Below are 47,714 nucleotides of genomic sequence, written 5' to 3'. Positions count from 1 at the left end.
AGGCCGGGTGTGGACGCGCTGCAAGGCGTTGAGCTAACCGGTACTAATGGCCCGTGAGGCTTGACCATATAACCCCAAGGGGTCTGCGCATGACGCGCACGATTGACGGATACGACGAGACGTCGGTCGGCATGATTCACGGTGTTTCGCCTGACGACCATAGCGAGTGGGAACCACCTGATCCCATGCCGAACTCAGCAGTGAAACCGCTCAGCGCCGATGGTAGTGTGGGGTCTCCCCATGCGAGAGTAGGTCATCGTCAGGCACTTATTCAGAAGCCCCGGCCATTGGTCGGGGTTTCGTCGTTTGTGGGGGTCTCCCATGGAGAGTCGCGGGAGGCCGCCCCGGTCATCGTCAGGCACTTATTCAGAAGCCCCGGCCATGGGTCGGGGTTTCGTCGTTTGGGGGTCTCCCATGGAGAGTCGCGGGAGGCCGCCCCGATCATCGTCAGGCGCTTATTCAGAAGCCCCGGCCATTGGTCGGGGTTTTTTCGTTGTCGACGAGGTCAGCCGTGACAAACATGGTCGACATGGAAATGAGCCGCTAGGCTGGAGAGTGGCAGCCTGAAGGGAGGGCTGTTTAACTTTTCACCGAAAAGGAGGTTCACGATGCGGCTTGCGATTACGAGCAAACTGGGACTGGTACTCATGCTTGCTATGCTGGGCGTTGGTCTGGCGGCTTGTGAAGAAGAGCAAGGGCCAGCCGAGGAAGCCGGTGAGAATATCGACGAGACGATGGAAGAGGCAGGAGAAGAGATCGAAGAGATGGGCGAGTCGGTCGAGGAATCCGCTGAAGATAACTGATCTTGTCAGCTCAGTCGTCAGATCCAAGGCCGGGGATAGCTCCGGCCTTTTCTCGTCGATGCCTCATGCCCATAGGCTGCAGAGGGTGGTTTGGTCTCCTGCAGGTGCGATGGCCAGCCGACGTGCGGCTCACGAACCGGGTTCGGGTAAAGGATACCCGCAGTCTTGGGAAACGTTCTTGGCCGAGTCACGGATCCGTGGGGCTGATGCCTCGGAAAGATGTCTCGAGATCGGTGACTCGAACCGCTATGCTGAGGGGCTCCGATATCCTTGCCTCGATAACGGCTGCTGCCAAGAGGAATGCCTGATGCGCTTGAAACGAGAAGAGAGTTTGTTGCTGATCGTCGATCTTCAGGCGGGGTTGCTCCCGGTGATCGACGGTGGAGAGCAAGCGGTAGCCGAGGCTGGTTGGCTGGGCGGCGTGGCCGAGGCACTCGGCGTGCCGGTATGGCTGACAGAGCAGAACCCTGATGCTCTGGGAGGCAGCGATCCGCGCCTGCTAGAGGCAGTGCCGCAGCACCGCCTGTGGCATAAGATTCATTTCAGCGCCATGTCCGAGCCGGAACTTGCCGATGGGCTGGCAGTCAGCGGTCGGCGCCAAATTGTGCTATGTGGTACCGAAGCCCATATCTGCGTACTGCAGACGGGGCTAGGTCTGCTCGAAGCGGGGTATGAGGTCTACTGGCTGGCGGATGCCACTGCCAGTCGGCGTGCCGAAGAGGCCGCCCTGGCCAGGTCGCGCATGGCGCAGGCCGGAGCGGTACCGGTCAGCGCAGACATGGCCGCCTATGAATGGCTGGAGCGCTGTGATGGCGAACGGTTCAAGTCGGTTCACCGACACTTTCTCAAGCCCAGAGCTGCCCGGCCATTGCGTTTTTGCTGACGGGCAGGCGGACAGAGCTAGCTGGCTGATTCGGCGCGCGTGAAGACCAGGGTATCGCCCTCGGAGAGAGTCGCGTTGTAACGATAGCCGGCTATGTCGAAGTCCTTCAGTCCATCCGGGTCGTCGAGACGCTGACGGATCACCCATGCCGCCATCAGGCCGCGTGCCTTCTTGGCGTAGAAACTGATGATCTTCAACTTGCCGTTCTTCTCGTCCTTGAATACCGGTGTGATGATTCGAGCCTTGAGGCGCTTGGGGTCGATGGCCTTGAAGTACTCATTGGAGGCCAGGTTGAGCAGTACCGGGCTGCCGCTGGCGGCCACTGCCTTGCCAAGCTCCTCGGTGAGCAGCGGTTTCCAGAATGCATAGAGATCCTTGCCGGCAGGATTTTCCAGCCTAGTGCCCATCTCCAGCCGATAGGGTTGGATGAGGTCGAGAGGCCTCAACAGACCATAGAGGCCGGACAGTATACGCAGGTGATCCTGGGCGAAAGCACTGTCGGTATCGCTGAAGGTATCGGCCGCCAGGCCCTGGTAGACGTCGCCCTGAAAGGCTTGGGCCGCCGGCTTCGCGTTCTCGGGTGTGAAGGGGGGTTGCCATTCCGCGAAGCGTGCGGCATTGAGGCCGGCCAGCTTGTCGCTGATGCCCATCAGCTCGCTGAGTCTTTGAGGCGAGTAGCCACGCAGGATATCGACCAGCGTTTGGCTGCGGTCGAGGAGGTCGGGCTGGGTATAGTGAGCCGTGGTGGGGGGCGTTTCGAAGTCCAGGGACTTGGCAGGTGAGATGACGCTCAGCATGGGGCGCTCCTGTGGCCGGTGGATCGGCAGTCAGTATACCAAGCCGCCCGACGGGCTTGGGCTATCGAGGCCATAGCGAGGCCATGCCCGTCGGATTCAGGGGCAGGGATTGGAGAGGCGCACGTGGACGTCTTCGATGGCTTCCAATACGTCGTCGTCGAGCTTCAGGAACTCGCTTTCCAGGTTGCTCTCCAGCTGCTCCATGGTGGTGGCGCCGATGATGTTGCTGGTGAGGAAGGGCCGTGAGTTGACGAAAGCGAGCGCCATCTGGGCCGGGTCGAGACCGCGCTCGCGGGCGATGGCTACGTAGGCACGGGTTGCCTCCTCGGCTTGAGAGCTGGTGTAGCGTTGGAAGCGCTCGAAAAGCGTCAACCGTGCGTTGGATGGACGAGCGCCATCCAGGTATTTGCCGGAGAGTACGCCGAAGCCCAGCGGTGAGTAGGCGAGCAGACCGACGCCTTCGCGATGGGCGATTTCGGCCAAGCCCACTTCGAAGGAACGGTTGAGAAGGTTGTAGGGATTCTGCACGGAGGCGACGCGCGGCACCCCGAGCGAGTCAGCAAGCTGCAGGCAGCGCATGACCCCCCAGGGCGTTTCATTGGAAAGGCCGATGGCGCGAACCTTGCCCGCATCCACGAGTTCCTTGAGTGCGCTGAGGGTCTCCTCCAGCGGAGTGGCGTCTTCCTCTTCGTCGTGCACGTAACCGAGCCGACCGAAGAAATTGCTGCGCCGATCCGGCCAATGTAGCTGGTAGAGGTCCACGTAATCGGTTTGCAAACGCGCGAGGCTGTCGTCGATGGCCTGGTGGAGGTGCTTGCGCGTCAGGCGTGGCCTGCCGCGAATATGATCGAGCCCCGGTCCGGCTGCCTTCGTGGCAATGATGACATCGTCACGGCTGGTGCGTGTCTTGAGCCAACTGCCGATGTAAGCTTCGGTGCGGCCCTGGGTTTCGGGCCGTGGAGGGACTGGATACATCTCGGCGGTATCGATGAAGTTGATGCCGAAGGCCACGGCGCGATCGAGCTGCTCGTGGGCTTCGCTTTCACTGTTCTGCTCGCCGAACGTCATGGTGCCAAGGCACAGTCGGCTGACTTCGATGCCCGTGTTGCCCAGCGGTCGTGTCTGCATCCGTCACTCCTGTGGAAGGGGTCGTCAGTGTCGCTAGCCAATGGTAGCCGGGGCCTGTCGAAGCAGCAAACGACAAGGGTTGAGTCGCCGCTGAGGCGGGCGTATGCTGGCCACCCTTCACAGGCCCCGGCGGAGTCCGGATGGCGAGCGACGACTTACCATGACGACGCCCATGGGATGGTGCGGGAGTCAGGTTCACACCATACGGGATGCAAGGTTGTTTGCCATGACGCAGGCATCGTCACTGTTCACCCGGCTCGAATACCGTCTTGCCCAACAGCTCTTTCATACGCGCTGGCTGCCACGCTCACCGCGCACGCAACGGTTGACGCTGCATCTGTTCGAGCGTTGTGCCGATGCGGGTCATCCGGCGGCGCTGTCGTTGTACGGGCATATGCTCTTCCATCGCGGCGTGAGCCCTCAGGACAAGGCGCGCGGAGCCCGCTACGTATTGGAAGCTGCTCAAGGCGGCGATCTCAAGGCCCAGTATCAGGCCGGGCTGATCTTCGAATACGGCTGCGTCCAGTATCCGCGCCGCGAGGATCGTGCCGTCACCTGGTATGCCCGTGCGGGAGAGGCAGGCCACGCTTTGGCGGCAACTCGCCTGGGCAAGGCTTATCGCAATGGTGAACTGGGACTGCCCGTGGACGGAGCACAGGCGGCTCACTGGGAGGCGCTGGCCGAACGGCACCTGCCGCTCGATGCGGTCGAACTGGACAGCGAGCACATCCAGACGCGACACTGACCGCTCGTTCGCCACTTGGCGGTACGCGCTCGTGACCCTGGCTGCAAGGACTTCCATTACCCGTGACGCTTCCGACACTACTGGATATCGAAGCGTCCGGGTTCGGACGCGGTAGCTACCCGATAGAAATCGGCCTGGCACGCACCGATGGGAGTTGCTGTGCCTTCCTCGTTCAGCCGCTGGCCGAGTGGATCCACTGGGATCCCAAGGCGGAATTGCTGCACGGTATTTCCCGGGCACGATTGGCGCGTGAAGGTTTGCCGGTGTCCCAGGTGGCGCGCTGGCTCAATGACGAGCTGGGGGAGGTTGGCGTGGCCTACAGTGACAGCTGGGGCTACGATAACACTTGGTTGTCGCTGCTTTTCCATCATGCCGGCTTGTTGCCGGCATTTCGTCTCGAGGCGCTGAGGTTGTTGCTCGACGAGCGTCAGCTTGCGCTGTGGCATACCACCCGCGAAGCGCTGGTCCAGGAGCTGGACATCCATCGGCATCGCGCCGGTGACGACGCTCGCTTGCTGCAGCTCACCTACGTACGGACCCGAGAGCTAGCGGCACGGCAGTGAACGGCCCGCTTCAGCGAGGGGGATGACGACGTTCAGGGTCGTCGCTCGCTACCGAGCTGCGCCTCCAAGGCGTCCAGCAGTGCAGGCGGTGTTTCGGCCGCCAGCAGGCAGTTGCGGGTCGTGGTATTGAGAAAGCCCTGTTCCACCGTCGTGTCCAGGAAGTCGAGCAGCGGTGAGAAGAAGCCGGCGGTGTCGAGTACGCCGATGGGCTTGTCGTGCAGCCCCAGGTATTGCCAGGTCCAGGCTTCGAACAATTCTTCCAGAGTGCCGATGCCGCCGGGCAGGGCGATGAAGGCGTCCGCATGCGAGGCCATGCTGGCCTTGCGCTCGTGCATGTTGGTCACGCGGACCAACGTCGGCAGCCCCTCGTGAGCCTGCTCCCGCTCCACCAGGTGATCGGGCATCACGCCGATCACCTCGCCACCGGCCCTCAATACGGCATTGGCGAGTTCACCCATGAGGCCGATGCGGGCACCGCCATACACCAGGCCGTGACCGCGCTTGGCGAGCTCCGCGCCAAGGTTGCGGGCTGCCGCGAGGTAAGCCGGGTCGCGTCCTTCACGCGAACCTAGATAGACACAGAATCTCGCCATGCGTATCTCCTTGAAAAGGAGACTATCCTAGCAGGAATCGCGCAGTGGCAGGAGGGTCACGCCAGGCAGTCGGCCACCTTGAACTCGGCATCGAGCCACCGGCCGATGACGTTGTCGCCGCACAGATGGTGGGCGTACTGGGTGTGCAGGCAACGAACCTGGTCCCAGTTGCCGATGCCGCCGATGCCGCGTCGGGTCAACACCGTTTCGTAGCCGAGGCGAGCTACCTCGGTGCGTTGGGCGTCGCTCATGCAGCGCCAGCGGGTGGCGACATAGTCACGATGACTCGCGTGGTAGGCGATGAGGAAGTCGGGGTCTTCGCGCAGCCGGTTCTCCAACTGCTTGATCACGCCGGCGGCCTCGATGCGTGACAGCTCGATCTTCAGTCGGGTATCGCAGAGCCAATACAGGGTAGGAAAGGGTTTGCCATCGACGATGGGCGCCATGCGTAGCACCAGTGGCGTGCCTTCGCCGTCAATGGCCGCCACCGCCTCGATGCCGCGCGGGGGGCGGCCGAGTTGTGCGGTGATGAGAGCCAGCTGGCGAGCATCAGGCGTCTGATTGGCGTTGATCACCATCGGCAGGATCCCGGACGAACTTGTTGGAGCGGCCCACGGCACGAAAGAAGGTGCGGTTGAGCTGCTCCGGCGTGGGGACGTAACACCACTGCCGCTCGCAGTACTCGTTGGCCCGCGCCATCAACACGTCGTAGAGGCGGTTGAACGGCGCATCATAATCGTAGGGGTCGGCCCCGAACAAGCGGATGTGGGGGTAGTCGGCGAAGCGCTCCATGAAGTAGCGCTCGAGATCCGCCTCCACGGCACGATGCTGAGCCACGTTGTCCGGGTCGAGCCAGAGAGTGTAGCGAATGGCCATGACGGCTCCTGGTGACGAGAATGTGGCCCGTTTCGGGGGCATATGGGCTGAGACAGCGAGACAGCGCTTTCGGCTCAGGCCGTTTCGCGGCGAGCGAGCGGGGCGAGACGCGCCTCGGTCAAGCGCATCAGATCATGCGGTGCGAGGCGGATCTCCAGACCACGCCGCCCGCCGCTGACATGGAGGGCATCGAGCATGTCGGCGCTGGTATCGACGAAGGCCGGCAAGCGCTGTTTCTGGCCCAACGGGCTGATTCCACCCAGTACGTAGCCGGTGGCGCGCTCGGCCGCTTCGGCCTCTGCCATTGCCGCCTTGCGTGCTCCTGCCGCTCGCGCCAGCGCCTTGAGGTCCAGTCGGGCGCGTACCGGCACCATGGCCACGACCAGACGGCCGTCGTCGAGTCGAGCGACGAGCGTCTTGAACACGCTGGCCGGGTCGAGCCCAAGCGCGTCGATGGCTTCTTCGCCATAAGCCTGGGTGCGCGGGTCATGCGCGTAGCGCAGCAGGGTGAAGTCGGTTCCGTCGCGCTTTAGTCGTCGTACGGCCGGTGTCATGCCTGCTCCGCTTCCTCGATGGGCTGCAAGTGGGATTCCAGGGCTGCCCGCAGTTCGCCTTCGATGGGTACGGCACGTTTCGTGGCATGATCGAAGTGCACCAGCACGGTGTGGCCGAGGTTGGTCAGCTCGCCTTTCTGCCAGGCTTCCTGTGCCACCGTGAATGAACTGTTGCCCAGCCGGGCCAGGTAGGTGCGCAGCTCGATCTCGTGTCCGTAGTGCAACTCGGCGCGGTAGTCGATTTCCATGCGGGCCATGATCAGTCGCCACTTTGCCGGATCGAGATCCGGGGTGAACAACTTGAATAGATCGTTCCGGGCCAGTTCGAACCAGGCCGGCAGGCGAGTGTTGTTGACGTGGCCGAGGGCGTCGGTGTCGTAGAAGGCGGGCTCGATGGTGCGCACGAACATGGGCGTATCCTGTCAGATCATTGTCGTTGAGAGTGGCACGGGACGATGGGCCGGTTGTTAGCATTGCCCCGAGCAAACGCTAGGTCAAGTTCCGATCAGGGCGCGCCGAGCATGCCAAGTCTGCAATTTCGTCCAGCCGAGCAGCCACAGAGTGGCGATGCCGAATCCGGCCAGTGTGCCCATGGCGAGCCCCCAAGGGGCGTAGGTGAACGACACGCACAGGGTGTAGCAGAGCAGCGCTCCCAGCCCGGCCGGGTAGTGCTTGATCACCGTGGCGGCCGGTGCGGCGCCATGGGTCAGGTGAAGGATGACCAGCAGCGGGTACATGGAAATGGGGAAGGCAGCGAGCATGCCTGACCAGGAAGCGGGCAGCAGGTGCGCCAGTGCCGTGATCAGGAAGACGATGCCAGTGGCCAGCCCTGCGCGAATTGCCAGTGCCGGCCAACGGAAACCGCCGCGTACCGTCGTCGCCCGGGTGTCGGGCAGGTGACGGTAGAGCCAGATGAAGCCGACGATGGCGATGAGGGTGGTCAAGGTGCCGGTGAGCCGAGTGAAGTCGATGCGAGTCAGCAGCAGGCTAGCCAGCAGCCAAGCCGCCAGACCGCAGGCCGTACCGCCGAGTACCCCGGGCAGACCCTCGCGGCGTCCGCCGAGCAGATAGCCGCCGCCGAGTGCCAGCGTGGCGGTGAAGCCAGCCAGGCTGAAGACGGCGCTTTCGGCGGCAAAACTCGGCGATATCTCCAGGCCGATGAAGAACAGCGCGATGGCGGTGCCCAACGGATAGCCGGCCAGCAGCCCAGCGACTCGGGTGCTGACCCGTTCGGCTATCACCGACAGGCCGAGCACGATAGCGATGGAGACCAGCAGTTTGGCCAGCTGCCAGCTCAGGGGAACGTCCATGTGTCATCCTCGCGTGGAGTGGGGCGATGGGGCGGCGCCGCTCTGTGCCTTTCAGATCAGACGCAGGCCCTGACGGTCGGCCCAGGCGGCACCGACGACATGATTGAGGCATTTGCGCAGGTGCTCCGGTAGTGCTTCACGCGCCGCTTCCACGCTGTCGAAGTCGCGATTGAGCAGCCAGCAGTAGGCCCAGGCGCAGGCTTCCGTTTCGTTCTCCGGCGTCGGACGGGCCGGCATCTGCACGAGCAGGAAAGTGGCGGTGCGTGCCGCCCACAGGGGGACGTCATCCTGCGCGCCTGGCTGACTCCAGGCCGTGAGCGTGGCACCGTCGGGGGTCGCTTCCGGCTCACCGAGGCGTGCCACCCGTGCCGTCTCGGCGAGGATCAGCGCGAGACGGTCGGCATCGCCGCGGCCCAGACGACGCCACTGGTCGATCAGCGCCGGCATGCCCTGGCGTGCCTTGGCATAGAAGCCGCTTTGCGGCATGGTCTCGGTCATCATTGGCGGTTTCCCTGAGTCGAGGAAAGGACATGGAGTTCGATTTTGCCACGCCAGTCGAGCGTCGCCACCCCAGCGAGGGAGCCTGGCCTTCGCAGAAATGGCATCGCTACGGTGATGACGTGCTGCCGCTATGGGTGGCCGACATGGACTTCCACTCTCCTCCGGCGGTGGCCGAGGCGCTGCGTGCCCGGGTCGACCACGGAGTCTTCGGCTACGGCCTGGTCCCGGATAGCCTGCGCCACACGCTTTGTCAGTGGAGTCAGGAGCACTACGGCTGGGCCATCGAGCCCGGCTGGCAGCGCTGGCTGCCCGGCGTGGTGCCGGCCCTGCATCTGGCGAGCCTGGCGCTGACCGAGCCGGGCGATGGCATACTGACGGTAACCCCCATTTATCCACCGTTCCTCAAGGTGGCCGAACGTACCGGTCGTTTGCCGCAGCAGGCGGCGCTGGCCGAGCCGGCCGAGCCAGGTGCGCCCTGGCGGCTTGACCTGGACGCCCTGGAAGCGGCGATCACTCCCGAGACTCGACTGCTGCTGTGGTGCCACCCTCACAATCCCACCGGCCGGGTGTGGCGCCATGACGAACTGGCCGGTCTGGCCGAGCTGGTGCGGCGCCATGATCTGCTGGTGGTCTCCGACGAACTGCATTGCGACCTGCTGCTCGATGAAGGCGCGCGTCACCGTCCACTGGCGGCTGCCTTTCCCGAACTCGCCGAACGCACCCTGACGCTATGGGCGCCCTCCAAGACGTTCAACCTAGCGGGGCTGACCACCGCCTGTGCGGTGATTCCCGACCGTCTGCTGCGCCGCCGCTTCACTGCCGGGATTCAAGGACTGGTGCCGGACGCCAACGTGCTCGGTCTGGTGGCCGCCGAGGCGGCCTATGCGCATGGCAATCCGTGGCGACAGGCCCTGCTCGAGGTGCTGCATCGGCATTGCCAGACGCTGCAGGACCATGTCGCTACCTGGCCGGGGGTGGCCATGAGCCAACCCGAATCGACCTACCTGGCATGGCTGGATCTGCGCCATGCCGGTGGGTTGGTCGATCACGCAACTTCACCCCAGAGGGAGCTGCTCGAGCGGGCCGGGGTGGCGCTCTCCGATGGTGCCGACTTCGGTTGGCCGGGCTTCGCGCGGCTCAATTTCGGCACCACGGCGTTGCAGCTCGAACAGGCCCTGTTGCGGCTGGATGGCGTGCTGTGCGGCTGAGCCAAGGCTCGGCCGCGGTACGTTTCAGTACAGCAGAGTGAACAGCTTGCGCCGATAGGCCACGGTCAGCGGATGGTCGGCACCCAGCGCATCGAAGACCCGCAGCAGTGTCTTGCGCGCAGCATCGTCGCCATAGGCGCGGTCGTGTTTGAGCAGTTCGAGCAGCCCTTCGAGCCCGCTCTCGTAATCGCCGTCGGCCACTTGACGTAGCGCTCGCTTGAAGCGTGCCTCACTGTCGTCGCGACCCTCGAGGGCGGCGATCTCCTCTCGGGAAGGGGCTTCTTCGGTGAATTCGATACTGGCGCGAACGCCACGTGCCGGAGGGGCGTCGCGCTCTTCCGGTGGCAGGTCGTCGAGCAGCTGGCGTGCCGCATCGTGGTGTCCCTCGGCTACCCGTACCCGCGCCAGTTCCACCTGGTAGGCATAGTGCTGTGGGTATTGCTGGATCAGCTGCTCGTAGAGCGCGCCGGCCGTTTCGGTGTCGCCGGCGGACAGTGCCTCGGCGGCCTGCTCCTCGGGACTCGCGGGAGCCTCTTCGGGAGCGGGGAAGTAGCGACCCAGCCACTCGCGGATCTCCTTCTCGGGCAGTGCGCCCTGGAACTGGTCCACCAGCCCCCCCTGGCTGATCAACTTGACGTCGGGCACCGAGCGCACGCCAAGCTGGGCGGCAATGTCCTGGTTGTCGTCGATGTTGAGCTTGGCTAGCAGGAAAGTGCCGCGATACTCCCGGGCGAGCTTCTCCAGCACCGGGGTCAGCGTCTTGCATGGCTGGCACCAAGGGGCCCAGCAGTCGAGCAGAACCGGTACCTGCATGGAGAATTCCAGCACCTGCTGGATGCTGTTGCGGTCGACATCGATGATCAACTGTTCATCGGGGATATCCGCCTGTGCCGAAGACTGGCTGGACGTGTCCGGCTCCGGCGTCAGCGGCGCACCGCTATGAGGGTCGACGATGGCCATGGGCAATGCGTTCCGTGATGGTGGATGTACCGCGAAGATGCGGGTGATGACGCAGCGATTCAAGGTCTCGACAACGACTTTCGGCCCGTCCCGCGGCAACGGCAATGCCACCTGTGGTACGCTCGTTGCCGGCCGGTGGACATGGGCCGGGGCGACCGGATACGAGGAACCGTCGATGGCAACATACCGACTCAACCGCGATAGCGACCTGATAGACAACCCTTCTCCGCGCTGCGCCTGCATGCTGGTGTTGGACACCTCCGCCTCGATGTTCGGCGAGCCGATGCGTGAATTGAATGCCGGCGTGCAGTCGTTCATCGCCGCCATTCAGGACGATGACATGGCGTCCTGCTCGGTAGAGCTGGGGGTGATAACGGCGGGTGGCCACGTCACCGAGCAGCTGCCGTTCACCACGGCCATGAACATTTCCCAGTGCCGGCAGTTCACCGCTTCCGGCATGACGCCGCTGGGCGAGGCCAAGGAGCTGGCACTGGATCGTCTCGACGCACGTACCGCGGCTTACCGCCAGGCCGGTGTCGCCTACTACCAGCCGTGGCTGGTGGTGATCAGTGACGGCGTGCCGACCGATGCCTGGGAGCGGGCGGCCGCTCGCTCGCGCACCCTGGCTCAGCAGCGCAAGACGGTGGTGATACCGGTGGGGGTCGAAGAGGCGGACCTGGAGGCACTCAGTGCCTTTTCCTCACGGCCTGCCAAACGGCTCGACGGTCTCAAGTTCCGTGAGTTCTTCCAGTGGTTGTCGGCCAGCATGAGCCGCGTGTCGGCCTCGTCCTCGACCACCGAGCAGGTGAGGCTGCCGCCGACCGACAGCTGGGACAGCATTTGACATGAACGTGGGTCTGCGGACGGGAGGCAAGGCATCGAGGGCTCGGTCGAAAGGAGACGCAGCGGTGCGCGGCAAGATCGTGATGGATTCGCTGGGCAAACCGCGCCAACTGGGCCAGCGGTTGGCCAGCGGAGGGGAAGGCGATATCTACGCCCTGCGTGGCCGCGCCGATGTCATCGTCAAGTGGTACTACCCCGAGGTGCTGGTAAAGCGCGGCGAGCTGCTGCATCGCAAGGTGGAGGCGATGCGCGAACTGCGCGATAGCCAGACCACCCAAGACGTATGCTGGCCGCTGATCCGCGTATTCGACCACCAGCATCGCTGGATCGGTTTCGCCATGTATCGGGCCCAGGGCGTCAAGATGGGGTGTCTGGCTCATACGCTGCTGTATGCTCGCCACTTCCCGAATCTGGATCGTCGCCAGATCGTCGGCTACCTGCTGCGTTATATCGAGATCGTCCAGCAGCTACATCGTGCCGGTATCTGCATCGGCGACTACAACCTCAACAACGTGTTCTGTGTACCGCGCAGCGACAGCGTGACGCTCATCGACTGCGACAGCTACCAACTGCGCGTGGGCGGTACCTTCTACCCCTGCCCGGTGGGCAGTCCCGACATGACCCCCAAGGAGCACCAGGGCAAAGCGTTTCGCGACATCGTGCGCACGCCGCGCAGCGAGGCCTTCTCGCTGGCCATCGTGCTCTTCAAGTGCCTGATGCTGGGGCGTCACCCCTACGACATCGTGGGGGGCGGCGACCCCGTGCGGAACCTTCGGCGCGGCAACTTCGCCTATGGACGCGGTCAGCGCAGCGTGCCGCAGGGCGACTGGTACGCGCTGTGGCAGGCTTTGCCCAGTGCGGTGCAGGAGTCCTTCATCACCACCTTCACCGAAGGTGCCGACAATCCCGCCCAGCGCACCACGCTGGCGCAATGGCACGAAACATTGAGCGCCTATCGAGAGCAGCTCGAGAATGGCGAGTGCCTGCGTGAACTGGTCGTGACCGGCGGCAAGGTCGGCGGGAGTGCGCAGCGTGGGCGTTGATGACAACCAGCCGTGCCTCGGCGATACCCAGGATGACTGGCGGGGCCTGGCGATTGCCGTGGCCGGGCTCGCGCATCTGGAGGCTGAGCCTTCCGTGCCGTGTCAGGATGCCGCCCTGAGCACGGTGGCTCCGCGCCCGCTGTTGACCGTGGCCGACGGAGCCGGCAGTGCGATTGCCTCCGAGTATGGCGCCCAGGCGGTGACCGGCGCATTGTGTCGCTTGCTCGTCACGCTGGAAGGTCAGGTGGCGCCACTGCTCGATACCGCACACCCGCCCGACGATGACGCCTGCCGCGATCTTGCGTTGCTGCTGGTCAGGCATGCCCAGGGAGTCCTGGCAGATACGGCGCAGGTGCAACGCCGCGAAGTACGTGACCTGCGCTGCACGCTGCTCCTGGCCGTGGTAGGGCGTGCGCGCCTGCTGTGGCTCAAGGTCGGGGATGGTGCCATCGTCGTCGAGCGTGCCGTGCCGGATCCGCAGGCCGAGTCGTCCGATGAGCCGGCGCTCATGCCGCTGCTGAGTCTGCTCGGCGAATCGGGACGCGGTGAATTCGCCAACCAGACGACCTTCGTGGACGATCGCTTGAGGTCCGAGCAGGTGCAGTCGGGGTGCCTGGGGATGGATGGCGTGACGGGCATTGCGCTGATGAGCGATGGCGCCGCCGAAAAGCTGGTCGCCCATGACGGCAGTCGCGTCGCCGGGCAGCTCAGCCACTGGCTCGACGATCTACGCGGCGGTCGGTTGCGTGAGCGTGACCTGATACGACGCTTCTACAGCGAGGCGTTCTGCCGGGGCACGGCCGGTGACGACCGCGGCATCGCCCTGGCGGCCAGGGCGATTGCCGAATGAGCGTAGCGACCACCGCGATCGGAAGCGCTCGCCCATGCAATGCCACACGTTCATTCTTGCGGTTTTTCGTCCGAGTCTCCTGGTGGTCGGCTTAGTTGGCCTCCTGAAACGGTTGGACCGGATAGCGGTCGAACGACTGATCGGGCGATCACGGACAGGTTCGGGCGGCTAGGAGGCGAGACCATGGAGATACCCCACCAGCGCCTGATCTACTTTCAACTGACGGTGGAAACCGGCTCGATTCGTGCCGCCGCCTCGCGGCTGGATATCGCCCCCTCGGCGGTGAGCCGGCAGATCGGACTGCTGGAGTCGGCGCTGGATGCGACCCTGCTGGAGCGGCGGCGCGATGGCGTACGCTCCACGCCAGTGGGTGACATGCTGCTCGACTACTGCCAGCGGCGCACCATGCTCGACCGGCGCTTCAGCGATGAACTGGATGCGTACCAGCGCTTGGAGACCGGTCAGATCACCCTGTGTGTGGGAGAAGGCTTCGTCGGTGACCTGATCGATCATCCGCTGCGCGAGTTCACCGAGGCGCATCGCGGCATCCGCCTGGAGATCGACACCGGCAGCACCCGGGAGATCATCGAATCGGTGGTCAACGACGAAGCGCACATCGGCCTGATGTACCACGAGCAGGTGCACCCTCACCTGCGCTTCTGGCATTCTACCCGCCAGCCGCTGGTACTGCTGATGGCGCCGCAGCATTCCTTGGCGGCAAGCGACGAGCCGCTTACCCTCGATGCCCTGGCCGAGCACCCGCTGGCGCTATGGCACCCGGGCCACGGGGTGCGGCAGTTGGTCGACCTGGCCTTTCGCGAAGCCGGACATCGTCCCATCGTGGGCATCCAGACCGGCTCGCTCGAGGTCCTCAAGCACTCGGCGCGGGCCTCGCTGTGCGCGACGCTGTTGCCGCGCTTTGCCGCCGCCCGGGAGCTGGAGGAGGGCACCCTGGTGGCCCGCGACGTGGTGGGCAGGCACTTCAGCCAGGCCAATGCCCACATGGTCACCCGCATCGGACGGCGCATGCCGCGGGCCGGGCTGCAGCTGCTGCGTCATCTGCAGCACTGGATGAGTGCCTTCCGGCACTACCCTTCCGGCTAGCCGCTGCCGTAGCCCATGGCGGCGCTGGCGTTGGGTGCGGTCTCTACCCAGACGCTGCGGGTGGTGGTGTACTCGCGCAGGCCGTCGGCACCGCTGGAGCGCCCGTACCCGCTGTCGCCGAAGCCGCCGAAGGGCGACATCACGTTGATGCTCTTGTAACCATTCACCCATACGGTGCCGGCGCGCAGCTGGTGGGCGACGCGCAGGGCCTTGCCGGTGTCGCGGCTCCATACCGCGCCGGCCAGCCCGAAGCGGGTGCCATTGGCCAGCTCGATGGCTTCCTGCTCGTCGCGGAAGGTCATCACCACCAGCACCGGTCCGAATACCTCCTCGCGGGCGATGGCCATCTCCGGGGTCACGCCGGAGAGGATGGTGGGAGCGAGGAAGTAGCCGTCGGCGGCCTCCGTGGGCAGGCCCTCGGGGCGGTCGCCGCCGGTCAACAGCTGCGCTCCCTCGGCGAGCGCTTCATCGATCAGCCGGCGTACCTGTCGGTACTGGGCGGCGTTCTGCAACGGGCCCATCCGCGTCGTTTCATCGTTCGGCAGGCCTACGGCAATGGCGTCGGCGGCCCGAGCGAGACGTTCGGTGAAATCGGGGGCCAGGCTCTCCTGCAGCAGCAGCCGCGAGCCGGCCACGCAGCTCTGACCGGCGGCGGCGAAGATTGCCGCTTGAGCGCCGGCCACGGCGTCGTCCAGCACCGCGTCCTCGAAGACCAGGTTGGCTGACTTGCCGCCCAGTTCCAGCACACTGGGCACCAGGCGGTGGGCGCCGGCTTCGGCGATCAGTCGCCCGGTCTCCGGCGAGCCCACGAACACCAGCTTGGCGACATTGGGGTGAGTGGTCAGAGCGCTGCCAGTGGTGTGGCCGAAACCGTTGACGATGCCGATCAGCCCCGCCGGCAGGCCGCCGGCGCGTTCCAGTAGCATGGCCAGCAGCACCGAAGTGATCGGGGTGAGCTCGGAGGGCTTTAGCACGGCGGCGTTGCCTGCCGCCAGGGCCGGGGCGAGCTGCCAGCCGCAGGTGAACAGCGGTGCGTTCCACGGCGTGATCTGCCCCACCACGCCGTAGGGCACACGCTGTACGTAGTTGAGGTGGGTGCTCGGCACGTCGATTACCTCACCATGCTGCTTGTCGCACCAGCCGGCGTAGTACTCGAACATCTCGCGTACCTTGTCGACCTCGCCACGACAGTCGCGGCGCGGTTTGCCGGCGATCAGGCTTTCGAGCTCGGCGAGGCACTCCTCGTGTCCGTCCAGACCGGTTGCGGCGCGCTGCATCCGGCGGCCGCGCTCGCTGGCACTCAGTGACATCCACTCCTGCTGGGCGCGCCGAGCGGCTTCCACCGCCACGGCCACGACGTCCTCACCGGCATCCCGATAGTCGAACAGCGACAGGGCGGTGACCGGGTCCTGCAAGCTGATCGTGTCGCCGGTGCCGGCGGTGAGCCTCCCGTTCACCCAGTTGGCGCTGGGCTGGGGCATGTCCATGCCATAGGCGTCGAGAAGTTGGGCCAGACGCTTCCGGGCCTGCTGGTTCAGGGCGTTCATGCTGGGTTCTCCTCCTCTCGGCTGGCGGCATGTCGGTCGGCCGACTCCAGCAGCCGGGCGGTGATGCGGTTGAAGTCCTCAGCGTCGTCGAGGCCCTGGCGTTCGTCGTGCCAGCTCTCCACAACCTGCTCCAGCAGCCCGTCGGTTAGACCCAGATCCCGGGCCGTCTGTCGCGCCAGGCGCAGATCCTTGCGCATCAGACCCGTGGTGAAGCCGGAATCGAAGTCGCCGGATAGAATCCAGCGCGGGAAATTGACCTCGCTGACCGCGCTGCGGCCGGAACCGCTGTTGAGGCCGTCCAGGCAGGCTTCGGGGTCGACTCCGGCACGCCGAGCCATGGCTACCGCCTCGGCGGTGGTCAGTAGATGGGCGGCGCACAGATAGTTGTTGGCCAGCTTGACCACGTGGCCGCTGCCGGCTTCGCCAACATGGGTGATGCGCGCCGCCATGGCTTCCAGGAGCGGACGGGCACGCTCTAGAGTGGCCGTCGTGCCGCCCACCAGCATGCCCAGTTGTCCACTGTGGGCGCCGCTAGGGCCACCGCTCACCGGGGCGTCCAACCAGCATAGCCCGGCCTCTGTCACCGTCTTGGCCAGCTGGCGCGACGCCACCGGGTCGCTGGTCGAGGTGTCGACGATCAGGCTGTCGGTGGGCGCCCGGGAGAGCAGTCCGGGGCGTTGCTCGAGCACCTCGCATACATGAGCCGAAGTGGGTAGCGATAGGACGTAGGCTTCGCTGGCTTCGAGAGCTTCGGGTGGGGCGGTGGCGATACCCTCGGCGGCCAGGCGCTCGCGAGCCTCGGCGGCGATATCGCTGCCTTGTACCGTGAAGCCGGCACGATGCAGGGTCAGGGCCATGCCGCGGCCCATGTTGCCCAGGCCGATGACGGTAACGGTTTTGATCACGGGTAACTCCTGTCAGGGGGTATCCGGGTGGTGGGCGAGCAGGGTGCGTACCAGCTGCACCCAGTAGTCCACGCCGAGCGGTGTCAGGCGGTCATCGAAGTCGTAGTGAGGGTTGTGCAGCGCCGCGCTTCGCTCGCCGTTGCCCAGCCAGATATAGGCGCCGGGACGCTCGTTCAGCATGAAGGCGAAATCCTCCGAAGCCATGCTGGGTGGCAGGTCGCGATGCACCCGAGTGATCTCCGGCATGGCCTCGAGCACGGTGGCGCAGCGCTGGGCGTGCTCGGGAGTGTTGAAGGTCGCCGGGTAGCGCGGCTGATAGTCGAGGTCGGCCTCCAGGTCGTGGAAGCGCGCCTGGGCTTCCACGGCGTCGCGGAAGCGTTGCGCGAGGCGTTGGCGCAGCGTCTCGTCGAAGCAACGCAGGGTACCGCGCAGCTCCACGCCTTCGGGGATGACGTTGAAGGCATCGCCGGCATGGAACTGGGTGACGCTGAGCACCGCCGTCTGGTGGGCCGGCGTCTCGCGGCTGATCAGCCCCTGCAGTTGGTTGACCAGCTGGCAGGCGGCGAGGATGGTGTCGCAGCCCAGGTGGGGCATGGCCGCGTGGCAGCCGTTGCCCCTGAGCTTGAGGGTGAATACGTCGAAGGCGGCCATCACGGCGCTGTCGTGCACCGCGGCTTCGCCCACCGGCAGCCCCGGCCAGTTGTGTACCCCGTAGACCGCCTCCATCGGGAAACGCTCGAAGAGGCCCTCCTCGACCATCACCCGGCCGCCACCCTCGCTTTCCTCGGCAGGCTGGAAGATGAAGCGAACGTGGCCGGCGAAGTCGGGCTGCCGGGCGAGGCGGCAGGCGGCACCGAGCAGCATGGTGGTGTGGCCGTCGTGGCCGCAAGCGTGCATCTTGCCGGGCACGCGCGAGGCGTGCCCGACGTCGTTGAGCTCGGTGACGTCCAGGGCATCGATGTCGGCGCGCAGGCCGATGCTCGGCCCGTCGCCCAGCCGCCCCTGAAGCGTGGCAACGATACCGGTGCCGCCGCCCAGCCCGCTCACGAAGGGCAGGCCGGCCTGCTCCAGGATCTCGACGATACGCCGGCTGGTGCGATGTTCCTCGAAGGCCGTTTCCGGGTGGCGGTGGAAGTCGTGCCGCCATTCGAGCAGGGTCTCGGCATCGATAGGAGGCACGGCGTTTGCGGTCATGGTCATCCAGTCCTCGTTCACAGCAGCAGGTCGGCGATCATGGCAGAGGCGACGAAGGTTCCGGTGAACACCAGCAGGGCGATGATCACCAGCTTCCAGCCGGCCTGGCGGAACATGGCCAGTTCGCGGGTGGAGAGCGCCAGGCCGGCATAGGCCAGCACCGGAGTGACGATGGCCAGGAAGTTGACCGCACTGAGTTGGTCGACCAGCCAAGCGCTGCCGGGCATCCACGGCAAGGTCAGCAGGATGCTGACCAGCGAGACCCAGGCCACCCCCGGCAGGTAGAAGGGCGCGTAGCGGGTCACTGCCAGGCCGATCATGGTCATCACGTAGAGAATCAGCATGCCCGGCAGTGCCTCGATCAGGCCGGCGCCGTTGATGGTGTTGGCGACCCAGGCAACGGCACAGGCCGCGGCCATGACGATGGCGGTCTTGCCGAGGTTTTTCTCGGGGCGTTCCTCTTCGGGCACCTCGCTGGCTTCGGCAGCGGCATTGACCTGGGCGCCCACGGGCTTGGCCTGGCGCTTGCCGGTCAAGAGGGTATAGAGCTTCTCGGCAATGGGCAGGGCGACGAACAGCGTCAAATAGAGGCCGGTGGCGTAGGTCATCAGGTTGCTGGCGCCGGCGAAGGCCAGCAGTTCGTCCTTCATTTCCGGCAGCGAGCCGGCGATGGCCGCCGAACAGGCGGCGACCATGCTGCCGCTGCCCACGCCACAGGCCATGGCCAGGGCACGCGGATCGAGGATGTCCAGCGAGGTCAGGTAGCCGGCCATCAGCGCGAACCACAGGGTGCCGAACATGGTGCCCACCACGTAGGTGCCCATCACGCCGATACCCTCGGGGCCCTTGAGGCCGTACTTGTCGGAGATCACCGCGATGTTGGGCTCGCGGGCGATGGAGTAGGTGGCACCGATGGCTTCGCGGCCCATCTTGAACACCAGCACGGCCACCGGTAGGGCGATCAGCATGGTGCCCAGGTTGCCCAGTTCCTGGAGGATCAGTGCCGGCCCGGCACTGATGAGGTCCTCGATGGCGGGACCGATGGTGGAGCCGAAGCGGGCGATGAACGGCATGATCGACAGTAGGATCAGCGGCCCTGCGGCCTGGCTGACGCTACCGGGGATGAACTTCCCGGCAGTGCGCGTCACGTTGGGGTTGACGAGCACACCGATGATGAAAGCGTAGAACAGCGGCAGCAGCAGCAGCGTGCCGGGGCCCATGGGAACGCGAAGAATACCGATGGCTTCGGAGAGTAGCGAGATCAGAATGACGAGCGCATGAAGGCGCCAGTCCAGTAGCTTGGAAAGGGGCATGGGTCATCCTTCCTGGTCGGGTTTGTGATTGTTGCTATGCCAGCAGCGTACCCATCGGAGTATTGTGAAGCTTCCTGGGCTAATGAAAGGCGGGGTGTGTTGCAATTTTTAGAGCTCAGCTGGCTGCCGCCATTGCGACGCTGGGCGGACATGCCCGGTGGAATGACGCACTCCACTGGGCCTTGGCGAGGTTTTCAATGCACTGACCGTGGGTTCGCCGGCCCGGCAAGCGGATGGCGCTTGGTCATTGGGGCTGACTGGGCTGCAGCGTACGTGCCAGAAGAAGTGGTGTGGGCTGAGGTCGAGCTTGTGAAGCGCTTGGGATGAAACATGAAAAAAGCCAGAACCCAAAGGGTTCTGGCTTTTTCGATGTTTGGTAGCGGGGGCCGGATTCGAACCGACGACCTTCGGGTTATGAGCCCGACGAGCTACCAGGCTGCTCCACCCCGCATCGACGTGGCGCTATTCTACGCTATGTCGGTGCCATGTCAAGCGAAGTGTCAACGCTCGTGCTTCGTGCAGGTTGTGCCTCAGCGTCCATAATCAATAAGGAGCCTTGCAGGGGCGTCGCTTGGGGTCGCATCCTGTCGAGGCGGGCTTGTTTCGCGCTGCGTCAGGCTCTTACGCATGAACGTCATGATCAGGGAGGTTTACTATGGCTCAATCAGCACCCGTTGCCTGGGTTACCGGGGGAACCGGTGGCATCGGCTCGGCGATCTGCCGTGCGCTTGCTGCGGCGGGGTATCAGGTCGTGGCGGGCTATCACAACCCGGAAAAGGCCAAGAGCTGGCTCGAGGCTCAGAAAGCCGACGGCTTCGACAACATCGCGCTCTCCGGTGTCGATCTGACCAGCTACGATGCCTGCGTTGCCGGCGTCAAGGAGATCGAGGAGACGCATGGTGCCATCAGCGTGCTCGTCAACTGTGCCGGCATCACGCGTGACGGTACCTTGAAGAAGATGAGCCCCGATCAGTGGAACGAGGTCATCGATACCAACCTCAACAGTGTCTTCAATACGTGCCGCAGCGTCATCGAGGGGATGCTCGAGCACGGCCACGGCCGGATCATCAACATCTCATCCATCAATGGCCGCAAGGGCCAGTTCGGCCAGGTCAACTATGCTGCGGCCAAGGCCGGCATGCATGGCCTGACCATGTCGCTGGCTCAGGAGACGGCGACCAAGGGAATCACCGTCAACACCGTGTCGCCGGGCTACATCGCCACGGACATGATCATGAAAGTGCCGGAGAAAGTGCGTGAAGCCATCCGTGAGACGATTCCGGTGAAGCGTTTCGGTACGCCGGAAGAGATCGCTCGTCTGGTGGTGTTCCTGGCCGACAAGGAGTCTGGTTTCATCACCGGCGCCAACATCGATATCAACGGGGGGCAGTTCATGGGGTGAAACCCAGAAAGGGCACGCCGCTGCCGAGCTGATTGCCACGGGAGGCCTTGGGCCTCCCGTTTGCGTAGTGCGCCCCTTGGCTCAGGGCGGTGGCAGGTGGCTCAGGTGTGTCAGCAGGGCGTCGAGTTCCCCGACTTCCCGGTTCCACTGGTCCACCGAGACGGGGCCGGTGGCCAGCAGGCTGCGCAGAATGGCGCGCACTTCCTCGGCACGGTTCAGTTCGCGCCCGAGCCCCTCGTTGAGTCGTTCGACTTGAATGGCCAGGCGCAACGGCTCGTCGCGTCGATCGATGCGTCCCATGGCGAGTAGCGCCAGGTGCACGCGCAAACGCGCCAAGCGTTCGGCGACGTCATCGGCGCTGGGCGGGTCATGGCGGGCGGCATTGCGCGATTCGTGGGCGCTCTGCATGTCGTCGGGCAGAGTCAGGTCGGGTTCCGGCATCACGTCCCGCGCTTGACCACCGGCCAGGCGTTCGGCATCGGCGGCCAGGTGAGCGTCGAGCAGGGGGCGCAGTGTCTGCCAGTGCTGGATTTCGTCGGCCACGGCCAGGCGTGCCAAGCGCTCGCGTCGGGCGCGGATGATGCCGCTCCAGCGGCGCCGCATGCCTTCGCTGCGTCGTCCCGAGGGCAGCGGCTCCAGGGTGGCTGCCTCATCGATAGCGCGCTCCAGTACGTCATGTTCGCTGGCGTTGGTCGGCTGCCAGGCGTCGAGTCGGTCGATCAGCGCCTGCATGGCTTCGAGGCGGTGGCGCGCTCGCTGGGCATGATCGTCGCGTCGCGCCTCGCGGGCCGCAAAGACGCGATCGCAAAGTTCGCGAAACTCGCGCCACAGGGCCTGTTCCTCGCCGCGCGGGGCGCGACCCAGCGCTCGCCAGCGTTGCTGCAGCGCCTTGGCGGCTTCGGCACGGCGTTCGGCGGAGATATCCTGCTCCAGCAGTGCGCGGGCCTCGGCAATCAGCGCCTGCTTGGCGTCGGCGATGTCACGGGCGCGCTGGTCGATGAGCGCCTGGAGGTCGTGGCGGATCTTGCCGAAACGGCGCCCGGTGGACTGGGCTTGGTCGCGGGGCACGGGAGCGTGGCGGCGCCACTCCTCCCGGGCCTGGTCACGGATCTGGCGCAGGGCGTCGGGGTCGGCATCGCTGGCTGGCGAGCTGAGCAGCGCTTCGAGCTGTTCACACAGCGCGATGCGGGCCGCCAGGTTGCGATCGCGCTCTGCCGCGCGTTTCTCATGCCAAGGGGCCAGGCGTTCATGAATGCGCTCGGAGGCAGTGCGAAATTGGTCGGAAAACGCCTGGTTGGCGGCGGCATCGCCCAGGGATCGCCACTCCTTGACTAGCTGACGGTGACGGCGGTCGAGTTCGGCATCGCTGAGTCCTTGCTCTTCGGCCAGAGCGGTGATGGCCTGGCATAGCTGCTCGCGTTTGGGGCCGGCGACGAAGCTGCGCCAGTCACGCAGCTCGGCGAGCTGGGCGCCGAGCCGCTTCAAGGTGGCGCGGTGGTTGCCGAGGCGTTCCCGGGGCAGATCGTCGGCGCGATGACGCAGGCTCTGGTAGAGGCGGCTGGCGCCTTTGAAGGCGCCGCGTTCGAGTAGCGTCTCCAACTGCTTCAAATCGTCGGTAAAGCGTGCCAGGCGGGCGTCGAGGTCGTTTTCGGGGGCCGACTCGGCGCTGCTCAGCGTGAGTCGGGCGCGCTGAAGCAAGGGCGTCGGGGGCAGGTCGTCGGGCCATGCGGCTCGGTCGAGGCAGGTTGCCAGGCGTTCGGGGTCCCGTTCCTTGAGAGCGGTGTCGATGGCCGGGGCTTCGGCCTCGAGGCGCTCCCAGGCGGTGAGCAGGCGGTCGTAGTCGGTGAGCGCGGCGGCATAGCGCTCGCTGAGAGCTGCATCGATCACGTGACGGTCGGAGAGGGCTTGCCAGCGATTGGCCAGCAGCTGCTTCTGAGCCCGCAGGCTGGCGATGTCCTGGGCTGTCACCCGGTCTCCTTTGGGCAGGGCGGCGAGACTTTCCTCCAGCGCTTCGAGCAGGGATTCGCGGGCCTGGGTAGCCTGCTCGCGCCGGTGATCCATCTCCGCTTCGGCATGGGCGCGTGCCTCATGGTCGGTGATCACCTTGCGGCAGCATTGGCTGGCATCCTGGAAGCGTCGTTCCTGGTGACCGTCCGGCAGGTCGGAAAGAGACTCCCACTCGCGTATCAGGTGGCGATAACGGCCGGCATAGAGCGGCTCCCAGGCGGCATGGGCGTGGGCCTCCAGGTCGCGGAGCAGCGCTTCGCGCCGTTCCCGGGTGGCGGCGAGCTCGGCGGCATCGGCGCGTCGCCGGTTGAGCCGCTCGCGGGCCCGGCGCATGACCTGACGGTCGCGACGCGCCTCCTGGGTCAGCCGCTGCAGGCCAGCCTCGCTTTCCACGCGGGCGGCAGCCGCATGGCGTACCGCGGCGATGCCGTTCTCGCAAGCCTGGCGGATCAGTTCATCCTCGCTCTGCAACCTCTCCACGGCGGCCAGGCGCAGCTGTTGATTATCGCCTTTCAGCGCCACGGCACTGAGCAGCGTTGGATCGTCGAGGGTTTCGACGATCGCCTGGCGGTGGGCAAGGTCTCCATTGCCGGCCGAGCCGGACAGCAGCTCGGCCAGGCGCTGGGGCAGTTCCCGGTCGTCAGGTTGGGCGCGGTACAGGCGTCGCAGGGTTTCGATGTCATCGATGCGTGCCAGGGCGGCGTGACGTACTTCACGCACGGGGTCCAGACAGAGACGTTCGAGAGCCTGCCGCTGCTGCGAGTCGGCAGGGTCGAGTCGTGCAATGGCTTGGCGACGCTTGTCGGCGTCGGGATGTTGCCAGCGTGGGGCGAAAAAGTGGCGAAGAAATCCGGGCATGGGCTGTCCTGATCGAGCGCGGGATACCGGCCCGGGCGCGTCGGCGTGTCGCGGTGGGCTCGGCAGGATTCGTCATGGCTATCTAAGCATGCGTTACGTCGGCAGAAAAGCCAGTGGCATGGCAGACTGTGGCCAAACGGCGACAATGTCATTGGGCCGGTGTTGGACGTATCATCGGTTGCAGGGGCCAGAGGAGTCGCTTAGCTTTAGACCCACGACCCGACATCATCGACTGGAGTCCGGCAATGAGTCTCAATGTGGATAGGGCGAGCATGGCATTCACCTTCAAGGGGGGCATGCTGCCCATGACGGTCATGGAGCTGACCAGCGCCGACCCCGAGCGCATCCGTGAGCAGCTTGCCGGCAAGCTCAGCCAGTCGCCGGCCTTCTTCCAGCATACGCCGGTGGTGCTGAGCGTCGAGCGACTCGATGAGCCGCATCTGGCGTTGGAGCGGATCTGCGCGGTGTGCCGGGCTCACAAGCTGCTGCCCGTGGCGGTGCGGGGCGGCCAGGATCCGGTCAAGCAGTCGGCCTGGGCGTTGGGTCTGGGCTGGTTTCCTCCCAGCGATGGCAGCCGAGTGCGTCCCCTCGAGAGCGTGGCGCCGGCGGCTGCGGTGGAGCCTGCCGACGAGGCCGCCGTCTCCTCCCAGGCAACCGTGGGCAGCGGACGCATTTACCGAGGTACGGTGCGCTCCGGTCAGCAGGTGACGGCCCCCGAGGGTGATCTGGTGGTCATCGGTGCCGTGAATGCCGGCGCCGAGGTGCTCGCAGCGGGAAGCGTGCACGTCTACGGCGCCTTGCGCGGTCGTGCGCTGGCCGGCATTCACGGCGATGCTCGGGCCGGAATCTTCTGTCGCGAGCTGCATGCCGAGCTGCTGTCGGTGGCCGGCAATTACAAGCGTCTCGAGGACATCGACCCGCAGTTGCTGGGGACGTCGGTTCAGGTCGTGCTGGACGATGCCCAGCTCGAGATCACCCCGCTGACGTAGGGCGCCATCGCTGAGCAAGCGCGATTTCCCCCGTTTTCGAACCGTTCGAAAGGAAGCACAACTTGGCCAAGATCATCGTAGTGACCTCCGGCAAGGGTGGGGTCGGAAAGACAACCAGTGCAGCGGCCATTGCCACCGGCCTGGCGCTGCGAGGCAACAAGACCGTGGTCATCGATTTCGACGTGGGTCTGCGCAACCTGGATCTGATCATGGGCTGCGAGCGGCGCGTCGTCTACGACCTGGTCAACGTCATCCAGGGAGAGGCGGGGCTCAACCAGGCGCTGATTCGCGACAAGCGCGTCGACAATCTGCACATCCTTCCCGCCTCCCAGACCCGCGACAAGGATGCGCTGACCGCGGAAGGCGTGGAGCAGGTGCTCGAAAGACTGAGCGGCGACTTCGACTATATCCTGTGCGATTCGCCGGCCGGCATCGAGCGCGGTGCCCAACTGGCCATGTACCATGCCGACGAGGCCATCGTGGTGACCAACCCCGAAGTCTCCTCGGTTCGCGATTCCGACCGTATCCTGGGCCTGCTCGCCTCCAAGACGCGCCGGGCAGAAAACGACCAGAGTCCCGTCAAGGAGCACCTGCTGATCACCCGCTACAATGCGTCACGGGTCGACGGCGGCGACATGCTCAACCTCGAGGACATCCGCGAAATACTGGCCATCGACCTGATCGGCCTGATTCCCGAGTCCGAAGCGGTGCTGCGCGCCTCCAACCAGGGCGTGCCCGTGATCCACGACGACGACAGCGACGCCGGCCAGGCCTATGCCGATACGGTGTCGCGCTTGTTGGGTGAAGACGTGCCGTTGCGTTTCCACGAGATCCAGAAAAAGAGTCTGCTGAGCCGCATGTTCGGCGGAGGAGGTCGTCGGTGAAGCTGCTGGAATTCCTCAAGCGCGAGCGCAAGAAATCGGCCTCGGTCGCCAAGGAGCGGCTGCAGATCATCGTTGCCCACCAGCGCAGCCAGCGCGGCCAGCCCGACTACATGCCGATGCTGGAAAAGGAGTTGCTGGAGGTGATCCGCCGCTACGTCCAGGTGGACGACGATGCCATCAACATCACCCTGGACAGCGAAGACAACTGCTCGGTGCTGGAGCTCAACGTCACTCTGCCGAGAACCTGAGCGAGGCCCACAGCCGGCACGGCGCGCCGGCCACAGGCAGCGCCAGCGGCCGTTGCCGCGCCGAGCCCGCGTGGACATTCATGTCGTCTTTGACTGGCAGCCTGCCGGACTCGACCGATCGTCGTGAGAAAGACCGGGTTTCCCAGTCGATCCGCGCCGAGTCTGCCAGGCTGCTGGGCTGAGGCATTTTGCGAGCCGAGCAGGAGAGCCTTCGCATGGCGAAGCCCGATGCCGCCCCCATGACCTTCCTGTGGCACGATTACGAGACCTTCGGTGCCGATCCGCGGCGCGACCGCCCGGCCCAGTTCGCCGCCATCCGTACCGACAGCGAGTTTCGCGAGATCGGCGAGCCGGTGGAGTGGTTCTGCCAGCCGGGAGACGACTACCTGCCGCATCCCCAGGCGTGTCTGATCACCGGTATCACTCCGCAGCAGGCCCGCCGTCGTGGCGTACCCGAAGCCGAGTTCGCCGGTGCCGTGCATGCCTTGATGAGCGAACCCGGCACCTGCGCTCTGGGTTACAACAGCCTACGTTTCGATGATGAGGTGAGCCGGCATCTCTTCTACCGCAACCTGCTCGACCCCTACTCGCGAGAATGGCAGAACGGCAACTCGCGCTGGGACTTGATCGATGCGGTGCGAGCCTTCCATGCTCTGCGCCCCGAGGGCATCGAGTGGCCGAAGCGCGACGACGGCGCACCGAGCTTTCGCCTCGAGGACCTGACCGCCGCCAACGGCATCGAGCACGCTGGCGCTCACGATGCCCTGGCCGATGTGCGTGCCACCATCGCCCTGGCGCGGCTGCTGCGCAGCCGCAACGCCAAGCTCTTCGACCACCTCCTGGGTTTGCGACGCAAGCGTGAAGTCGCCAAGCGCTTTGACCTGATGTCGCGCAAGCCGGTGCTGCATATATCGCGGCGCTACCCGGCTAGCCGCGGCTGCAGCGCTTTGGTGATGCCGCTGGCCGAGCACCCCACCAACCCTAACGGGGTAATCGTCTACGACCTGTCGGTGGATCCCGAGCCGCTGCTCACGCTCGATGCCGAGCAGATTCGCCAGCGCGTCTTCGTCAGCGGCGATGACCTGGCCGAAGGCGAAGTGCGGGTGCCGCTCAAGGTGATTCACATCAACCGCAGCCCGGTGGTGCTGCCCTCGGCAGCCCTCAAGGACAGCCACGGCCCGCATCAGGGCGAGTATGGCGAGATCGTCGACCGACTGGGGCTCGACCTCGACGCCTGCCGTCGCCACTGGCAAGCGCTCAGCCGCGACGGCGAGGCAGCCCGCAAGGCAGCGGCGGTGTTCGCCGAGCCGCCGCCGGAGGGGCCGCAGGACCCGGACCTGATGCTCTACTCGGGCGGCTTCTTTTCTCCGGCCGACCGCAAGCAGATGCAGCGCGTTCGTGACACCGACCCCTGGGAGCTGGTCGAGGCGCGTTTCGCCTTTCAGGATCCGCGGCTCGAGGAGATGCTGTTTCGCTATCGGGCACGCAGCTATCCGGAGACCCTCACTGACGAGGAGCAGGCCCGCTGGGAAGCTTACCGTTGGGAGCGCATGAACGATCTGCTGCTCGCCGGCTTCACGCTCAAGGACTTCGCTCGCGAGATCGAGCGGCTCAATCAAGTCGCGCTTGGCGAGCGTGACCGGCAACTGCTCGAGGAGCTGGTGATGCACGTGGAGGCGATGCTGCCGTCCCAGGCATTCGATTGAGCGTTGCGTCTTTCCTGCCGACAGCGCCCGGCCTACTGGCCGGGCGCTGTCATGTCTGAGCGTTCAGTCATTGCCTTCGGGCAGCGGTTCCAGTCGTTGGGCCAGGGCAGCGACATCGCTGGGTTCGTCGCCGGGGTCGAAGGTCACGCTGACGCCCGGTCCGCTACGTAGCGTGTTCCAGCTCTCCCGGAGGGCGTCGGGCGATACCGTGAGCACGCGTTCGGCCAACCGTTCGCGCCGGTCGAAGTCGGTGTCATCGTAGGCGAGAGATCGCCATAGACGGTCGGTGCGGCCCGAAAGGCTGGTGTCGCGCTTGAGCAGTTCGTCATGCACGGCCTGGCGATGGATCGCCAACTGCCCCTCGTCGAGCGCGGCGATCTGGTCACCGAAGTCGTCGATGAATGCCTCGATGTGCTCGGCGATGGTTTCGCTCGGCGTGTCCGGTGACTGCACGAGCAGGCCGATGCCGGGGGCATCGAGTAGCGGCGAGTAGCTGGCGTTGACCACGTAGCCGAGCTGCTGTTGGGTGCGCAGGCGGTGATAGAAGGGGGTATTGATCAGTTGCCCGATCATGGTGAGGCGCGCCTGAGTCTCCAGGGAGCGATCCTCGCCCTGTAGATAGCGTAACACCAGCGACTCCTTGCGGCTGCTGTGCGGGTGCAGGTCGGGTAACTCGTCTGCTGCGTGCAACGGCGTGAGCTCCGGGATCGCCTCGCTGCCGAGGGTCGGAGTCAGCGCTTCGGCGACCCGGGTGCCCAGTCGCTGCGCCAGGTCGGCATCGAGATTGCCGACGGCCATGGCCTCCAGGCGCAGCTTGGCGAGGAAGTCGTCGCGGAACGTTTGCAGGTCTTCCCGGGTGACCTCGCGGCTGGCGTCCAGCAGCGCCTGACTCGACCAGCTGGGGCGTAGCAGTACATCACCCAGCATGCGATGTCCCTGACGATAGAGCGCAGCCTGTGGGGCATTGCGCCACTCGCGCTGCAGGCGATAGCGCACGCGCTCGAAGCTGGCTGCACGGATCTCGCCTGACCGTAGCTGTTCCAGCGTATCGGTGATCACGCGTTGCTGACGGTCGCGCCAGCCAGAGAAGGCCAGGGTCAGGCCGCGGGCATGGGCATATGGGTCGACATGATGACCGGCCAGCCGTGCTGGATAGAAACGCTCGTTGAGGCTATCGGACAGCCAGCCTGCGAGCAGGTTCGACAACGCCGCCTGGCGCGGACTGGTGCTGGCCTCGGGGTGGAGCAGCCCGAGTCGCCATTCCACCTTGGGCGTATCGAAAGTGCTGTCCGCCTTGTGCCACAGCACGGAGGCCGGCTCGTCGATCAGTTGCCGGGGGCGCTCGTCTTCGACGTCGAGCAGCGTGAGGTCTTCGGCGATGAAGGGGGTGGGCTCGGGCAGTGCCAGACCTGCCAGGGGGGTGGCTTCCGACGTGACCGTCTCCGTCACGTCGCGCCACGGGGCGTCGAACCAGGGAGAGCGTTGCTCGCTGTCGACGTCGGGGCCGCTGTAGAGTCGGATCAGCCGCTTGGGGGTGAGCCGATCCAGGTAATCGGCGATGCGCTCGCGTTCGAAGCCATCCATCCGGTAGGGAGCGTACTGCACGTCTTCGACGGGAAAGCGAGTCAGGTTCATGGCCAGGCGCATGGCCCCCTGCAGTGGCGAGCCGTGCTGCTGGAAGCGGAACTCCTGCTCGGCGAGCTTGGCCTGCTCGTCGTAACGCCAGGCATCGAGACCCGTTTCGCGCAGCCGTTCGATGGCCTCGAACAGCGTGGCTTCGATGGTGTCGAGGCGCTTGGCGCCCTCGGGGGTCAGGCTCACGTTCACCGCGAACAGGGCATGGCGGCCGTCGTGCCGCGTGACCCCTGCGGAGAGGCCGTCGGCCAGCCCCGCTTCGCGCAGTATGGCGAGCAGGCTGCCCTCACCTTCGTGGCCCAACAGGTTGGCCAGGTAGTCGACGGGCTTATGGCGGTACTCGTCAGTCGGGTCGGGTATGGGGAACAGGAAGCGCACCTGGCGGCTGTCGCGTACCGACTGCATCTCGAGGTAGCGGGGGAGTCGGTCCTCCTCGACCAGAGGGGCCTCGATCACCGGGCGTTCGGCACCGTTTCCCTCGATGGCGGCGAAGCGTTCGCTCACCAAGGGTTCCAGTTCATCGAGCGGTTGCGGTCCGATGACCGTCAGGTGCATGACATCGGCGTCGTAATGGCGTTCGTAGAAGTCGATGACCCGCTCACGCAGCGACGGCTCGCCCTCGGGGCGGTCGGCGAGGGTTTCGCGGCTGCCCACCGCGAACCCCGTGGTGGAGTTGTCGGGGTTGAGCACTTGGTTGAGGACATCGTTCTCGCGTCGGCCATCGTCGCGGATGCGGGCCATGTATTCGGAATGCACGATGTTGCGTTCGCTTTCCAACTGGTCGGCATTGAACAGCGGCGAGACGAAGAAAGCGCTGAAACGGTCGAGGGCGCCGGGCAGGGCCTCGGGGTCGATGTCGAAGAAGTAATTGGTGTCCTGAGGTGCCGTGAACGCATTGTGGTTGCCGCCATGACGACGCAGGTAGGACTGATAGGCGTCGGCTTCCGGAAAGGGCTCGGTACCGAGGAACAGCATGTGCTCGAGGAAATGCGCCAGACCTGCCAGGTCATCGGGATCCTGGGCACTGCCCACCCCTACGTTCATCGACGCGGCGGCGCGGTCGGCGTCGGGGTCGCTGACCAGCAGGGCGGTGAGGCCGTTTTCCAGGGTCAACACCCGATAGTCGCGACTGTCGTGGGGGCTGACCCGCGGCGTGGTGACGTCGGCGACCTCCTCGGTTTCGGTGTTGGCCGTGACGGCCAAGCTCGACGCCAGCATCACGAAGCCGACAAGACTCAGTGCCAGGCCGAGGCCGAGGCCGTGACGGCGTGACGGATAACGGGTTGCGATGTGCATCATCTCTCCTGATCGCGAGGCCGGCGCAGCATGGGCCCTGTGGGGTGCGCGCAGGCCAGGTCCTGGTTCGCGGGGTCGTTCACTCGTCTTGATACCGGAAAAGCGCCCAACAGTTCCTCGTCGGGTGGGGCGAGAAGTGCCCGGGCCTCCGTTTCCGGGGTATCCGGAGCCAGCCAGCGGGATGCCGCCGATGCCGGGATGACGGCCGGGAGCCGGTCGCCGAGCGGGGAGAGCAAAGCATTGGCGGACACCGTGATCAGTGCCATGGAGTCGGCATGCTCGGTCAGGCTGGTGTGGTAGCGGCACCACAGGCCTGCCAGCAGCAGCGGGCTTCGGTCGACCCGCACGACCAGAAAGGGCTGCTTGAAACGAGGCTGGGGCTTCCAGAGGTAGATGCCGCCCACTGGGACCAGGCAGCGCCGTGCACTGAATGCCTCGCGGAACATGGGGCGCGAGGTCAGCGATTCCGCGCGGGCACAGTGGGGAGCCCGGTCGAGCACCTCCAGCCATGGCGGCGTGAGCCCCCAGAAGGCATCCCTCAGGCAGGTCTCTCCCTGCTCGCGGCGCAGAATCGACAGTGGGCGGCGTGGTGCCAGGTTGGGCGAGTGCCGCAGGGCATCCCGGCAGCACAGGCCGGGCAGCAGGCTAGAGGGATCGAATGCGGGAACGTACAGGCGACCGGGCATGACGCCTCCAGACGATGGCGGGCCCCGGGTGGCTGACATACCGGAGTACGAAAAGGCCTCCCGAGCTGCCGAGGGAGCTTGCAGAGCTCGAAAACAGTGTTCGGTCTGCGCTATTCTACGCTCTTGGGTGGCCTCGAGGCACCCGTCACTCCCTTTACGGCGAGGAATCCCATGGCCCGTCCACGACAGCATGCGCCCGAAGCGCTCCATGCCCAGGTCATGTCCGCCTGCGATGCATGGCTGCAGGACAATCCGGTCCACTCGCTGTCGCTGCGCGCTCTGGCCCGCCAGGTGGGCTGTGCTCCGAGTACCCTGCTCAAGCTCTATGGCAGTTTCGGCAATCTGCTCCAGCACGTGAACCTGGAGACCCTGGACCTGCTGCGTGGTGTGATAGCGCCACTGGAAGATGCCGGGCCCGAGTCACGCCTCAAGGGGCTGGCTCTGGCCTACTGGCAGTTTGCCCAGCGTGAGCCTTATCGCTGGCAGTTGCTTTTCGACTTCCCACTGGCCCAGGAAGGTGAACTGGACCGACGCCAGTCCGATATGATCGAGGCCCTGTTCGTACGTGTCGAGGCGACGCTCAAGGAGTATCAGCCGGCGCTGGACGACCTCGAGGCACGGCGTTTGAGTCGTACCCTGTGGGGCAGCGTGCACGGCCTGGTTCAGTTGGGTCTCAACGAGCGCCTGGGGTACTGGCAGGGGCAGCAGCTCGAAGTGGGGGAGCTCATCGACCAACTCCTGACCACCATCCTTGCCGGGCTGCGGAAGTCCGCCTGAACTGGCCCTGGGGGCCGCTCAGCCATGACGCGCGCGGCGCTGCGGCGCCTGCCAGCAGCGCGCGGCGGTGATGAGGTTGTCGCGCACCTCAAGGATCTCCATGCGCACGTTGCCGATCTGCAGGCAGGCGGCGCCGTCGGGGAAGGACTCCAGGTGCTCGAGAATCAGCCCGTTGAGGGTCTTGGGGCCATCGGTGGGTAGCTGCCAGCCAAGCAGGCGATTGATGTCGCGGATGTTGGCGGTCCCCTCGATGACGTGGCTACCGTCGTCCTGTCGGTAGATCTCCTGATCCTGGCTGGCCATGTCGGTGGTGAATTCGCCGACGATCTCTTCGAGGATGTCCTCCAGGGTCACCAGCCCTTCCACGTCGCCGTATTCGTCCACCACGATGCCGATGCGTCGCTTCTGCTTCTGAAAATTGAGTAGCTGCGTATGCAGCGGCGTCGACTCGGGAATGAAGTAGGGTTCACGCGCCTCCTGGACGATCGCTGCCTTGGTCATCTCGGGTCGCGACAGGAAACGGGCCGCATTGCGCAGATGCAGCATGCCGATGATGTTGTTGATGTCCCCCTTGTAGATCGGCACACGGGTATGCTGGCTGGTGCGTACCTGGACGAGGATCTCTTCCAGGTCGTCGTCCAGGTCGATGCCGACCACCTCGTGCCGCGGCACCATGATGTCGTTCACGGTGACGTTCTCCAGGTCGAGAATCGATAGCAGCATGGCCTGGTGGCGGTGTGGGATGAGCGTGCCGGCTTCGTGAACCACGGTGCGCAGCTCGTCACGGGTCAGGTTGTCGGCGTTACCGTCTATCTGTTTTACCCCGACCAGGCGCAGCAGTCCGTTGGACAGGGCGCTGACCAGCCATACCAGCGGGTAGAGCAGCTTGAGCAGCGGTTCGAGCACCACCGAAGCCGGGTAGGCGATGCGTTCCGGCTTGATGGCGGCATAGGTCTTGGGACTCACTTCGGCGAAGATCAGAATCACGATGGTGAGAACCAGTGGAGCGATGGCCGGCCCCGACACTTCGCCGAAGAAGTGGATGGCAAGCACCGTGGCGATGGCTGCCGCCAGGTTGTTGACCAGGTTGTTGCCGATCAGGATCACGCCGATCAGCCGGTCGGGCCGGGCCAGCAGGCGCATCACGCGCTTGGCGGCGCGCTCACCGCTGTTGGCCTGATGGCTCAGGCGGTAGCGGTTGATCGACATCATGCCGGTCTCGGAACTGGAGAAGAAGGCGGACAGACAGATGAGAAGAACAAGCAGGCCGAATAGCAATCCCAAGGGGAATTCGTCGCTCAAGTCGAAGGATCCTCGCAGGCGTGTCAGCCCCGTGTTGTAGGGGTTCGCTCGGGGAGTGTCAAGGCGACTTCCGCGTCAGTCCGTGTCGCGAGCCGCCTCGTCGAGGCAGGCTAGTTGCCGCGCAGCAAGACTTCCAGCACGAACTTGCTGCCGAAGTAGGCGAGCAGCAGCACGGCACAGCCGCCCAGCGTCCAGCGCACCGCGCGCATGCCGCGCCAGCCCAGGATGTGGTGGCTGATCAACAGAATGGCGAAGATGACCCAGGCGGCCAACGACAGGATTGTCTTGTGCGCCAGGTGCTGGGCGAACATGCTGTCGAGAAACACGAAGCCGCTGACGATCGACAGCGTGAGCATTGCCATGCCGGCCCAGATCAGCTCGAAGAGCAAGCGCTCCATGGTGGTCAGCGGGGGCAACGCCTGCACCACGCCGCGAGTGTGGTGGTGGCGCAGTGCCTGGTTTTGCACGCCCAGCAGCACCGCCTGCATGGCGGCGATCACCAGCACGCCGAAGGCCAGTGCCGAACTGATGGCGTGCAAGGCGATGCCGGGCGTCATGCCGCTGCTGCCCGCCGGGCTGGGCAGCCCCACTGCCAACAGCAGCGCTGCGCCGGATAGCGGGAAGAGCCCCACGGCAATGTTGAGCACCGGTTTGGCCAGGCTCACCGTCAGCAGCAGGAAGACCATGAGCGCCGTAACGATCACGGCGCTGGCCGAAAGGCCGGGCAGCAGGCCTGGGGTCTGGCCGAGCAGCTTGGCCGCCACCGGTACGTGGAACAGCAGCCCCATTAGCCCCAGGACGCGCACGAGGGCGGCCCGCGGCGGGACCCGCCGCATTAGCGTGAGTCCCTGCCAGGAGGCAGCGCCCAAATAGAGTACGAAAGCCATGATGGCTAGAGGAAGCGCCTGCATCAGTTGCCGTCCGTGCGCCGTTGCCGGCGTCAATGCATCTCGAAAGTGAATTGCGTCGATACTATACCCAATCCGCGCTCGGTCGCACAGCGATGACGTCCGTCATGCATGGAGACTGGCGGTCACTGCGCGTATAATCCTCACCCAAAGGAGGGCCGGCTGGGCGAACCAGCCAGGCTGTCACCGCTTTGCGTACGGGTAGGCGCGGTTTCTGCGGTGGATCGTCGCAGTCGGTCCGTCAGTCGCCAGTCAGGGGCGATGTCTACCCGCTTCGTCGCCGGAGAGGCCCATGTTCCAGAATCTCAGTGAGCGCTTGTCGCAGACGCTCAAGTCCATCAAGGGTCAGGCGCGTCTGACCGAGGACAACATCAAGGATACCCTGCGCGAGGTGCGGCGTGCGCTGCTCGAGGCCGACGTCGCTCTGCCGGTGGTCAAGGTCTTCATCGAGCGCGTGCGCGAACGTGCCGTGGGCCAGGAGGTTTCCAAGAGCCTCTCGCCGGGCCAGCAGTTCGTCAAGATCGTCCAGCAGGAGCTGGAAGCGGTCATGGGCGAGGCCAACGAAGGCTTCGTGCTCAAGGGGTCGCCTGCGGTGGTGCTGATGGCCGGCCTGCAAGGCGCGGGCAAGACCACGTCGGTGGCCAAGTTGGCGCGTTACCTGCGCGAGCGCGAGAAGCAGAAGGTGCTGGTGGTCTCCGCTGACGTCTATCGCCCGGCGGCCATCGACCAGCTCGAGACGTTGGCAAAAGAGGTCGAAGTCGACTTCTTTCCGTCGCGCAGCGATCAGCAGCCGGTGGCGATCGCCAAGGCGGCGATCCAGCACGCCAAGATCCAGTTTCACGACGTGGTGCTCGTCGACACCGCGGGTCGTCTGGCCATCGACGAGGCCATGATGGCGGAGATTCAGGCGTTGCATGAGGCCGTCGCACCTCAGGAAACGCTCTTCGTGGTCGACGCCATGACCGGCCAGGACGCGGCCAATACGGCCAAGGCCTTCAGCGAAGCGTTGCCGCTGACCGGGGTGATTCTCACCAAGGCCGACGGTGACGCTCGCGGCGGGGCGGCGCTGTCGGTGCGTCACGTCACCGGCAAGCCGATCAAGTTCATGGGCGTGGGTGAGAAGGTCGATGCCCTGGAGCCTTTCCACCCCGATCGCGTGGCGTCGCGCATTCTCGGCATGGGTGACGTGCTGTCGCTCATCGAAGAGGCCGAGCGCACCGTCGACAAGGGCAAGGCCGAGAAGCTCGCCAAGAAGGTCAAGAAGGGGCAGGGCTTCGATCTCGAGGATTTCCGCGACCAGCTCCAGCAGCTCAAGAAGATGGGCGGTATGGGGGGCTTGATGGGCAAGCTTCCGGGCATGGGGCAGATGGCCGAGATGGCCCAGGGCCCTGGCCCCGAGAAGGAGTTCGGCAAGCTCGAAGCGCTGATCAACTCGATGACGCCCCAGGAGCGGCGCCGTCCGGAGATCATCAACGGCTCGCGCAAGCGTCGCATCGCCGCTGGCGCCGGGCTGCAGGTCCCCGACCTCAATCGTCTGCTCAAGCAGCACAAGCAGATGCAGAAGATGATGAAGAAGGCCGGCAAGAAGGGTGGCATGCAGAAGATGATGCGTGGCATGTCCGGCATGATGGGCGGCGGCGGGCCGGGAGGCCCTGGCGGGCCTGGAGGCATGGGCGGTCCCGGCGGGATGCCCTGGCGGTAGGAGTCTGCCGGGCTCGACGTTGATCCGCTGCGAAATCCGAGTTTCACGCGACGATCGGTCAAGTCCAGCAGGCTCCAGAGCCCGAAAAAGGTTCCCAAGCGGGGCTGTTTTCCGTAGAATGCTGCGTCTTCACTGGCAGGACCGCGAACACCGCGGCCATCGTCGTGACCGAATCCAACACAACCGAAGGACAGACTAGGCCATGGTTACCATTCGTCTGGCACGTGGTGGCGCCAAGAAGCGTCCCTTCTACCATCTCACCGTGACCGACTCGCGCAAGTCGCGGGACGGCCGCTTCATCGAGCGCCTGGGTTTCTTCAACCCCATTGCGCGCGGCGGTGAAGAGCGTCTGCGCATCGATCTGGATCGCATCGCCCACTGGCAGGAGCATGGCGCTCAGCTGTCGGCGCGCGTGGCCGAACTGGTCAAGGAAGCCCGCAAGCAGGCCTGAGCCTGACTGTCGGGGGTGGCATCATGAACGCGCAGGCCGAACGCCATGAGGCGGGCGACCATGTGGTGCTGGGCAAGTTGACCAGCCCTTATGGCGTCAAGGGGTGGCTCAAGGTCTACTCCTACACCAGTCCCATCGACGGCATTCTCGACTACGGCGAGTGGGTGGTGCGACAAGATGGCGTGCTCAGCCGCCTTCGCCTGGTTCAGGGGCGCCGTCACGGCAAGGGGCTGGTGGCCCGCCTCGAGGGTTGCGACACCCGCGAGGCTGCCGAAGCGCTGGCCAGTGCCGAGATTCTGCTGCCCAAGTCGGCGCTGCCGGCACTGCCGAGCGGTGACTACTATTGGTACGAGCTCGAGGGACTCACCGTGGTCACTCGCGACGGCCAAGTGCTCGGCCAGGTTCAGTACCTGTTCGAGACCGGTGCCAACGACGTCCTGGTGGTCCGGGGGGATCCTCATGGCGAGCCGGCGGCCATCGACGACCGCGAACGGCTGCTGCCCTTTCTGCCCGAAGACGTGATCGTCGCCGTGGATCGTGAAGCGGGCCGAATGACGGTCGACTGGGATCCGTCGTTTTGACCGATCGAACGTCAGCGGGGCTGTGGGTCGGCGTCGTCTCGCTATTTCCGGAGATGTTCGAGGCGATCGGCAGCCACGGCGTTACCGGACGAGCCGTGGCTGCCGGACACATCGCGCTGGAGTTCTGGAACCCGCGTGACTATGCCACCGACCGTCATCGCACCGTGGACGACCGCCCCTATGGCGGCGGTCCCGGCATGCTGATGAAGGTGGACACGCTGCGCGCGGCCATTCACGCCGCCAGGCAGCGGGCGGCCGAGGCTACCGGCCAGCGGCCGCGGGTGGTCTACCTGTCGCCCCAGGGGCGGCGGCTGGACCAGCAAGGCGTGCAGGAACTGGCATCCGGCCCACCTCTAGTGGTGGTGGCCGGACGCTACGAAGGCATCGATGAGCGGGTCGTGGAAGCCGACATCGATGAAGAGTGGTCGATCGGAGACTATGTGCTCAGTGGCGGCGAGCTGCCTGCCATGGTGCTGATCGATGCCGCGGCTAGGCTGGTGCCCGGCGTGCTCGGGCATCGGGATTCCGCGGTCGAGGACTCCTTCAACGCCGGGCTGCTGGATTGTCCGCACTACACGCGGCCCGAGGAGATCGACGGCCGACGGGTGCCGGACGTGCTGCTCAGCGGCAATCATGGCGTCATCCGTCGCTGGCGGTTGAAGCAGTCGCTGGGGAGGACCTGGCTAAGGCGCCCCGACCTGCTGGAGGGCAGGGCGTTGAGCGACGAGCAGCGTGAGTTGCTCGCGGAGTTCATCGAAGAATACGCCGACAAGGCGGAGGTGCAGGGCACGGCGCAGCAATAGTCACCGTGCACCTGTGTCACCAACCAAGCACCCGCGCTCTCGAGCTCTCGCTCGGGCGCCGGGGTCACGATTCGCCGGCAACCAAGCTGACCGGTGATTCAGGTTATCAAGGAGTCAATGTCATGAGCAGCAAGAACAAGGTGATCCAGGCGCTCGAAGCCGAGCAGATGAGCAAAGAGGTGCCAGCGTTCGCTCCCGGCGATACCGTGGTCGTTCAGGTCAAGGTCAAGGAGGGCAACCGCGAGCGTCTCCAGGCTTTCGAAGGCGTCGTCATCGGCAAGCGCAATCGCGGCCTCAACTCCGCCTTCACCGTGCGCAAGATTTCCCACGGCGTGGGCGTCGAGCGGACCTTCCAGACCTATAGCCCGCTGGTCGACTCCATCGAGGTGAAGCGTCGTGGCGACGTGCGCCAGGCCAAGCTCTACTACCTCCGCGAGCGCAGCGGCAAGTCCGCCCGCATCAAGGAGAAGCTGTCGTAACGAACCGTTGCACGGATTCGTTGCACAGGCTGGAAACCCCGCCACCGCTCTCGCGGGGCGGGGTTTCATGGTTTCGGCCTGGAGGAAGGGGCCATGAATCGAGACATCCCGTTGCTCGAGACGTTTCTTGACGCACTATGGCTCGAGCAGGGGGCTAGCGATCACACCCTGGCCGCTTATCGTCGTGATCTGGAGGCCTGGGCCACCCACCTGGAGACGGTAGGCGGCACTCTGCTCTCTCCTGAGACGGCGGCACTGCCCGCGTGGTTCGAGGAGCGCCGCGCGGCCGGCTACCAGCTGGCCAGCAACGCCCGGTTGCTGTCGAGCCTGCGCCGTTTCTACCGCTGGGCGCTGGCCGAGGGGCTCATTGCCGGCGATCCCTTGTCAGAGGTGCGTCTGCCGCGGGTTCGTCCCGCCCTGCCGGATACCCTGGACGAGGACGAGGTCGAGCGCTTGTTGGCCGCTCCTGACGTCACCACCGACCTGGGGCTGCGCGACAGGGCCATGTTAGAAGTGCTCTATGGCTGCGGGCTGCGAGTCTCGGAGCTGGTCGGCCTGACCACCGATGCCGTCAACTTGCGCCAGGGAGTGGTACGGGTGCGTGGCAAGGGCGACAAGGACCGGCTGGTCCCGCTGGGTGAGGAAGCCGTACACTGGCTGACGCGCTACCTGCGCACGGCTCGAAGGGCGCTGATGCACGATGCGGCGCGTCCGCCGATGTTTCCCGGCCGTGGCGATGCCTGCTTGACCCGCCAGGCATTCTGGCACCGCATCAAGGCGCACGCGCGCACTGCCGGCATCCAGCGGCCGCTATCGCCACACACCTTGCGGCATGCCTTCGCCACGCATCTGTTGAATCATGGCGCCAACTTGCGTGTCGTACAGCTGCTGCTGGGTCACAGCGATCTCTCGACGACCCAGATCTATACCCATGTGGCGCAGGCGCGCCTCGAAGCCCTGCACTCCGTCCATCACCCCCGAGGTTGATCATGTCTGAAACGTCCTTGCTTCGCACCGCTGCCGTTCTGGCCCTGAGCTCGATCCTATCCGTCGTCGCCCATGCCGATGAAGCCGAACGGCTGGCCGAGCGCCTCGAAGTGCGGGGTCAATCGATGCCGGTGGAGAGCGTTCGCGAGACACCTCTCGAGGGCTTTTTCGAAGTGCACCTGGAAAACGGCGAGACCTTCTACAGCGATGCCGATGGCGAGTATTTCCTGGTCGGCGATCTCTACGAGAACGGCGAGCGGGGGCTGGTCAACCTCAGCGAACGGACCCGCAACGGCCAGCGTGCCGAGCGGCTGGCTGGAGTGCCCGAGGAACAGCGGGTGGTCTTTCGGGGCACGGCCGATACCCAGGCCGAGATCGTGGTGTTCACCGACACCACCTGCCCTTACTGCCGGCAGTTCCATGAAGAGGTACCGCGCCTCAACGAACTGGGTATCGAGGTACACTACCTGGCCTTTCCGCGCACCGGTCTGAATGCCGAAGGCGCGCGGTTGCTCGAGCAGGTATGGTGTGCCGACAATCCGGCGACTGCCATGACTGCGGCCAAGCGCGGCGAAACGCTGGAAAATGGCACCGACTGCGACAATCCGGTCGAGGCACAGTATCATCTGGGGCAGGCGCTCGGTGTGCAGGGCACGCCGGCCATCGTGCTGCCGGACGGCCGTCTGGTGCCGGGCTATGTGCCCGCGGAGCGGCTGGCCGGTATGCTCGGGTTGAACGACTGACAGCAGCGGCGCATCAACGACGCCGTTGACGAAAGGGCGGTCGATGCCAGGCATCGACACGCCCTTCACCAACTGGACACGCAACGATCAGGGGAGCAGAACATTGAAACCGGTGAGAGTGGGAATCTGTGGTCTGGGGACCGTCGGTGGCGGCACCTTCAACGTGCTGATGCGCAATGCCGACGACATCGCCCGGCGGGCCGGCCGCCCGATCGTCGTCGAACAGGTCGCGCATCGCAGCCTCAACCCGGAGTGCGACCTCACCGGCATCAAGACCACCACCGACGTCTACGAGGTGGCACGCAATCCCGACGTCGACGTGCTGGTGGAGCTGGTGGGCGGCTACGAGGTGGCCCGTGAACTGGTCCTCTCCGCCATTGCCAACGGCAAGCACGTGGTGACCGCCAACAAGGCGTTGATCGCCGTGCACGGCAACGAGATTTTCAAGGCCGCTCACGAGCAGGGCGTGATCGTCGCCTTCGAGGCCGCCGTGGCCGGCGGCATTCCAGTGATCAAGTCGCTGCGCGAGGGGTTGGGCGCCAACCGCATCGAGTGGGTGGCCGGCATCATCAACGGCACCGGCAACTACATCCTCACCCACATGCGCAGCGAAGGGCGTGCCTTCGAGGACGTGCTGGCCGAGGCCCAGGCGCTGGGCTACGCCGAAGCGGACCCGACCTTCGACGTCGAAGGCATCGACGCCGCCCACAAGCTCACGATCCTGGCGTCCATCGCCTACGGCGTGCCGCTGCAGTTCGAGAAGGCCTACACCGAGGGGATCTCGCGGGTCACCTTCGACGACGTCGAGCAGGCCGACAACCTGGGCTACGTGATCAAGCACCTGGGCATCTCCAAGCGTACCGATGCCGGCCTGGAGTTGCGTGTGCACCCCACGCTGATTCCCAAGGATCGCTTGCTGGCCAACGTGCACGGCGTCAAGAACGCCATCGCCATCATGGGCGATGCCGTGGGGCCGACCCTCTACTACGGAGCCGGTGCCGGTGCCGAGCCGACCGCCTCGGCGGTGGTCGCCGACCTGCTCGACGTGGCCCGCGACATCGCCACCGATCACCACTATCGGGTGCCCTATCTCGCTTTCAGCGGCATCGGCGAGGGCGACGGCAGTCAGCCGATCCTGCCCATGGAGGACATCGTCACCGCTTACTACCTGCGCCTGCTGGCAGTGGACCGCCCGGGCGTGCTGGCGCGAGTGGCCACCATCCTCTCCGAGCAGGGCATCTCCATCGAGGCGCTGGTGCAGAAAGAGGCCACCGAGGGCGAGCTGGTGCCGATCATCCTGCTCACCCACAGTTGTCGCGAGAAGCACATGAACGAGGCGATCCGCCAGATCGAGTCGATGGCCGACATTGCCGGCTCGGTCACCCGTATTCGGGTGGAAAGCCTCGACGAGCAGGAGTAAGCCGGGCTGCGCCCGGAGCGGTAAGCCATAAGCTTGAAGCTGGAAGGGCAAACTGGCCGACCAGATAAACTGCGAGCCGTGTGTCGCTGTCTTCAGCGAGGAGCGCCGGGGACAAGTCGGAGAGGAGGTCCGATGCCAGGGATGGCATCGGTAGCGCCCAGGGATGGGTTCACAGCGCCTCCTCGAAGACTTGTTGCCGGATCAGCTCCGAGCGAGCAAGGGATCCGAACGATGCGTTATATCAGTACCCGCGGGCAGGCGCCTGCGCTCAGTTTCGAGGAGGTCGTGCTCACTGGCATGGCCAGCGATGGCGGCCTCTATGTCCCGGAGACCGTCCCCCGGTTCTCCCATGACGACCTGGCCGCCATGGCCGGGTTGTCGTACGCCGAGATCGCCTTTCGTGTGATGAAGCCCTACGTCAACGGCGAGATCGACGACGACACCTTCCGCGGCATCGTGCGCGATGCCTATGCCACCTTCAGCCACGATGCCGTGGTGCCGCTGAATCAGCTGGATGCCAACCACTTCCTGCTCGAGCTGTTCCACGGCCCCACGCTGGCGTTCAAGGACGTGGCCCTGCAACTGCTCGGCCGCATCCTCGACCACTTCCTGGCCAAGCGCGGCGAGCGGGCGGTGATCATGGGCGCCACCTCGGGCGATACCGGCTCGGCGGCCATCGAAGGGTGCCGCCACTGCGACAACCTCGACATCTTCATCCTCCACCCGCATGACCGCGTTTCCGAAGTGCAGCGCCGTCAGATGACCACGGTGCTGGCCGACAACGTCTTCAATATCGCCATCGAAGGCAACTTCGACGACGCCCAGGCCATGGTCAAGGCGAGCTTCGCCGACCAGAGCTTCCTGAACGGCACGCGGTTGGTGGCGGTGAACTCCATCAACTGGGCGCGCATCATGGCCCAGATCGTCTACTACGTGGCTTCTGCAGTGGCGCTGGGGGCCCCGCATCGTCAGGTCAGCTTCTGTGTGCCTTCGGCCAACTTCGGCAACGTCTTCGCCGGCTACATGGCATACCGCTCGGGCCTACCGGTGAAGCAGTTCGTCATCGCCACCAATGCCAACGACATCCTGCACCGCACGCTGGCCGACAACGACTTCTCCAAGCGGGAACTCAAGGCGACGCTGGCACCTTCCATGGATATCGTGGTGTCGTCCAACTTCGAGCGTCTGCTGTTCGAGGCCTACGAGCGCAATGGTGCCGCCGTGGCAGCGCTGCTCGAGCGTTTCCAGGTCGAGCCCACCGCTCTGGCGGAGGCCCCGCTGGCCAAGTTGCGCGACAGGTTCGCCAGCCACAGCGTGGATGATGCCACCATTCTCGAGGTGATCCGCGAAGCGCACCACCGTACCCAGGAGGTTCTCGACCCGCATACCGCCACCGGCTATCGTGCCGCCGAGCGGGCGCGCGCCGATGCCGCCACGCCGATGATAACGCTGGCCACCGCGCATCCGGCCAAATTCGCCGAGGCGGTGGTCAAGGCCGGCTTCCCGGGCGTGCCGCTGCCGCCGCACATGGACGACCTGCTGGAGCGTGAGGAGCGCTATACCGTGCTGCCGGCGGAGCTGGCCGAGGTGCAGACGTTCGTCGCCGAGAATCGGCGGTAGGCGGTAGCCTGCCCACTCAGGGCTGATCCGGCGACAGGCCTACGAGGGGGCGCTGTGAGCCCCTCCCTGGGCGCTACTTTTGCCATCCATGGCGAAAGCCCCCTCTTCGGCCTGTCCCCGGCGCCCTTCGCTCGGCACGGCGTTCCCATCGCCGTATTACCCATGGAAGCGAACCAGAGGAGCCTCGCGTGGACGTGATCGCGCCGCCTGATCTGCACGCCCGACTCAAGCCGCGTCTAGTGCCCCGCCCGCGCAATGCGACGCTCTATGCCCAGGCCCAGCGCGAGGGGCTCTCCGAGCTGCAGGCTCGCATCCTGGCCGGGCGCCTGGGAGACTATGCGGGCGAGCTGGCGCCGCTGGTGTCGCCCAGCCTGCGCTATCTCGAGCACCCCGAGCGGCTCGCCGACGGGCGTCGGGCCGCCGAGCGCATCGCCCAGGCCGTGGTCGAGGGCGAGCATATCGGCATTCTCACCGACTACGACGTCGACGGCATCACCTCCCACGTGGTGATCCGGCGCACCCTGGTGGAGCTGTTCGGGGTGCCGGAATCGCGCCTGCACAGCCTGATCGGCCACCGCATCCACGACGGCTACGGCATCAGCCTGCCACTGGTAGAGCGCACGCTCGCACTCAGACCGCGACCTAGCCTGGTGATTACCGCCGACTGCGGCAGCAGCGATGAGCCACGCATTGCCCGACTGGCCGCGGAGGGGATCGACGTGGTGGTGAGCGACCACCATGCCCTGCCACTGGACGGGCCTCCGGCGTCTGCCCACGCCGTGGTCAACCCCACCCGCGACGACTGCCCCTACCCCGACCCGACCATCGCCGGTTGCATGGTCGCCTGGCTGGTCATGTCGCTGTCACGCAGCGTGCTGATCGAATGGGGGGTGCTGCCCGAGGCCACGCCCAAGCTCTCGCCCTGGCTCTCCTACGTGGCCTTGGGGACCGTGGCGGACTGCGTGTCGCTGGGGGCCAGCCCCGCCAACCGTGCCGTGGTCAGCCACGGCCTCACGCTGATCAATCGCATGGATGCCGCCTGCTGGCGCGCCATGGCCGCCCGCCTGGGCGAGGACAGCGTGCCCTTCGACGCCGAGACCCTGGCCTTTCAGATGGGCCCGCGCATCAATGCCCGCTCGCGGCTCGACGACCCTTACGCGGCACTGCATTACATGCTCGCGGAAGACGACGCCACGGCGGCGCGTCACCTGGCCACGCTGGATCAGGACAATCAGTCGCGCAAGGCCATCGAGGCCGAGATGGTGGAAGAGGCCAAGGCGCTGGCTCTGCCGGCGCTTTCGGCCGATCAGCCGGCCATCCTGGTGTTTCTGGAGAGCGGCCACCCCGGCGTGCAAGGCATCGTCGCCTCGCGGTTGGTACAGGCCTATGGCCGGCCGACCCTGGTGCTCACTCCGGCCGCTCAGCCGGGCATGCTGACCGGCTCGGGGCGCTCCATCGAGGCGCTGCACCTGCGCGATGCCCTCCAGCGCGCTCATGACCTCGCTCCCGAAGCATTGCCCCGGTTTGGCGGCCATCGCGGTGCCGCCGGCGTTGGCGTGCCGCATGAACGGCTGGACGAGTTCCGTGCCGCCTTTCTGCAGGCGGTGGGCGAGCAGCTGGGAAATGCCGAGCTGGGGCCGCGCATCCTCACTGACGGCGAGCTCAGCGTCGCCCAGCTCGAGTTGGCGACGCTGATCGAACTCGACGCCCTGGGCCCTTACGGTCGTGAGTTCGATGCACCGCTGTTCGAGGGCGAATTCCTGGTCGAGAATCTGCGCGTGGTCGGTGCCGACGGCACGCACCTGATGCTCGAGCTCTCGGCCGGTGTCGTCAGCCATCGCGCCATCTGGTTCCGTGCCCTCACTCCCGGCGAGTTGCCCGATTTCGCGGTGGGCGACAGGCTGCGTTGCGCCTACAAGCTCAATCGTAACCGCTGGCGGGGGCGGGAGAGCCTGCAACTGATGGTGGAGCATGCCGAGCGTTCACGCCGTCGATAAAGGACATCATTATGGATCCGCAGGATTTGCCGACCGATCCCCACCGGGCCTACGAGGACGTGATGGCGATGCTGGTGGGTACGCTGTTCGTGGCACTCGGCGTCACTTTCTATACTCAGGCGCTGCTGCTCACCGGCAGCACCGCCGGCCTCGCCTTCCTGCTGCAGTACGCCACCGGTTGGCGCTTCGGGGTGTGGTTCTTTCTGATCAACGTGCCGTTCTACTGGTTGGCGATCCGGCGCATGGGGTGGTCGTTCACCTTGCGCACTTTCGCCGCCATCGGGCTCGTTTCGCTGTTTTCGGAACTGACCGGGCAGTGGGTCGTCATCGATGAGCTACAGCCGCTCTACGCGGCGCTGATGGGCGGCTGTCTGATCGGGCTGGGCATGCTGATCCTGTTTCGTCACCGGGCAAGCCTTGGCGGGGTGAACATATTGGTGCTCTTCCTCCAGGATCGCTACGGCTGGCGGGCGGGTTACGTTCAGCTTGGCATCGACGCCGCCATCATGCTCGCCGCCCTGTTGGTTCTACCGCCGGAGCGGGTGGGTCTCTCGGTGCTGGGCGCGGTGGCGCTCAACCTGATCATTGCCCTGAATCACAAGCCCGGCCGTTACATGGGAGTGAGTTGAAAAGTGGCTGCGCTCGCTGACGTTTCAGTGGCGTGGGCACGTCTCCTGTCAATAGTTGGGCCAGACGCCGGGCGTGGCGAGTTCCAATAGGTGTCCGTCCGGGTCGCGAAAGTAGACGCTCTCGCCACCACGCGGCCAGTGGGTACGACCCTCGATGGCGATGCCGTGATCGTCGAGCTGGCGCTCCCAGGCGGGCAGTTCGCTGGCGACGACGGCGAAGGCCACGTGCACGCGTCCTTTACCGTCGTGGGGCGGGATGGTGCCCATGCCGTCGGGCAAGTGAACGGTTTCCAGCGTCTCGCCCTGGCGAAACAACAGCAGGACCGTGCTGGCTCCGACGTCGTAGGCAGTGAAACGGTGGTCGGCATTGAACGGTTCCAGCCCCATCACCCCTTCGAAGAAGATCCGCGCCCGGTCCATGTCCTCCACGTAGAGCGCGGTTTCCAGCACGCCGTTTAGCTTGGGCATGGCAAAGCTCCTGACACGATTGCCTCTATAGCCTAGCAGGTCGGCTCGTCAGCTCGGCTTCCAGAACCACCAGGCGATGGCGGCGATCAGGGCGAGTCCGGCAAGATTGACGATCCAGCTCATGCGTTGGCCTCCTGGGTTGCGCGAGCGGTGGACGGGGCATGGGCGGTGCCCTGCGGGCGCTTGAGCCGCAGCCGATTGGCATTGCTGACCACGGTGATCGACGACAGCGACATGGCGGCTCCGGCGATCATGGGCGAAAGCAGCATGCCGGTGAGCGGGTAGAGCACGCCGGCAGCGATGGGGATGCACAATGCGTTGTACCCGAAGGCGCCGACCAGATTCTGCTTGATGTTGGCAAGCGTCATGCGGCTGATCTCGATGGCATCGGCAATGCCGTGAAGCGAGCCGCGCATCAGCGTGATGCCAGCACTTTCGATGGCTACGTCAGTACCCTGGCCGATGGCGAAGCCGACGTTGGCGCGGGCCAGCGCCGGGGCGTCGTTGATGCCGTCGCCCACCATGCCGACGACCTCGCCAGCGTTCTGCAGGCGCTCGATCTCGGCGTGCTTGTCCTCGGGCTTGAGGCCGGCGCGGTAGTCGTCGATGCCCACTTCGCGGGCAATGGCGGCGGCGGTGTGAACGTTGTCGCCGGTGAGCATCACCACCTTGAGGCCATCGGTCTGCAGGCGTCTCACGGCCTCGATGGTGTCGTGACGCAGGGGGTCGCTGACGCCAAAGATGGCGGACAAGCGGTCGTCGATGGCGAAATACACCACCGTGCGGGCCTTCTCCTCCAGCGTTTCCGCCTTCTGGCGGCCGCTGGCCAGGTCGATGCCGGCGTCCTCCAGGAGCCGGGCATTGCCCAGAAGCAGTCGCTTACCGTCGGTAGTGCGCGCCGTCACGCCGCCGCCGGTGATGCTGTCGAAGTCTTGGATGTCGGCGACCTCGGCGTCGGTCGCTTCGGCATGTGCCAGCAGCGCCGCGGCCAGCGGATGCTCGGACCCTCGCTCCAGGGCGGCCACCCATCCCAGTACCCGGCGCTCATCGCCGTCGAGGATCTCCGCCTCGGTGACACGCGGCTTGCCCTCGGTGAGAGTGCCGGTCTTGTCCACCACCAGGGTGCTGAGCTTGCTCGCCGTCTGCAGTGCCTCGCCGCTTCTCACCAGCACGCCGTGTTCGGCCGCCTTGCCCACACCGATCATCGTGGAGATCGGTGTGGCCAGGCCCAGGGCGCAGGGGCAGGCGATGATCAGCACCGTGGTGGCGGTCACCAGCATGTGGATCACCCGCGGCTCGGCGCCGAAATTGAACCAGGCCAGCGCCGTGATCACGGCGATGATCATCACCGAGGGCACGAACACGCTCGATACCTTGTCAGCCAGTTCGCCGATCGGTGGGCGGGAGTTCTGGGCG

Annotated in this window: 47 protein-coding genes, 1 tRNA gene and 1 rRNA gene (1 of these 49 only partly in view); 27 read left to right on the top strand and 22 right to left on the bottom strand. The window is 65.5% G+C overall.

The window, feature by feature from the left end; genetic code table 11:
* Positions 1–149 precede the first annotated feature (149 nt).
* The 3 genes from rrf to GFD32_RS17970 all read left to right on the top strand — a co-directional run bounded on the left by rrf (position 150) and on the right by GFD32_RS17970 (position 1,686).
* Positions 150–265 (top strand): 5S ribosomal RNA (gene rrf, locus GFD32_RS17980).
* Positions 266–608: 343 nt separating this feature from the next.
* Positions 609–803 carry a hypothetical protein gene (locus tag GFD32_RS17975; protein ID WP_163577942.1) on the top strand — a complete coding sequence of 65 codons (195 nt, stop codon included), beginning with the start codon at positions 609–611 and terminating at the stop codon, positions 801–803.
* A 307-nt stretch (positions 804–1,110) separates the two neighbouring features.
* Positions 1,111–1,686 (top strand): isochorismatase family protein, encoded by a 576-nt coding sequence (locus tag GFD32_RS17970; protein WP_163577941.1) that lies wholly within the window; start codon positions 1,111–1,113, stop codon positions 1,684–1,686.
* Between the two features lie 17 nt (positions 1,687–1,703).
* On the opposite strand, the gene yaaA is transcribed toward GFD32_RS17970, so the two are convergent.
* Positions 1,704–2,483: a peroxide stress protein YaaA gene (gene yaaA / locus GFD32_RS17965; protein ID WP_163577940.1), complete on the bottom strand. Its 780-nt coding sequence runs from the start codon at positions 2,481–2,483 to the stop codon at positions 1,704–1,706.
* A gap of 96 nt (positions 2,484–2,579) precedes the next feature.
* Positions 2,580–3,611: an NADP(H)-dependent aldo-keto reductase gene (locus tag GFD32_RS17960; protein WP_163577939.1), complete on the bottom strand. Its 1,032-nt coding sequence runs from the start codon at positions 3,609–3,611 to the stop codon at positions 2,580–2,582.
* A gap of 226 nt (positions 3,612–3,837) precedes the next feature.
* Here GFD32_RS17960 and GFD32_RS17955 point away from each other — a divergent pair, with 226 nt between their 5' ends.
* On the top strand, positions 3,838–4,356 hold the full coding sequence (locus tag GFD32_RS17955; RefSeq protein ID WP_163577938.1) for a tetratricopeptide repeat protein: 519 nt from the start codon (positions 3,838–3,840) through the stop codon (positions 4,354–4,356).
* Positions 4,357–4,418: 62 nt separating this feature from the next.
* A complete protein-coding gene (locus tag GFD32_RS17950) occupies positions 4,419–4,919 on the top strand; it encodes a 3'-5' exonuclease family protein (RefSeq protein ID WP_163577937.1) in 501 nt (166 codons plus the stop codon).
* A gap of 32 nt (positions 4,920–4,951) precedes the next feature.
* On the opposite strand, the gene GFD32_RS17945 is transcribed toward GFD32_RS17950, so the two are convergent.
* The 7 genes from GFD32_RS17945 to GFD32_RS17915 all read right to left on the bottom strand — a co-directional run bounded on the left by GFD32_RS17945 (position 4,952) and on the right by GFD32_RS17915 (position 8,738).
* The gene (locus GFD32_RS17945) at positions 4,952–5,512 is read right to left on the bottom strand and encodes an LOG family protein (RefSeq protein ID WP_163577936.1); all 561 of its coding nucleotides are present in this window, start codon (positions 5,510–5,512) and stop codon (positions 4,952–4,954) included.
* A gap of 56 nt (positions 5,513–5,568) precedes the next feature.
* Positions 5,569–6,090: a DUF501 domain-containing protein gene (locus GFD32_RS17940; protein WP_163577935.1), complete on the bottom strand. Its 522-nt coding sequence runs from the start codon at positions 6,088–6,090 to the stop codon at positions 5,569–5,571.
* On the bottom strand, positions 6,062–6,388 hold the full coding sequence (locus GFD32_RS17935) for a hypothetical protein (RefSeq protein ID WP_163577934.1): 327 nt from the start codon (positions 6,386–6,388) through the stop codon (positions 6,062–6,064). The genes GFD32_RS17940 and GFD32_RS17935 overlap by 29 nt, the downstream gene beginning before the upstream one ends.
* Positions 6,389–6,462: 74 nt before the next feature.
* A complete protein-coding gene (gene ybaK / locus GFD32_RS17930; RefSeq protein WP_163577933.1) occupies positions 6,463–6,942 on the bottom strand; it encodes a Cys-tRNA(Pro) deacylase in 480 nt (159 codons plus the stop codon).
* Positions 6,939–7,352: an acyl-CoA thioesterase gene (locus tag GFD32_RS17925; RefSeq protein WP_163577932.1), complete on the bottom strand. Its 414-nt coding sequence runs from the start codon at positions 7,350–7,352 to the stop codon at positions 6,939–6,941. The genes ybaK and GFD32_RS17925 overlap by 4 nt, the downstream gene beginning before the upstream one ends.
* An 84-nt stretch (positions 7,353–7,436) precedes the next feature.
* Complete coding sequence (locus GFD32_RS17920) at positions 7,437–8,252, bottom strand: hypothetical protein (RefSeq protein ID WP_163577931.1); 816 nt, start codon at positions 8,250–8,252, stop codon at positions 7,437–7,439.
* Between the two features lie 51 nt (positions 8,253–8,303).
* Positions 8,304–8,738: a hypothetical protein gene (locus GFD32_RS17915; protein WP_163577957.1), complete on the bottom strand. Its 435-nt coding sequence runs from the start codon at positions 8,736–8,738 to the stop codon at positions 8,304–8,306.
* A 44-nt stretch (positions 8,739–8,782) separates the two neighbouring features.
* On the opposite strand from GFD32_RS17915, the gene GFD32_RS17910 reads away from it, so the two are divergent.
* Complete coding sequence (locus GFD32_RS17910) at positions 8,783–9,961, top strand: MalY/PatB family protein (protein ID WP_163577930.1); 1,179 nt, start codon at positions 8,783–8,785, stop codon at positions 9,959–9,961.
* 24 nt (positions 9,962–9,985) lie between these two features.
* On the opposite strand, the gene GFD32_RS17905 is transcribed toward GFD32_RS17910, so the two are convergent.
* The gene (locus GFD32_RS17905) at positions 9,986–10,921 is read right to left on the bottom strand and encodes a tetratricopeptide repeat protein (protein WP_163577929.1); all 936 of its coding nucleotides are present in this window, start codon (positions 10,919–10,921) and stop codon (positions 9,986–9,988) included.
* 175 nt (positions 10,922–11,096) lie between these two features.
* Between GFD32_RS17905 and GFD32_RS17900 the strand changes: the two genes are divergently transcribed.
* The 4 genes from GFD32_RS17900 to GFD32_RS17885 all read left to right on the top strand — a co-directional run bounded on the left by GFD32_RS17900 (position 11,097) and on the right by GFD32_RS17885 (position 14,761).
* A complete protein-coding gene (locus tag GFD32_RS17900; protein ID WP_163577928.1) occupies positions 11,097–11,765 on the top strand; it encodes a vWA domain-containing protein in 669 nt (222 codons plus the stop codon).
* Positions 11,766–11,829: 64 nt separating this feature from the next.
* Complete coding sequence (locus tag GFD32_RS17895) at positions 11,830–12,807, top strand: kinase (RefSeq protein WP_205599159.1); 978 nt, start codon at positions 11,830–11,832, stop codon at positions 12,805–12,807.
* Entirely contained in the window at positions 12,797–13,657 is an 861-nt protein-coding gene (locus tag GFD32_RS17890) for a protein phosphatase 2C domain-containing protein (protein WP_163577927.1), read from the top strand. Before GFD32_RS17895 ends, GFD32_RS17890 begins: the two co-directional genes overlap by 11 nt.
* 183 nt (positions 13,658–13,840) lie before the next feature.
* Positions 13,841–14,761: a LysR family transcriptional regulator gene (locus GFD32_RS17885; RefSeq protein WP_163577926.1), complete on the top strand. Its 921-nt coding sequence runs from the start codon at positions 13,841–13,843 to the stop codon at positions 14,759–14,761.
* Here GFD32_RS17885 and GFD32_RS17880 read toward each other — a convergent pair.
* The 5 genes from GFD32_RS17880 to GFD32_RS17860 form a co-directional block, all read right to left on the bottom strand.
* Complete coding sequence (locus GFD32_RS17880) at positions 14,758–16,308, bottom strand: aldehyde dehydrogenase family protein (protein WP_163577925.1); 1,551 nt, start codon at positions 16,306–16,308, stop codon at positions 14,758–14,760. The genes GFD32_RS17885 and GFD32_RS17880 overlap by 4 nt on opposite strands.
* Positions 16,305–17,213: an NAD(P)-dependent oxidoreductase gene (locus tag GFD32_RS17875; RefSeq protein WP_240455700.1), complete on the bottom strand. Its 909-nt coding sequence runs from the start codon at positions 17,211–17,213 to the stop codon at positions 16,305–16,307. The genes GFD32_RS17880 and GFD32_RS17875 overlap by 4 nt, the downstream gene beginning before the upstream one ends.
* A gap of 12 nt (positions 17,214–17,225) precedes the next feature.
* A complete protein-coding gene (locus GFD32_RS17870) occupies positions 17,226–18,407 on the bottom strand; it encodes a M20 aminoacylase family protein (RefSeq protein ID WP_163577955.1) in 1,182 nt (393 codons plus the stop codon).
* A 17-nt stretch (positions 18,408–18,424) separates the two neighbouring features.
* Positions 18,425–19,720 (bottom strand): DUF3100 domain-containing protein, encoded by a 1,296-nt coding sequence (locus GFD32_RS17865; protein WP_163577924.1) that lies wholly within the window; start codon positions 19,718–19,720, stop codon positions 18,425–18,427.
* A 374-nt stretch (positions 19,721–20,094) separates the two neighbouring features.
* A tRNA-Met gene (locus GFD32_RS17860) sits at positions 20,095–20,171 on the bottom strand.
* A gap of 204 nt (positions 20,172–20,375) precedes the next feature.
* Between GFD32_RS17860 and phbB the strand changes: the two genes are divergently transcribed.
* Positions 20,376–21,122: an acetoacetyl-CoA reductase gene (phbB, locus tag GFD32_RS17855; protein ID WP_163577923.1), complete on the top strand. Its 747-nt coding sequence runs from the start codon at positions 20,376–20,378 to the stop codon at positions 21,120–21,122.
* Positions 21,123–21,203: 81 nt separating this feature from the next.
* Here the strand turns inward: phbB and GFD32_RS17850 are convergent, their stop codons facing one another.
* Entirely contained in the window at positions 21,204–23,987 is a 2,784-nt protein-coding gene (locus GFD32_RS17850) for a DUF349 domain-containing protein (RefSeq protein ID WP_163577922.1), read from the bottom strand.
* A gap of 245 nt (positions 23,988–24,232) precedes the next feature.
* Between GFD32_RS17850 and minC the strand changes: the two genes are divergently transcribed.
* The 4 genes from minC to sbcB all read left to right on the top strand — a co-directional run bounded on the left by minC (position 24,233) and on the right by sbcB (position 27,814).
* The gene (gene minC, locus GFD32_RS17845) at positions 24,233–24,976 is read left to right on the top strand and encodes a septum site-determining protein MinC (protein WP_163577921.1); all 744 of its coding nucleotides are present in this window, start codon (positions 24,233–24,235) and stop codon (positions 24,974–24,976) included.
* A 62-nt stretch (positions 24,977–25,038) separates the two neighbouring features.
* Entirely contained in the window at positions 25,039–25,860 is an 822-nt protein-coding gene (minD, locus tag GFD32_RS17840) for a septum site-determining protein MinD (protein WP_163577920.1), read from the top strand.
* On the top strand, positions 25,857–26,108 hold the full coding sequence (gene minE / locus GFD32_RS17835) for a cell division topological specificity factor MinE (protein ID WP_163577919.1): 252 nt from the start codon (positions 25,857–25,859) through the stop codon (positions 26,106–26,108). Before minD ends, minE begins: the two co-directional genes overlap by 4 nt.
* 215 nt (positions 26,109–26,323) lie before the next feature.
* The gene (gene sbcB, locus GFD32_RS17830) at positions 26,324–27,814 is read left to right on the top strand and encodes an exodeoxyribonuclease I (protein ID WP_163577918.1); all 1,491 of its coding nucleotides are present in this window, start codon (positions 26,324–26,326) and stop codon (positions 27,812–27,814) included.
* A gap of 63 nt (positions 27,815–27,877) precedes the next feature.
* On the opposite strand, the gene GFD32_RS17825 is transcribed toward sbcB, so the two are convergent.
* Positions 27,878–30,748 (bottom strand): insulinase family protein, encoded by a 2,871-nt coding sequence (locus GFD32_RS17825; protein WP_163577917.1) that lies wholly within the window; start codon positions 30,746–30,748, stop codon positions 27,878–27,880.
* Entirely contained in the window at positions 30,745–31,431 is a 687-nt protein-coding gene (locus tag GFD32_RS17820; RefSeq protein WP_163577916.1) for an SOS response-associated peptidase, read from the bottom strand. Before GFD32_RS17820 ends, GFD32_RS17825 begins: the two co-directional genes overlap by 4 nt.
* Positions 31,432–31,602: 171 nt before the next feature.
* Here GFD32_RS17820 and GFD32_RS17815 point away from each other — a divergent pair, with 171 nt between their 5' ends.
* Positions 31,603–32,208, top strand: a complete 606-nt coding sequence (locus GFD32_RS17815; protein ID WP_163577915.1) for a TetR/AcrR family transcriptional regulator — start codon at positions 31,603–31,605, stop codon at positions 32,206–32,208.
* Between the two features lie 18 nt (positions 32,209–32,226).
* On the opposite strand, the gene GFD32_RS17810 is transcribed toward GFD32_RS17815, so the two are convergent.
* Together GFD32_RS17810 and GFD32_RS17805 are read right to left on the bottom strand one after the other, a co-directional pair.
* A complete protein-coding gene (locus GFD32_RS17810; RefSeq protein ID WP_163577914.1) occupies positions 32,227–33,510 on the bottom strand; it encodes an HlyC/CorC family transporter in 1,284 nt (427 codons plus the stop codon).
* Between the two features lie 110 nt (positions 33,511–33,620).
* Positions 33,621–34,421 (bottom strand): cytochrome C assembly family protein, encoded by an 801-nt coding sequence (locus GFD32_RS17805; protein ID WP_163577913.1) that lies wholly within the window; start codon positions 34,419–34,421, stop codon positions 33,621–33,623.
* Positions 34,422–34,710: 289 nt separating this feature from the next.
* Between GFD32_RS17805 and ffh the strand changes: the two genes are divergently transcribed.
* The 11 genes from ffh to GFD32_RS17750 all read left to right on the top strand — a co-directional run bounded on the left by ffh (position 34,711) and on the right by GFD32_RS17750 (position 45,830).
* Positions 34,711–36,120 (top strand): signal recognition particle protein, encoded by a 1,410-nt coding sequence (gene ffh / locus GFD32_RS17800; protein ID WP_163577912.1) that lies wholly within the window; start codon positions 34,711–34,713, stop codon positions 36,118–36,120.
* 202 nt (positions 36,121–36,322) lie between these two features.
* Positions 36,323–36,571, top strand: coding sequence for a 30S ribosomal protein S16 (gene rpsP, locus GFD32_RS17795; protein WP_163577911.1), 249 nt, complete (start codon positions 36,323–36,325; stop codon positions 36,569–36,571).
* A gap of 23 nt (positions 36,572–36,594) precedes the next feature.
* Positions 36,595–37,152: a ribosome maturation factor RimM gene (gene rimM / locus GFD32_RS17790; RefSeq protein WP_163577910.1), complete on the top strand. Its 558-nt coding sequence runs from the start codon at positions 36,595–36,597 to the stop codon at positions 37,150–37,152.
* 20 nt (positions 37,153–37,172) lie between these two features.
* Positions 37,173–37,955: a tRNA (guanosine(37)-N1)-methyltransferase TrmD gene (gene trmD / locus GFD32_RS17785; protein ID WP_163577954.1), complete on the top strand. Its 783-nt coding sequence runs from the start codon at positions 37,173–37,175 to the stop codon at positions 37,953–37,955.
* Between the two features lie 122 nt (positions 37,956–38,077).
* Positions 38,078–38,434: a 50S ribosomal protein L19 gene (rplS, locus tag GFD32_RS17780; protein WP_089683990.1), complete on the top strand. Its 357-nt coding sequence runs from the start codon at positions 38,078–38,080 to the stop codon at positions 38,432–38,434.
* Positions 38,435–38,527: 93 nt separating this feature from the next.
* The gene (gene xerD, locus GFD32_RS17775; RefSeq protein WP_407081085.1) at positions 38,528–39,421 is read left to right on the top strand and encodes a site-specific tyrosine recombinase XerD; all 894 of its coding nucleotides are present in this window, start codon (positions 38,528–38,530) and stop codon (positions 39,419–39,421) included.
* A 2-nt stretch (positions 39,422–39,423) separates the two neighbouring features.
* Positions 39,424–40,164, top strand: a complete 741-nt coding sequence (locus GFD32_RS17770; protein WP_163577909.1) for a DsbC family protein — start codon at positions 39,424–39,426, stop codon at positions 40,162–40,164.
* Positions 40,165–40,267: 103 nt separating this feature from the next.
* Entirely contained in the window at positions 40,268–41,584 is a 1,317-nt protein-coding gene (locus GFD32_RS17765) for a homoserine dehydrogenase (protein WP_163577952.1), read from the top strand.
* A 231-nt stretch (positions 41,585–41,815) separates the two neighbouring features.
* On the top strand, positions 41,816–43,204 hold the full coding sequence (gene thrC / locus GFD32_RS17760; protein WP_163577908.1) for a threonine synthase: 1,389 nt from the start codon (positions 41,816–41,818) through the stop codon (positions 43,202–43,204).
* A 188-nt stretch (positions 43,205–43,392) separates the two neighbouring features.
* Positions 43,393–45,201, top strand: a complete 1,809-nt coding sequence (locus GFD32_RS17755) for a single-stranded-DNA-specific exonuclease RecJ (protein ID WP_163577907.1) — start codon at positions 43,393–43,395, stop codon at positions 45,199–45,201.
* 11 nt (positions 45,202–45,212) lie between these two features.
* Positions 45,213–45,830, top strand: coding sequence for a YitT family protein (locus GFD32_RS17750; RefSeq protein ID WP_163577906.1), 618 nt, complete (start codon positions 45,213–45,215; stop codon positions 45,828–45,830).
* 48 nt (positions 45,831–45,878) lie between these two features.
* Here the strand turns inward: GFD32_RS17750 and GFD32_RS17745 are convergent, their stop codons facing one another.
* Together GFD32_RS17745 and GFD32_RS17740 are read right to left on the bottom strand one after the other, a co-directional pair.
* Positions 45,879–46,298: a VOC family protein gene (locus tag GFD32_RS17745; protein ID WP_089683977.1), complete on the bottom strand. Its 420-nt coding sequence runs from the start codon at positions 46,296–46,298 to the stop codon at positions 45,879–45,881.
* A gap of 119 nt (positions 46,299–46,417) precedes the next feature.
* Positions 46,418–47,714, bottom strand: the final stretch of a protein-coding gene (locus tag GFD32_RS17740) for a heavy metal translocating P-type ATPase (protein WP_455429262.1). It continues 1,484 nt past the right edge of the window; the window shows 1,297 of its 2,781 coding nt (coding positions 1,485–2,781); its start codon lies off the right edge, out of view — the gene reads right to left on this strand; it ends in the stop codon at positions 46,418–46,420.

Origin of the sequence: Halomonas faecis, from assembly GCF_010993975.1 — a bacterium.
GTDB classification, from domain to species: Bacteria; Pseudomonadota; Gammaproteobacteria; order Pseudomonadales; family Halomonadaceae; genus Halomonas; species Halomonas faecis.
This window is presented reverse-complemented; position numbering and strand designations above follow the sequence as displayed.

What these genes read in the sequence shown, in the direction of transcription:
- GFD32_RS17975 (WP_163577942.1), top strand. Translation starts at nt 609, where the DNA reads ATGCGGCTTGCGATTACGAGCAAACTGGGACTGGTACTCATGCTTGCT.
- GFD32_RS17970 (WP_163577941.1), top strand. Translation starts at nt 1,111, where the DNA reads ATGCGCTTGAAACGAGAAGAGAGTTTGTTGCTGATCGTCGATCTTCAG.
- yaaA (WP_163577940.1), bottom strand. Translation starts at nt 2,483, where the DNA reads ATGCTGAGCGTCATCTCACCTGCCAAGTCCCTGGACTTCGAAACGCCC.
- GFD32_RS17960 (WP_163577939.1), bottom strand. Translation starts at nt 3,611, where the DNA reads ATGCAGACACGACCGCTGGGCAACACGGGCATCGAAGTCAGCCGACTG.
- GFD32_RS17955 (WP_163577938.1), top strand. Translation starts at nt 3,838, where the DNA reads ATGACGCAGGCATCGTCACTGTTCACCCGGCTCGAATACCGTCTTGCC.
- GFD32_RS17945 (WP_163577936.1), bottom strand. Translation starts at nt 5,512, where the DNA reads ATGGCGAGATTCTGTGTCTATCTAGGTTCGCGTGAAGGACGCGACCCG.
- GFD32_RS17940 (WP_163577935.1), bottom strand. Translation starts at nt 6,090, where the DNA reads ATGGTGATCAACGCCAATCAGACGCCTGATGCTCGCCAGCTGGCTCTC.
- GFD32_RS17935 (WP_163577934.1), bottom strand. Translation starts at nt 6,388, where the DNA reads ATGGCCATTCGCTACACTCTCTGGCTCGACCCGGACAACGTGGCTCAG.
- ybaK (WP_163577933.1), bottom strand. Translation starts at nt 6,942, where the DNA reads ATGACACCGGCCGTACGACGACTAAAGCGCGACGGAACCGACTTCACC.
- GFD32_RS17925 (WP_163577932.1), bottom strand. Translation starts at nt 7,352, where the DNA reads ATGTTCGTGCGCACCATCGAGCCCGCCTTCTACGACACCGACGCCCTC.
- GFD32_RS17920 (WP_163577931.1), bottom strand. Translation starts at nt 8,252, where the DNA reads ATGGACGTTCCCCTGAGCTGGCAGCTGGCCAAACTGCTGGTCTCCATC.
- GFD32_RS17915 (WP_163577957.1), bottom strand. Translation starts at nt 8,738, where the DNA reads ATGCCGCAAAGCGGCTTCTATGCCAAGGCACGCCAGGGCATGCCGGCG.
- GFD32_RS17910 (WP_163577930.1), top strand. Translation starts at nt 8,783, where the DNA reads ATGGAGTTCGATTTTGCCACGCCAGTCGAGCGTCGCCACCCCAGCGAG.
- GFD32_RS17905 (WP_163577929.1), bottom strand. Translation starts at nt 10,921, where the DNA reads ATGGCCATCGTCGACCCTCATAGCGGTGCGCCGCTGACGCCGGAGCCG.
- GFD32_RS17900 (WP_163577928.1), top strand. Translation starts at nt 11,097, where the DNA reads ATGGCAACATACCGACTCAACCGCGATAGCGACCTGATAGACAACCCT.
- GFD32_RS17885 (WP_163577926.1), top strand. Translation starts at nt 13,841, where the DNA reads ATGGAGATACCCCACCAGCGCCTGATCTACTTTCAACTGACGGTGGAA.
- GFD32_RS17880 (WP_163577925.1), bottom strand. Translation starts at nt 16,308, where the DNA reads ATGAACGCCCTGAACCAGCAGGCCCGGAAGCGTCTGGCCCAACTTCTC.
- GFD32_RS17870 (WP_163577955.1), bottom strand. Translation starts at nt 18,407, where the DNA reads ATGACCGCAAACGCCGTGCCTCCTATCGATGCCGAGACCCTGCTCGAA.
- GFD32_RS17865 (WP_163577924.1), bottom strand. Translation starts at nt 19,720, where the DNA reads ATGCCCCTTTCCAAGCTACTGGACTGGCGCCTTCATGCGCTCGTCATT.
- phbB (WP_163577923.1), top strand. Translation starts at nt 20,376, where the DNA reads ATGGCTCAATCAGCACCCGTTGCCTGGGTTACCGGGGGAACCGGTGGC.
- GFD32_RS17850 (WP_163577922.1), bottom strand. Translation starts at nt 23,987, where the DNA reads ATGCCCGGATTTCTTCGCCACTTTTTCGCCCCACGCTGGCAACATCCC.
- minC (WP_163577921.1), top strand. Translation starts at nt 24,233, where the DNA reads ATGAGTCTCAATGTGGATAGGGCGAGCATGGCATTCACCTTCAAGGGG.
- sbcB (WP_163577918.1), top strand. Translation starts at nt 26,324, where the DNA reads ATGGCGAAGCCCGATGCCGCCCCCATGACCTTCCTGTGGCACGATTAC.
- GFD32_RS17825 (WP_163577917.1), bottom strand. Translation starts at nt 30,748, where the DNA reads ATGATGCACATCGCAACCCGTTATCCGTCACGCCGTCACGGCCTCGGC.
- GFD32_RS17820 (WP_163577916.1), bottom strand. Translation starts at nt 31,431, where the DNA reads ATGCCCGGTCGCCTGTACGTTCCCGCATTCGATCCCTCTAGCCTGCTG.
- GFD32_RS17815 (WP_163577915.1), top strand. Translation starts at nt 31,603, where the DNA reads ATGGCCCGTCCACGACAGCATGCGCCCGAAGCGCTCCATGCCCAGGTC.
- GFD32_RS17805 (WP_163577913.1), bottom strand. Translation starts at nt 34,421, where the DNA reads ATGCAGGCGCTTCCTCTAGCCATCATGGCTTTCGTACTCTATTTGGGC.
- ffh (WP_163577912.1), top strand. Translation starts at nt 34,711, where the DNA reads ATGTTCCAGAATCTCAGTGAGCGCTTGTCGCAGACGCTCAAGTCCATC.
- rpsP (WP_163577911.1), top strand. Translation starts at nt 36,323, where the DNA reads ATGGTTACCATTCGTCTGGCACGTGGTGGCGCCAAGAAGCGTCCCTTC.
- rimM (WP_163577910.1), top strand. Translation starts at nt 36,595, where the DNA reads ATGAACGCGCAGGCCGAACGCCATGAGGCGGGCGACCATGTGGTGCTG.
- rplS (WP_089683990.1), top strand. Translation starts at nt 38,078, where the DNA reads ATGAGCAGCAAGAACAAGGTGATCCAGGCGCTCGAAGCCGAGCAGATG.
- xerD (WP_407081085.1), top strand. Translation starts at nt 38,528, where the DNA reads ATGAATCGAGACATCCCGTTGCTCGAGACGTTTCTTGACGCACTATGG.
- GFD32_RS17770 (WP_163577909.1), top strand. Translation starts at nt 39,424, where the DNA reads ATGTCTGAAACGTCCTTGCTTCGCACCGCTGCCGTTCTGGCCCTGAGC.
- thrC (WP_163577908.1), top strand. Translation starts at nt 41,816, where the DNA reads ATGCGTTATATCAGTACCCGCGGGCAGGCGCCTGCGCTCAGTTTCGAG.
- GFD32_RS17750 (WP_163577906.1), top strand. Translation starts at nt 45,213, where the DNA reads ATGGATCCGCAGGATTTGCCGACCGATCCCCACCGGGCCTACGAGGAC.
- GFD32_RS17745 (WP_089683977.1), bottom strand. Translation starts at nt 46,298, where the DNA reads ATGCCCAAGCTAAACGGCGTGCTGGAAACCGCGCTCTACGTGGAGGAC.